45 protein-coding genes and 1 tRNA gene (2 of these 46 running past the window's edge) are annotated in these 57,671 nt (G+C 71.6%); 20 read left to right on the top strand and 26 right to left on the bottom strand.

All coding sequences use genetic code 11. From position 1 onward, the window contains the following. The 8 genes from AMK10_RS05310 to AMK10_RS05275 all read right to left on the bottom strand — a co-directional run. Positions 1 to 228, bottom strand: the start of a protein-coding gene (locus AMK10_RS05310; protein WP_079180611.1) for a trypsin-like serine protease. It extends 1,494 nt beyond the left edge of the window; the window shows 228 of its 1,722 coding nt (coding positions 1-228); it begins with the start codon at positions 226 to 228; the stop codon falls past the left edge of the window. 157 nt (positions 229 to 385) lie between these two features. After that, on the bottom strand, positions 386 to 2,443 hold the full coding sequence (gene rho / locus AMK10_RS05305; protein WP_073746073.1) for a transcription termination factor Rho: 2,058 nt from the start codon (positions 2,441 to 2,443) through the stop codon (positions 386 to 388). A gap of 388 nt (positions 2,444 to 2,831) precedes the next feature. Beyond that, positions 2,832 to 3,749 carry a homoserine kinase gene (thrB, locus tag AMK10_RS05300; RefSeq protein ID WP_073745228.1) on the bottom strand — a complete coding sequence of 306 codons (918 nt, stop codon included), beginning with the start codon at positions 3,747 to 3,749 and terminating at the stop codon, positions 2,832 to 2,834. Between the two features lie 264 nt (positions 3,750 to 4,013). Then, on the bottom strand, positions 4,014 to 5,084 hold the full coding sequence (gene thrC, locus AMK10_RS05295; protein WP_073745226.1) for a threonine synthase: 1,071 nt from the start codon (positions 5,082 to 5,084) through the stop codon (positions 4,014 to 4,016). A gap of 6 nt (positions 5,085 to 5,090) precedes the next feature. Continuing rightward, positions 5,091 to 6,392: a homoserine dehydrogenase gene (locus AMK10_RS05290; protein ID WP_198959627.1), complete on the bottom strand. Its 1,302-nt coding sequence runs from the start codon at positions 6,390 to 6,392 to the stop codon at positions 5,091 to 5,093. A gap of 95 nt (positions 6,393 to 6,487) precedes the next feature. After that, positions 6,488 to 7,879, bottom strand: a complete 1,392-nt coding sequence (lysA, locus tag AMK10_RS05285; RefSeq protein ID WP_073745224.1) for a diaminopimelate decarboxylase — start codon at positions 7,877 to 7,879, stop codon at positions 6,488 to 6,490. Positions 7,880 to 7,904: 25 nt separating this feature from the next. After that, positions 7,905 to 8,960 (bottom strand): ArgS-related anticodon-binding protein NrtL, encoded by a 1,056-nt coding sequence (gene nrtL / locus AMK10_RS05280; RefSeq protein ID WP_073745222.1) that lies wholly within the window; start codon positions 8,958 to 8,960, stop codon positions 7,905 to 7,907. Positions 8,961 to 9,140: 180 nt separating this feature from the next. Then, positions 9,141 to 9,575 carry a response regulator gene (locus AMK10_RS05275; protein WP_241839475.1) on the bottom strand — a complete coding sequence of 145 codons (435 nt, stop codon included), beginning with the start codon at positions 9,573 to 9,575 and terminating at the stop codon, positions 9,141 to 9,143. Between the two features lie 185 nt (positions 9,576 to 9,760). Between AMK10_RS05275 and AMK10_RS05270 the strand changes: the two genes are divergently transcribed. Then, positions 9,761 to 9,832, top strand: a tRNA-Arg gene (locus AMK10_RS05270). A gap of 241 nt (positions 9,833 to 10,073) precedes the next feature. Here the strand turns inward: AMK10_RS05270 and AMK10_RS05265 are convergent. The 8 genes from AMK10_RS05265 to glyA all read right to left on the bottom strand — a co-directional run bounded on the left by AMK10_RS05265 (position 10,074) and on the right by glyA (position 19,453). Then, entirely contained in the window at positions 10,074 to 11,345 is a 1,272-nt protein-coding gene (locus AMK10_RS05265; RefSeq protein ID WP_073745218.1) for a hypothetical protein, read from the bottom strand. After that, the gene (locus AMK10_RS05260; protein WP_073745216.1) at positions 11,342 to 12,205 is read right to left on the bottom strand and encodes a 3'(2'),5'-bisphosphate nucleotidase CysQ family protein; all 864 of its coding nucleotides are present in this window, start codon (positions 12,203 to 12,205) and stop codon (positions 11,342 to 11,344) included. The genes AMK10_RS05265 and AMK10_RS05260 overlap by 4 nt, the downstream gene beginning before the upstream one ends. A gap of 361 nt (positions 12,206 to 12,566) precedes the next feature. Continuing rightward, on the bottom strand, positions 12,567 to 13,439 hold the full coding sequence (locus AMK10_RS05255; protein ID WP_073745214.1) for a hypothetical protein: 873 nt from the start codon (positions 13,437 to 13,439) through the stop codon (positions 12,567 to 12,569). A 625-nt stretch (positions 13,440 to 14,064) separates the two neighbouring features. After that, complete coding sequence (locus tag AMK10_RS05250; RefSeq protein WP_073745212.1) at positions 14,065 to 14,796, bottom strand: DUF7873 family protein; 732 nt, start codon at positions 14,794 to 14,796, stop codon at positions 14,065 to 14,067. 18 nt (positions 14,797 to 14,814) lie between these two features. Continuing rightward, positions 14,815 to 15,549, bottom strand: a complete 735-nt coding sequence (locus AMK10_RS05245) for a formylglycine-generating enzyme family protein (protein WP_073745210.1) — start codon at positions 15,547 to 15,549, stop codon at positions 14,815 to 14,817. Positions 15,550 to 15,650: 101 nt separating this feature from the next. Further along, on the bottom strand, positions 15,651 to 16,610 hold the full coding sequence (locus AMK10_RS05240) for a D-2-hydroxyacid dehydrogenase family protein (protein WP_073746069.1): 960 nt from the start codon (positions 16,608 to 16,610) through the stop codon (positions 15,651 to 15,653). 82 nt (positions 16,611 to 16,692) lie between these two features. Continuing rightward, positions 16,693 to 17,961 (bottom strand): nuclease-related domain-containing protein, encoded by a 1,269-nt coding sequence (locus AMK10_RS05235; protein WP_073745208.1) that lies wholly within the window; start codon positions 17,959 to 17,961, stop codon positions 16,693 to 16,695. A 175-nt stretch (positions 17,962 to 18,136) separates the two neighbouring features. Further along, positions 18,137 to 19,453, bottom strand: a complete 1,317-nt coding sequence (glyA, locus tag AMK10_RS05230; RefSeq protein WP_073745206.1) for a serine hydroxymethyltransferase — start codon at positions 19,451 to 19,453, stop codon at positions 18,137 to 18,139. 322 nt (positions 19,454 to 19,775) lie between these two features. Between glyA and AMK10_RS05225 the strand changes: the two genes are divergently transcribed. Then, on the top strand, positions 19,776 to 21,410 hold the full coding sequence (locus AMK10_RS05225) for a hypothetical protein (protein WP_241839474.1): 1,635 nt from the start codon (positions 19,776 to 19,778) through the stop codon (positions 21,408 to 21,410). Between the two features lie 30 nt (positions 21,411 to 21,440). Here AMK10_RS05225 and ku read toward each other — a convergent pair whose 3' ends face one another. Beyond that, positions 21,441 to 22,511 carry a non-homologous end joining protein Ku gene (gene ku, locus AMK10_RS05220; protein ID WP_073745204.1) on the bottom strand — a complete coding sequence of 357 codons (1,071 nt, stop codon included), beginning with the start codon at positions 22,509 to 22,511 and terminating at the stop codon, positions 21,441 to 21,443. A 59-nt stretch (positions 22,512 to 22,570) separates the two neighbouring features. On the opposite strand from ku, the gene ligD reads away from it, so the two are divergent. The 6 genes from ligD (at position 22,571) to AMK10_RS05190 (ending at position 30,120) form a co-directional block, all read left to right on the top strand. Further along, positions 22,571 to 23,464 carry a non-homologous end-joining DNA ligase gene (ligD, locus tag AMK10_RS05215; protein ID WP_073745203.1) on the top strand — a complete coding sequence of 298 codons (894 nt, stop codon included), beginning with the start codon at positions 22,571 to 22,573 and terminating at the stop codon, positions 23,462 to 23,464. Positions 23,465 to 23,636: 172 nt separating this feature from the next. Beyond that, positions 23,637 to 25,763: a HEAT repeat domain-containing protein gene (locus AMK10_RS05210; protein WP_073745201.1), complete on the top strand. Its 2,127-nt coding sequence runs from the start codon at positions 23,637 to 23,639 to the stop codon at positions 25,761 to 25,763. Then, positions 25,760 to 26,077, top strand: a complete 318-nt coding sequence (locus tag AMK10_RS05205; RefSeq protein WP_073745199.1) for a zinc-ribbon domain-containing protein — start codon at positions 25,760 to 25,762, stop codon at positions 26,075 to 26,077. Before AMK10_RS05210 ends, AMK10_RS05205 begins: the two co-directional genes overlap by 4 nt. An 83-nt stretch (positions 26,078 to 26,160) precedes the next feature. Then, positions 26,161 to 27,549: an FtsW/RodA/SpoVE family cell cycle protein gene (locus AMK10_RS05200; protein WP_073745197.1), complete on the top strand. Its 1,389-nt coding sequence runs from the start codon at positions 26,161 to 26,163 to the stop codon at positions 27,547 to 27,549. Then, positions 27,546 to 29,003 carry a peptidoglycan D,D-transpeptidase FtsI family protein gene (locus tag AMK10_RS05195; RefSeq protein WP_073745195.1) on the top strand — a complete coding sequence of 486 codons (1,458 nt, stop codon included), beginning with the start codon at positions 27,546 to 27,548 and terminating at the stop codon, positions 29,001 to 29,003. The genes AMK10_RS05200 and AMK10_RS05195 overlap by 4 nt, the downstream gene beginning before the upstream one ends. Positions 29,004 to 29,049: 46 nt before the next feature. Then, positions 29,050 to 30,120, top strand: a complete 1,071-nt coding sequence (locus AMK10_RS05190; protein WP_073745193.1) for an amidase family protein — start codon at positions 29,050 to 29,052, stop codon at positions 30,118 to 30,120. 24 nt (positions 30,121 to 30,144) lie between these two features. Here the strand turns inward: AMK10_RS05190 and AMK10_RS05185 are convergent, their stop codons facing one another. Next, positions 30,145 to 31,035 (bottom strand): ADP-ribosylglycohydrolase family protein, encoded by an 891-nt coding sequence (locus tag AMK10_RS05185; RefSeq protein ID WP_073745191.1) that lies wholly within the window; start codon positions 31,033 to 31,035, stop codon positions 30,145 to 30,147. A 63-nt stretch (positions 31,036 to 31,098) separates the two neighbouring features. Then, on the bottom strand, positions 31,099 to 32,211 hold the full coding sequence (locus AMK10_RS05180; RefSeq protein WP_073745189.1) for a ferritin-like domain-containing protein: 1,113 nt from the start codon (positions 32,209 to 32,211) through the stop codon (positions 31,099 to 31,101). 189 nt (positions 32,212 to 32,400) lie between these two features. On the opposite strand from AMK10_RS05180, the gene AMK10_RS05175 reads away from it, so the two are divergent. The 5 genes from AMK10_RS05175 to AMK10_RS05155 all read left to right on the top strand — a co-directional run bounded on the left by AMK10_RS05175 (position 32,401) and on the right by AMK10_RS05155 (position 38,489). After that, the gene (locus tag AMK10_RS05175; RefSeq protein ID WP_073745187.1) at positions 32,401 to 33,336 is read left to right on the top strand and encodes an AurF N-oxygenase family protein; all 936 of its coding nucleotides are present in this window, start codon (positions 32,401 to 32,403) and stop codon (positions 33,334 to 33,336) included. A 35-nt stretch (positions 33,337 to 33,371) separates the two neighbouring features. Further along, the gene (locus AMK10_RS05170; protein ID WP_073745185.1) at positions 33,372 to 34,133 is read left to right on the top strand and encodes a TetR/AcrR family transcriptional regulator; all 762 of its coding nucleotides are present in this window, start codon (positions 33,372 to 33,374) and stop codon (positions 34,131 to 34,133) included. Positions 34,134 to 34,157: 24 nt separating this feature from the next. Beyond that, the gene (locus AMK10_RS05165) at positions 34,158 to 34,433 is read left to right on the top strand and encodes a hypothetical protein (protein ID WP_073745183.1); all 276 of its coding nucleotides are present in this window, start codon (positions 34,158 to 34,160) and stop codon (positions 34,431 to 34,433) included. Between the two features lie 89 nt (positions 34,434 to 34,522). After that, positions 34,523 to 37,135, top strand: coding sequence for an outer membrane protein assembly factor BamB family protein (locus tag AMK10_RS05160; RefSeq protein ID WP_073745181.1), 2,613 nt, complete (start codon positions 34,523 to 34,525; stop codon positions 37,133 to 37,135). A gap of 187 nt (positions 37,136 to 37,322) precedes the next feature. Continuing rightward, positions 37,323 to 38,489: a C40 family peptidase gene (locus AMK10_RS05155; RefSeq protein WP_073745179.1), complete on the top strand. Its 1,167-nt coding sequence runs from the start codon at positions 37,323 to 37,325 to the stop codon at positions 38,487 to 38,489. 69 nt (positions 38,490 to 38,558) lie between these two features. Here AMK10_RS05155 and AMK10_RS05150 read toward each other — a convergent pair whose 3' ends face one another. The 5 genes from AMK10_RS05150 to AMK10_RS05130 are packed head-to-tail and all read right to left on the bottom strand — an operon-like array spanning position 38,559 to position 44,328. Further along, positions 38,559 to 39,797, bottom strand: coding sequence for a styrene monooxygenase/indole monooxygenase family protein (locus AMK10_RS05150; protein WP_073745177.1), 1,239 nt, complete (start codon positions 39,795 to 39,797; stop codon positions 38,559 to 38,561). A 35-nt stretch (positions 39,798 to 39,832) separates the two neighbouring features. Next, positions 39,833 to 40,483, bottom strand: coding sequence for a GTP-binding protein (locus tag AMK10_RS05145; protein WP_073745175.1), 651 nt, complete (start codon positions 40,481 to 40,483; stop codon positions 39,833 to 39,835). Beyond that, positions 40,464 to 40,877, bottom strand: a complete 414-nt coding sequence (locus tag AMK10_RS05140; protein ID WP_073745173.1) for a DUF742 domain-containing protein — start codon at positions 40,875 to 40,877, stop codon at positions 40,464 to 40,466. Before AMK10_RS05140 ends, AMK10_RS05145 begins: the two co-directional genes overlap by 20 nt. Beyond that, on the bottom strand, positions 40,874 to 41,353 hold the full coding sequence (locus tag AMK10_RS05135) for a roadblock/LC7 domain-containing protein (protein WP_073745171.1): 480 nt from the start codon (positions 41,351 to 41,353) through the stop codon (positions 40,874 to 40,876). Before AMK10_RS05135 ends, AMK10_RS05140 begins: the two co-directional genes overlap by 4 nt. Continuing rightward, entirely contained in the window at positions 41,350 to 44,328 is a 2,979-nt protein-coding gene (locus tag AMK10_RS05130; protein WP_073745169.1) for a sensor histidine kinase, read from the bottom strand. The genes AMK10_RS05135 and AMK10_RS05130 overlap by 4 nt, the downstream gene beginning before the upstream one ends. 370 nt (positions 44,329 to 44,698) lie before the next feature. Here AMK10_RS05130 and AMK10_RS05125 point away from each other — a divergent pair, with 370 nt between their 5' ends. Further along, entirely contained in the window at positions 44,699 to 45,484 is a 786-nt protein-coding gene (locus tag AMK10_RS05125; RefSeq protein WP_073745167.1) for a protein phosphatase 2C domain-containing protein, read from the top strand. A gap of 48 nt (positions 45,485 to 45,532) precedes the next feature. Here AMK10_RS05125 and AMK10_RS05120 read toward each other — a convergent pair whose 3' ends face one another. Beyond that, positions 45,533 to 46,015: a MarR family winged helix-turn-helix transcriptional regulator gene (locus tag AMK10_RS05120; RefSeq protein ID WP_073745165.1), complete on the bottom strand. Its 483-nt coding sequence runs from the start codon at positions 46,013 to 46,015 to the stop codon at positions 45,533 to 45,535. A 251-nt stretch (positions 46,016 to 46,266) separates the two neighbouring features. Here AMK10_RS05120 and AMK10_RS05115 point away from each other — a divergent pair, with 251 nt between their 5' ends. Together AMK10_RS05115 and AMK10_RS05110 are read left to right on the top strand one after the other, a co-directional pair. After that, positions 46,267 to 47,112, top strand: coding sequence for a lysozyme (locus AMK10_RS05115; RefSeq protein WP_073745163.1), 846 nt, complete (start codon positions 46,267 to 46,269; stop codon positions 47,110 to 47,112). A 179-nt stretch (positions 47,113 to 47,291) separates the two neighbouring features. After that, positions 47,292 to 48,044 (top strand): polysaccharide deacetylase family protein, encoded by a 753-nt coding sequence (locus AMK10_RS05110; RefSeq protein WP_198959625.1) that lies wholly within the window; start codon positions 47,292 to 47,294, stop codon positions 48,042 to 48,044. A 95-nt stretch (positions 48,045 to 48,139) separates the two neighbouring features. Here AMK10_RS05110 and lon read toward each other — a convergent pair whose 3' ends face one another. Further along, positions 48,140 to 50,569 carry an endopeptidase La gene (gene lon, locus AMK10_RS05105; RefSeq protein WP_073745159.1) on the bottom strand — a complete coding sequence of 810 codons (2,430 nt, stop codon included), beginning with the start codon at positions 50,567 to 50,569 and terminating at the stop codon, positions 48,140 to 48,142. Positions 50,570 to 50,947: 378 nt separating this feature from the next. Between lon and AMK10_RS05100 the strand changes: the two genes are divergently transcribed. The 4 genes from AMK10_RS05100 to AMK10_RS05080 all read left to right on the top strand — a co-directional run. Beyond that, positions 50,948 to 51,631 carry a spermidine synthase gene (locus AMK10_RS05100; RefSeq protein WP_073745157.1) on the top strand — a complete coding sequence of 228 codons (684 nt, stop codon included), beginning with the start codon at positions 50,948 to 50,950 and terminating at the stop codon, positions 51,629 to 51,631. Between the two features lie 232 nt (positions 51,632 to 51,863). Next, a complete protein-coding gene (locus tag AMK10_RS05095; protein WP_014154105.1) occupies positions 51,864 to 52,601 on the top strand; it encodes a response regulator transcription factor in 738 nt (245 codons plus the stop codon). Further along, on the top strand, positions 52,598 to 53,674 hold the full coding sequence (locus tag AMK10_RS05090; protein ID WP_073745155.1) for a HAMP domain-containing sensor histidine kinase: 1,077 nt from the start codon (positions 52,598 to 52,600) through the stop codon (positions 53,672 to 53,674). Before AMK10_RS05095 ends, AMK10_RS05090 begins: the two co-directional genes overlap by 4 nt. 257 nt (positions 53,675 to 53,931) lie before the next feature. Next, positions 53,932 to 57,671 carry the 5' portion of a multifunctional oxoglutarate decarboxylase/oxoglutarate dehydrogenase thiamine pyrophosphate-binding subunit/dihydrolipoyllysine-residue succinyltransferase subunit gene (locus tag AMK10_RS05080; RefSeq protein ID WP_073745151.1) on the top strand. 64 nt of this gene lie beyond the right edge of the window, so 3,740 of the gene's 3,804 nt are visible here — the first part of the coding sequence; its start codon is at positions 53,932 to 53,934; its stop codon lies beyond the right edge, outside the window.

Here is a 57,671-nt window from a genome sequence, read left to right as displayed (position 1 = left end):
CATCCAGGGTGCGCTGCTGAATGCGGTGCTGGTTCCGCCGATGATCCGCGAGGACTTCCCGGCGGGGCTGACCACGGTGGCGCCCTTGGGGGGCAGGAACTGCTCACCGCCCTCTGCCGCCTGGGCGTTGACCGCCAGGCCGCTTCCCAGCAGCGCGAGTGCCGCGACGCCGGCGCCTATCAGTCTTCGAAAGTTTCGTATCGATCCGGCATGACGCGATATGCGCACGCAAGTCTCCCGTTGTCCAAGGGCATTTCAGAGAATGTGTGCCGTAAGTGGGGGGAGAGTGACGGCCCATTGATATTACACATAGAAATCCGCCCCGTCACCGAAGTAACGGGGCGGATTTCAGGGGCTGTTGAACAGCCCTGACGCAAATGTCCGGTCAGTCGTTTCCGTTACCGGGCGCGGGCGTCGTCTTCTGGATCTGGAGCAGGAACTCCGCGTTGGACTGCGTCTTCTTCATGCGGTCCAGGAGCAGCTCGATGGCCTGCTGCTGGTCGAGCGCGTGCAGCACCCGGCGCAGCTTCCAGACAATGGCCAATTCGTCACTGCCGAGAAGGATTTCTTCCTTACGGGTGCTGGACGCGTCGACGTCCACCGCGGGGAAGATGCGCTTGTCGGAGAGCTTCCGGTCGAGCTTGAGCTCCATGTTGCCGGTGCCCTTGAACTCCTCGAAGATCACCTCGTCCATGCGCGAGCCGGTCTCGACGAGCGCGGTGGCCAGGATGGTCAGCGAGCCGCCGTCCTCGATGTTCCGCGCCGCACCGAAGAAGCGCTTCGGCGGGTAGAGCGCGGTCGAGTCGACACCACCGGACAGGATGCGGCCGGAGGCCGGTGCCGCCAGGTTGTAGGCGCGGCCCAGGCGGGTGATCGAGTCCAGCAGGACCACGACGTCGTGGCCCAGCTCCACGAGGCGCTTCGCGCGCTCGATGGCGAGCTCGGCGACCGTGGTGTGGTCCTCGGCGGGACGGTCGAAGGTCGAGGAGATGACCTCGCCCTTCACCGACCGCTGCATGTCGGTGACCTCTTCCGGACGCTCGTCGACCAGGACGACCATCAGGTGGCACTCGGGGCTGTTGACCGTGATCGCGTTGGCGATGGCCTGGAGGATCATGGTCTTACCGGTCTTCGGCGGGGCCACGATCAGGCCTCGCTGGCCCTTGCCGATCGGGGCGACCAGGTCGATGATCCGGGTGGTCAGGACGTTGGAGTCGGTCTCCAGACGGAGCCTGTCCTGCGGGTACAGCGGGGTCAGCTTCTGGAACTCGGGACGGCCGCGGCCGGTCTCGGGTGCCATGCCGTTGACGGAGTCGAGGCGGACCAGCGCGTTGAACTTCTCGCGGCGCTCGCCGTCCTTGGGCTGGCGCACCGCACCGGTGACGTGGTCACCCTTGCGCAGGCCGTTCTTGCGGACCTGGGCGAGCGAGACGTACACGTCGTTCGGGCCCGGCAGGTAGCCGGAGGTCCGGATGAACGCGTAGTTGTCGAGGATGTCGAGGATGCCCGCGACGGGGATCAGGACGTCGTCGTCGGCCACCTGCACGTCGGTCGCGAAGTCGTCGCGGCCACGACGGCCGCGGCGGTCGCGGTAACGGCCCCTGCGGCCGCGCCGGCCGCCCTCGTCGTCGTAACCGTCGTCCTGCTGCTGGCCGCCGCCCTGCTGGCCCTGCTGCTGGCCGCCGCCCTGCTGGCCCTGACGGCGTCCGCCGCCCTGCTGGCCCTGGTCGTCGCCCTTGCCGCGGCGGTCGCGCTGGCGCTCCCGGCGGTCACCGCGGTCGCCGCGGTCCTGGCGGTCGCCGCGACGGCCGTCCTGGCGGTCTCCGCGGCGGCCCTCGGCGGTGTCCGTGGCGGACTCCGCCTTCGCGTCGGCCTTCGCCTCGCCGCGCTCCTCGGCGCGGTCCTGGCGGCTCTCGCCCTTGGGCTCGGACTTCGGCTCGGCCTGCGGCTCCGCCTTGGACTCGGCCTTGGTGTCGGGACTGCCCGCCTGCGCGGTGGCGCGGCGACGGCGGCGCTCGCCCGTGGGCTGGTCGTCGCTGGCCGGCTGACCGGGGATGTCGATCTGCTGCTGGGCGGCGGCCTTGTCGGCGGCCGGCGCGGCTGCGGTCTCGTCACCGGTGCGTGTCTTGGACGTGGCACGCCGCTTCGGCTTGCTCGCGGTGTCCGCACCCGCGGACGCGGCGGCCTTGGGGGCGGGCGCGGAGGAGCCTCCGGCCTGCGCCTCCTTGATGACCTCGATCAGCTGGCTCTTGCGCATCCGCGCAGTTCCCCTGATGCCGAGGCCGGACGCGACCTGCTGCAGCTCGGCCAGGACCATGCCCTCGAGGCCGGTGCCGGAGCGGCGGCGCCGTGCGGTGGTGCCAGTGGCAGCACCTTCGGCGGGCACGGAGCTGTCGACGCTCTTGTCGGCAGTCACGCCCATCAGATCGGTGGTGTCGCTCACGAAGGGTCCTTCCCTGGAGCGGACGTCGGCCTTCTGGCTCGGCGACCGGTTGTGCTGTCCGACTGCGGTCTGTTGATCGTGTCGATCGCGGACCTTGCCGGGGCGGTGGTCCGCCGGGTACGGCGGAGAGACGAATGTGCGGGGTTCCGGCGCGAGATCCCCCTGCTCGGCCCACTCCTGGACGAGCAAGAGGGTGTCGTGCCGGTTCCGGAGCGTGCTCGAAAGCTCAGGCAGGATGCTCAGGCAGTCGGGGAGGCTCCCGGAAGAGTGGTGGTCCCGGAGGGGGACACGAAGCAACGCGCCACGAAGACGTCGATTGCTGACTTGAGGTTAACACTACCGGCTCCAACAAACATTCCCCCTCTCATGCACCGGCAATCACGTGCGATTACGCGGCGAGCGGCAGCACACTCGCACCGGAGGCGTCGAGAGCGAGCCGGTTCGCGGCCCATCCCTCCCCCGCCAGCCGGGCGACCTTGTCGGCCGAACCCTCCTCCGTCAGCGCGAGCACCGTGGGCCCCGCGCCGGAGATGACAGCCGGGACGCCGTCGGCGCGCAGCCGGTTCACCAGCTCCACGCTCTGCGGCATCGCCGGGCCCCGGTACTCCTGGTGGATCCGGTCCTCGGTGGCGGCCAGCAGCAGCTCGGGGCGCCTGGTCAGGGCCTCGACGAGCAGGGCCGCACGGCCGGCGTTGGCCACGGCGTCCACATGGGGGACGGTGCGCGGCAGCAGACCGCGGGCGGTCTCGGTGAGCACCGGCGTGGCCGGGACGAAGACGACGGGCACGACGGACTCGGCGGGGTCCATCCTGATCGCCCTGGCGGCTCCGCCGTCCATCCAGGCGAGGGTGAATCCGCCGAGGAGACAGGCGGCGACGTTGTCGGGGTGCCCCTCGATCTCGGTGGCCAGCTCCAGCAGCGCGGCGTCGTCGAGACGGGCCTCGCCGCCCGTCGTCACGGCGCGGGCGGCGACGATCCCGGCGCAGATGGCGGCGGAGGAGGAACCCAGGCCGCGGCCGTGCGGGATGCGGTTGGCGCAGACGATCTCCAGGCCGCGGGGCTGTCCGCCGAGCAGGTCGAAGGCCGTGCGCAGGGAGCGTACGAGCAGATGGCTCTCGTCGCGGGGAAGCGTTTCGGCGCCCTCACCCGCGATGTCGATGTGCAGCCCGGAGTCGGCGACCCGGACGACGACGTCGTCGTAGAGCCCCAGCGAGAGGCCTAGGGCGTCGAAACCCGGGCCCAGGTTGGCGCTGGTTGCGGGGACGCGCACCCGGACGGCGGCGGCTCGGAACGCGGGACCGGCCATCGGTTGGACGACTCTTCCTGTACGGCGGCGGGGAGGGTGGAGCAGGGGACTTCGACGTGCGGGGGTCGCCGTTGTGCGGGGAAATGGGGACCCGGCAGTCACGACGGCTGCTGCACCGCGGCGGATGCGGCGGGGCGGGTTGAGTACAGCTTATCGAAGGAAGGTTCTGTGGCGACATAGGGCGCACAGGAGGCGCACGATGCGTGTCGCACGCCTCCCATGCGCTCTCCGCCCCGGAAGGGCGGAGAGCTGCCGTACGGCTGGTTACGCGAGGCCCAGCTTCTCGGCCGCGGTGACCGCGTCGACCGGGACCGTGACCGGCTGCGGGGCGCCCGCGACGGCCCAGTCGGGGTCCTTGAGGCCGTTGCCCGTGACGGTGCAGACGATCTTCTGGCCGGGGTCGACCTTGCCCTCTTCGGCGGCCTTGAGCAGACCGGCCACCGAAGCGGCCGAAGCGGGCTCCACGAAGACACCCTCCTGCGAGGCCAGCAGGCGGTAGGCGGACAGGATCTGACGGTCCGTCACCTCGTCGATGAAGCCGCCCGACTCGTCCCGGGCGTCCAGCGCGAACTGCCAGGAGGCCGGGTTGCCGATGCGGATCGCGGTGGCGATGGTGGCCGGGTCCTTGACGATCTCGCCGCGCACGATGGGCGCGGAACCGGAGGCCTGGAAGCCCCACATGCGCGGGGTGTGCGTGGAGAGCGCGTCCTTGGCGTACTCCTTGTAGCCCCTCCAGTAGGCCGTGATGTTGCCCGCGTTGCCCACCGGCAGTACGTGGATGTCGGGGGCGTCGCCGAGCGCGTCGACGATCTCGAACGCGGCGGTCTTCTGGCCCTCGATGCGGACCGGGTTGACCGAATTGACCAGCGCCACCGGGTAGTTGTCCGAGAGGCTGCGGGCCAGGGTCAGGCAGTCGTCGAAGTTGCCGTCGACCTGGAGGATCTTGGCGCCGTGGACGAGCGCCTGCCCCATCTTGCCGAGCGCGATCTTGCCGCGCGGCACGAGGACCGCGCAGACCATGCCGGCGCGCACGGCGTAGGCGGCGGCGGACGCGGAGGTGTTGCCCGTGGAGGCGCAGATGACGGCCTGCGCGCCCTCCTCCTTGGCGCGGGTGATCGCCATGGTCATGCCGCGGTCCTTGAACGAACCGGTGGGGTTGGCGCCCTCGACCTTGAGGTGCACCTCGCAGCCCGTGCGCTCGGAGAGGACCTGCGCCGGAACGAGCGGCGTGCCGCCCTCACGGAGTGTGACGACCGGCGTCGTGCTCGTGACCGGAAGCCGGTCCCGGTACTCCTCGATGATGCCGCGCCACTGGTGGGTGCCCTTGCTGGTCATGGGTCCTTACTCCCCTTCAACACGCATGATGCTGGCGACACCGCGCACGGTGTCCAGCTTGCGCAGCGCTTCGACGGTCCCGGAGAGGGCGGCGTCGGGCGCGCGGTGGGTGACGACGACGAGGGATGCCTCGCCGCTCCCGTCCTGTCGGACTTGCTGGCGGACCGTATCGATGGATACGTCCTGTTCGGCGAAGACCGTCGCGACCTGGGCGAGTACGCCAGGCTTGTCGGCCACGTCGAGACTGATGTGGTAGCGCGTGACGACATCGCCCATGGGACTGACGGGCAGGCGCGTGTACGCGGACTCACCGGGGCCGGTGGTCCCGGCGATGATGTTGCGGCAGACGGCGACCAGGTCACCGAGGACCGCGGAGGCGGTCGGGGCACCGCCGGCGCCGGGGCCGTAGAACATGAGCTGCCCGGCCGCCTCCGCCTCGACGAAGACCGCGTTGTACGCCTCGCGGACCGAGGCCAGCGGATGGCTGAGCGGGATCATCGCGGGGTGCACCCGGGCGGTGACGGACCTGCCGTCGGCGGCGCGCTCGCAGATCGCGAGGAGCTTGACCGTGCAGCCCATGCGGCGGGCGGAGGCGATGTCCGCGGCGGTGACCTCGGTGATCCCCTCGCGGTGCACCTCGCCGATCTTCACGCGGGTGTGGAAGGCGATCCCGGCGAGGATGGCGGCCTTGGCGGCGGCGTCGAAGCCCTCGACGTCGGCGGTCGGGTCCGCCTCGGCGTACCCGAGGGCGGTGGCCTCGTCGAGCGCCTCGGAGTATCCGGCTCCGCTGGTGTCCATCCTGTCGAGGATGAAGTTCGTCGTGCCGTTGACGATGCCGAGCACCCGGTTGACCTTGTCCCCCGCGAGGGACTCGCGCAGCGGCCGTACGAGCGGGATGGCGCCGGCGACGGCCGCCTCGTAGTAGAGGTCCCTGCCGTGCTGCTCGGCGGCGGCGTGGAGCGCGGAGCCGTCCTCGGCGAGCAGCGCCTTGTTGGCCGAGACGACGCCCGCGCCGTGCTCGAAGGCGGTCGTGATGAGCGTGCGGGCGGGCTCGATGCCCCCGATGACCTCGACGACGACGTCGATGTCGCCCCGTTTGACCAGGGCGGTCGCATCAGTGGTGATCAGCGTGGGGTCGATGCCCTCCCGCACCCTGGAGGGCCGGCGGACGGCGACACCGGCGAGCTCGACCGGCGCGCCGATGCGCGCGGCGAGGTCGTCGGCGTGCGTCGTCATGATGCGCGCCACCTCTGAGCCGACCACTCCACAGCCCAGCAGCGCCACCTTCAGCGGACGCGTACGCATCATCCGACCTCGTTTCTCATACTTCTGATGTGTGGACCAGTCTCACTCACCGGACGGGGGTTTCTGCCACCCGTCCGGATTTTGAGATGTGAATTTCATCAGCCGACATCGAGACGCAGGAGATCTTCCTCCGTCTCGCGCCGGACGATGACCCGCGCCTCACCGTCACGCACAGCGACGACGGGCGGGCGCAGGGCATGGTTGTAGTTGCTCGCCATGGAACGGCAGTACGCACCGGTGGCGGGCACCGCGATCAGGTCACCGGGGGCCAGATCGGACGGCAGGAACGCGTCCTTGACCACGATGTCACCACTCTCGCAGTGCTTGCCGACGACGCGTACGAGCATGGGCTCGGCGTCCGAGCTGCGCGAGACGAGCGCGACGCTGTACTCGGCGTCGTACAGCGCGGTGCGGATGTTGTCGGACATCCCGCCGTCGACGCTCACGTACGTCCGCAGGCCCTCGAGGGGCTTGACGGTGCCGACCTCGTACAGCGTGAAGGCCGTCGGGCCGACGATCGCGCGGCCCGGCTCGACGGAGATGCGCGGGGTCCGCAGTCCGGCCGCCTCGCACTCCCGGGTGACGATGTCGCCGAGCGACTTGGCGATCTCGTGCGGCTCGCGGGGGTCGTCCTCGCTGGTGTAGGCGATGCCGAGGCCGCCTCCGAGGTCGATCTCGGGGAGCTCGACGCCGTGTTCGTCGCGGACCTCGGCGAGCAGCTGCACGACACGCCGCGCGGAGACCTCGAAGCCGGCCATGTCGAAGATCTGCGAGCCGATGTGCGAGTGGATGCCGATCAGTTCGAGGCCGTCCAGGGTGAGCACCCTGCGGACCGCCTCGGCGGCCTGTCCGTCGGCGAGCGCGATGCCGAACTTCTGGTCCTCGTGCGCGGTGGCGATGAACTCGTGGGTGTGGGCCTCGACGCCGACGGTGACCCGGATCTGCACACGCTGGCGCTTGCCGAGCCGCTGCGCGGTGTGGGCCACGCGGACGATCTCCTGGAAGGAGTCGAGCACGATCCGCCCGACACCCGCCTCGATGGCCCGCTCGATCTCGGGGACCGTCTTGTTGTTGCCGTGGAAGGCGATCCGCTCGGCGGGCATCCCGGCGTCCAGGGCGGTGGCGAGCTCGCCGCCGGAGCACACGTCCAGGTTCAGCCCCTCCTCCTTGAGCCAGCGCACCACGGCGCGCGAGAGGAAGGCCTTCCCGGCGTAGAAGACGTCGGCGTCCTGGCCGAAGGCGTCCGCCCAGGCCCGGCAGCGGGCCCGGAAGTCGGCCTCGTCCAGGAAGTACGCCGGGGTGCCGAACTCCTGTGCCAGCCGGGCGACTTCGATCCCGCCGACGGTGAGCGCGCCGTCCGCGTCACGGGTGACGGTGCGGGACCAGACCTTGGCGTCCAGCTCGTTCAGGTCGGTGGCGGGGGCGGTGTAGTGACCCTCCGGAAGGACATCGGCGTGACGGGGTCCGGCGGGGTGTGCGGATCGGCTCATCGTTCTGCTCTGCTCTCTTACGGTCTCAGAGGTGTTCGGGCGCGCTGATGCCGAGCAGGGACAGGCCGCCTGCCAGCACCGTCCCGGCGGCTTCGGCAAGGGCCAGCCGGGAGCGGTGGGCGGCCGAGGGTTTCTCGTCGCCGACGGGGAGCGGCGGGCGGGCGTCGTAGAGGTCGAAGAAGGCGTGCGCGAGCGTTTCGAGATGCCGGGCGAGCCGGTCGGGCGCCCGGTGGCGGGCGGCGGCGGCGAGGACGCCGGGGTGGTCGGCGAGGGCGGCGTGCAGGGCGGGGGCGTGGACGTCCTGCTCGTAGGCGCCGGTGACGCCGAGCCGCGCCCCCTCGCGGGTGAGCGCGCGGGCGCGGGCGTGGGCGTAGCGGACGTGGAAGAGCCCGTTGCCCTCCCCCTGTACGAGGAGTTCCTCGCCGAGGGCCGCGCGGTCGTGCCCGGCGGCGCGCAGCAGGCCCCAGCGGGTGGCGTCGGCGCCGAGCCGTTCGAGCAGTTCACCGGCGGTGGCTGCGACGGGGACGGGCCGGACCTCCGTGAGCGGTGCGGGGGGATGCCCGTACGCGTCGACGGTGACACCGAGGCGCGCCCAGTCGGGGTCGGGCATCTCCTCGCAGGTGACGCGCACCAGGGCGCCCTGCGCGCGCAGCAGCTTCGCCGCGGCGCCCGCCACGACCGCCGCCCGGACCTCGCGCCGGTGGTGGAGCTGGTGGACCTGCCCGGCGCACTCGGCGCCCCACCCGTACCGGATGCCCTGCGCGAGCACCTCGCGTACGCGGGCGGCGCCGTCGGCGGAGGCGTCGATCGTGAAGTTCAGGAAGCCGGGTCCGGTGATCTCGACCCGTCCGATCCCGGGTGCGCCGACGACCCGCTCCCGCAGGATCTCGGCCACGCCCCGCGCCGGGAGCCCCGCGGGCCCCGCGAGCTGCAGCGCCACCGCGCAGGCGTAGTCCCCGCTCCCCCCGGGCCGCGTCCTCTCCACCCGGACGCGCGCGGGCACGGGCGCGCGCAGGGCGTCCTCGTCGACCGCGCGGCGCACAGCGTGCAGCACGGTCCTGGAGAGATCTGCGGGGGTCACGGGACAAGCGTATGGGAGGAAGGGGGGCACTTCGCCAACCGGTTTCGCCATACGGGCAGCGATCCGGCCTCCACCGCCCGACGGTGCCCGCGATGGCCCGGCAGACCGCGCCCCGCATCGCCCGACCGGCAGCTCGACGGACGGCACATCCAGCCGCTCAGCCGTCCCCCACTCCACCGCTCAGCCTGCCGCGCTCCCGGCCGTCCCGGCCCCGCGCCTGCCGTCCAGCGGCACGGCGCTCTCCCGGTGCGCGAGCCGCCGCACCATGCGCACCAGCTCACTCGGCTCGAACGGCTTCGCCAGGAAGGCGTCGACCCCGGCGGCGACCCCGGACTCCACCTCGTACGGCGTGCAGGCGCTCACGACGGCGACGGGCAGATGCCCGGTCCGCGGATCGGCGCGCAGCCGGGCGGCGGTCTGGATTCCGTCGAGCCGGGGCATCACGACGTCCAGAGTGATCACGTCGGGACGGACCTCATGGACGAGGTCCAGGCACTCGACGCCGTCGGCCGCGGTCACGACCTCGAAGCCCTCCAGCTCGAGATTGACCCTGATCAGCTGCCGGATGACCTTGTTGTCGTCCACAACAAGCACGCGGCCGTACGCCCCTGACACCCTTCGAGGGTAGGTCGGGCGGAGTGGCTGCGTCCGGGTTTTGCCCACTTCCGCCCCCGGAGGGGTGGCCGGCGCCTCTGCGGGGACACCGTCCGGCGGCCGCCGGCGACGCGGAAATACCTGTTCCCGGACACCCCGTCGGAGCTGGTAGGGTTTCACCTGTCGCAGCCGAGCGCAGCGACATCGCCCCCGTAGCTCAGGGGATAGAGCATCGGCCTCCGGAGCCGGGTGCGCAGGTTCGAATCCTGCCGGGGGCACTTCGCAGGAAGTGCCGAAAAGACCTTCTGTCCAGTGGAGACACTGCGCAGGAGGTCTTTTTCATGGGGGAACTCTCCTTTGAACCGTTCTCCGACGGTTGTCTGGTTCCGGTCGGTGGCGGTGGCCCTGTCCGGCATCCGGGCGGGGCTTGATGACCTCCAACAGCTGGCGCCAGGGACTCCTGCCGCCTTCCGCGGCCCGTCGTCGGTCGACGTGGCACCCCTGGCGACGCGCCCAGTCCTACCGTCCGGCACGCTTCCAGGCGTCGACGAACTCCCGGTAGAGGAAGCGCTGGAACGGCTGCGCTCCGGTGAAGGCGAGCTGTTTGCCGAGTGTGCGCGCACCGAACCAGAGCCCACTGACCATCGGCACTCCCGTGGCGGCCTCCCCCACCGAGGCCACCGTGCCGACCAGCTCGCGTTCCATCTCGGACAACTCCACCCGGCGCAGGCCCAGGCGTTCGAGAAGCTGGCGCTTGACTCCCTCGATGTCACGCGCGAGGCGCACGTAGTCCTCGTCGGTGACGCAACGCTCCACGGCCGCGCGCAGCTCGGCGGCCCGGTCGCGGTATTGACGGATGCGAGAGGCCACCAGCTTGATCCAGTCCTGGTCACTGCGCCTGCCGACCTCGCTCGGCGTCCAGAGGCGCCCTCCCAGCAGGGGGAGTTCGAGCTGGAGAAGCTGGAGCCGATGGGTGTCGTCCTGGCCCGCGGCCTCGCTGAGCGTGGTGTGGATGCCACGCACCGACTGGATCAGGTCCAGAACGCGGCCCTCGTCGGCGCCCTGGCGGGTCATGTCGAACGTCAGGGAGAAGTCCCGGCGCATCGGGTGCGACTGGTACGACACGGTCGCGGCTTCGGCTCTGGCCCGGTATTTCATACCGCGGGCGAGGGTGGCCATGAGGTAGTTGCCCTGGGTGGGAGCGGCGATCTCCTTGAGTGCCTCGCCCAGCAGCACGGCCGCCGCACGGGCCCACTCACCGAAGGCGTCCTCCTCCACGCCGTCCCGCGTCGCTATGCGCCGGTCGTGATGCCCCGCGACGCGGCGGACCTCTCGCTCCTGGAAGGCGCTCCAGTCCCGTATTCGGGTCGACAGCGCGTCCTGGCCGCCCGCGCTGGCGGTGTCGCAGACGAAAGCCTGCTCGACGAATCGGGCCATGCTGGTCAGCCCGTGCACGGTCTGCAGGTCGTGCACGGCGGAGGCCTCGAGAGCAGCCGCGGCCTCCTGCTGAGCCGGGTCGAGGTGTAACGGACGCAGGAGTTCGACGTCGACCAGAGCGCGGAGCAGATACGGGCGGTCACCGAAGTCCAGCGGACCGGGCGCGTGAAGGACGGGATGGGCGACGTACACCTTGGACATGAAGATCAAGGACTGGACGATCTCCACGAAGCACTGCCGCGCGAAGGGGTCCTCGGGGGCTTCGCGCCGGTTCTGCGAGAGCAGGAACTCCTCGGCGCTGATCAGTGAGGTGACGTCGATGGCGACGTCGGTGTTCGCCTGCCGCTGCCTCATGCCCCGGCCGCCTTCAGGAACCATTCGACGGTCTCGGTCCGCCCTGTCACATTGGCGTCGAGGGTGGGGGTCGGCTCCGCCAGGAATTCACGGGTGAGCGTGAGCGGCTCGCCGTCCTCGCCGCAACTGCGCAAGCCGGCGGCTTCGGCGAGGCACAGGCCCGCGGCACCGTCCCACAGCTTCTGCTTCCTGCGCCAGAACAGGTCGAACGACGGCAGTCCGGGCGCCGTCAGGCCAGTGACGTCGAGAGCGGTGCGCAGCATGTCGAGGGTCTGCGAGGTCGTCCTGGTCTTGAGCGTGTAGCCGGCCTGTCGTGCCGCCGCGTCGAAGGCGGGACGATCCTGACCCCGGCTCCGGGTCACCGACAGGTGCATGCCGGGCCCCGCTTGGGACGTGGGCGGGACGGTGCGGCCGTTCAGGGACAGCTGGTGCGCCCTGGCGTCGGCGGACACCACGAGAGGGGTCCGTCCGGCACCCAGTTCGGGAGCGATGACGAAGGCCGCCCTGGGCTGCCAGTCCTCCAGGAGGCATACGACCGAGCAGAACTCCACGCTCTCCCCCCGGACGAATTCGGCGGTGCCGTCGATGGGGTCCACCACCCAGACGCGTCCACTGGACGAGGCCACGTCCGCCCGGGTCCCGGACCGCTCGTCCTCCTCCGCGATCACCACGGCGTCCGGACCGTCGAAGTCACGGATCGCCGCGACCACCAGCTCCTGCACCGCGATGTCGGCCTGCGTGAGCAGTGTCCGGTCGTCCTTGACCTCGACGGGCAGGTCGGCCAGCCGCGACCTGTAGTCCGCGAACACCGGCAGGAGTTGACCTTCCAGCGTGGACCAGAGCGATTGGATCGGCGACATGTGGATGCTGGCCTCCGTGCCTTCCCCGGGACGAACTGACGGTCAGTCCGCAGACACCGGAACCCTGCCACAGGGCGCGGCGCTCAGGAAGTGGCCTCTCTGCCATCTGCCGCTCGCCGCGGACGGCAACGCGTCCCAAGGGTTCAGGTCGTGACGGTTCAGGAGGTGCGCATCAGGTTGCGGAGGCCGGCGACGAGTGCGGGAACGTCTCGTACGGACTCTTCCGTCACATCGCCCTCGGGTGTCTCCACGGGCGGGACGCCGGCACTCGGACGTCGAGATCCGAGCGCCGAGCGCCGACGCGGCGGACAGCGTGGCGGCGGAGGGGTGGCACGGTGCTCGGCAGCGAGCGGGGGCGGGACTACTTCCGCTTGACGATGCGCCAGTCGCGGCCCTGCTTCGGGACGTCCGCCTCCGCAGCGGCCGGGGAGTCGGCGTCCTGGTCCTGCACGACCTCCCCCGGAATGACGTGAGGGGCGGGCTCGGCGAGTTCCAGGCCGGCGAGGTGCGTCTTCAGCCGCTTCGCCATGGGGCGATAGGTGGCGAAGGTGAGCGTGCCGGACACGGCGGCCCCGACCAGGGGGATGGCCTTCGAGACGGACTTCGCGAAGGTCTGCTTCGTCATCTCCACGCCGAGGGATGCGGCGACCCTCTTCACGATCGGATAGACGACTCCCTGGGTCAGCGCCCTCTGAGGAAGCTTCTTGATGACCTGTTCGGACATCGCCTTCGCCACCTGCCCCACGGCGACGTTGGCGGAATGGGTTCCGTACATCACCCCGAAGAAGAGGGTGAGGATGCTCCTGGTGGCGTCGTCGATCTGTTCCCCGTCGACGTCGCCGTCGTCGGGGAACAGATCGGGCCAGCTGTAGAGGTAGGCGAGCTTCTGCGCGATACGCAGCATGTGACCGATGTACTGGGCGAGGTCGGCAGGCACCGTCGCCACCGCGGCCAGCGCTCCGGGCAGGCCGGCAGCTGCCGAGAGGGCGCTGACCTTGGCCGTCTCGTAGCGGATGGATTCATCGGCCAGCCTGTTCAGCACGTCGAGAGAGATGCCGGCCGCCGCCGGAGTCCCGGCCACCGCCATGGCGACCTCGTACTCCGAGCAGTGGCGGGCCAGCGCGGTCCGGAGGTATGCCTCCCGCTCGACGCGCACACCGGGAAGGCGTGCGGAGCGGAGGAGAAGCGTGGCGAAGCTCGCCCCCGGGTTTTCGATCAGCTTGTTGGTAGCCATGCCGCGAACGTACTCCGGACAGGTGACCCGCATCCCTCCAACCGGTCATTCCACGCGCGGGGTTGAAGCGCGGGAGGAACCTCGGGGTTGGTGGACGCGAAAGGCGGCGGTGGCCCACGAGGACGGTCTCGACGCGCCTCGGACGGCCACCGCTCCGGACGTGGCGGGGCCCGGGAGTCGTATCCAGCTCCCGGGCCCCTGGGGTTGCCACCCAATTGCGCTTGCCAGCGCCGTTTAAGAGTGCGGATCAGTCGTCATACCGTCGCGTTCTTCCTTTGAACTACCGCGCCGCGGCAGAGGCGCAGGCCGGATTCGAACCAGCATTCAACGGTGTTCGTCCGCACTCGGTCGATCTGGCAATCGGCGGCGATACTGAAGCTGGAGCGAGAGTCTGAGATTGATCGCGGCTGCCTCTGCCATGTTGGGCCACCCCGGCAGGTGGTGCCGGGGGGAGGACTCGAACCTCCACCGTTACCGCGTCTTCAGGCTGAACGTTCAGTTTCAGCTTGCGCTCGTCACACGGGACGGACCTCAATTCCGACTCGTGCAGGGTGCGCAGCCCCCACGGCATTGGCGCGGGGGCGTTCTCGGGGTGTGCCGCCTCGTGTCCGATCCGCGTCCGACCCTAGCCGAACAGGTAGCCGAACACCGCGTCTCCGACGCGCCGGTCGGTGACCTCGGCGCCGTTGGCCTCCTCGCGGGCGAACTTCACCGCGTGCTGGAGCTTCTCGACCCGCTCCAGCAGTTCGTTCACCCGGCGCGCCGGAAGCGCTCCGGAGAACTTCACGGTCGTCCAGTACCCGATCGGCACGTCCTCGTAGTACACGTCGACCTGGGCCGGGTGCTTCTCCGTCGCCTCGGCCTTGACGTGGTTGCGGGGGACCTTCTTCGTGCGGATGGTGCGGACCGGGTCCGTCTTCCACCAGTCCGTCGACGGGTCCAGCGACCAGGACTCCGAGGCGTCCAGGACCGGAAGCTTCTTCACGAAGGTGTGCAGGTCGGTGAGCTGCTTCTCCAGGAAGAGCAGGTAGCTGACCGGGACTTCGGCGACGACGGTGCGTCCGTCGACGACGACGTCGGCGCGGGCCGAGCAGTTCGCCCAGTCCTTCGTCGCGGTCACGTCGAACAGCCGGGTCAGCGACGCGGACATCTCACGCAGCGCCTCCTCGGCCTTGACCTGTACCCGCGCGGACTCGGGCGGAAGCTGCTCGCCCTCCTCGTCCTTCGGCTGGTACGTACGCGAGATGCCTGCCAGCAGCGCCGGCTTCTGCACCTTGTGGTGGGCCGCGGTGATGTCCTGGAGCGACTTGCTCTTGACACCCTTCTCCACGGCGATGATCTGGTTGAGCTTCGTCACTTCGCCCCCTTCGAGTGATCAGGAAGGTACCGCACCCGTTTTCGATCGGTCGCGCGATTTTCCGTCGGGCGCGCTCGTGCGCCCGCGGGCCATCCGGAATCCGAGGTCGTCGATCGCGAACGTGGGGTGGCTGCGGCGGCGCACCGTGGCGCCACAGCCGCGCTCCGCCTCGGCCCAGCCACCGCCGCGGAAGGTGCGGTAGGCGCCGTAGACCTCCTCGTCGTAGAGGTCCCAGCACCACTCCCAGACGTTGCCCAGCATGTCGTACAGACCCCAGGCGTTCGGGCGCCTGCCGCCGACGTCGTGGAGCCTGCCGTCCGAGTTGCCCTCGTACCAGGCGATGCTGTCGAGTTCGCCGTAGCGGTAGCCGGTGGTGCCCGCCTTGCACGCGTACTGCCACTCCGCCTCCGTGGGCAGGCGGTAGCCGTCGGCGGCCGGGTCGCGGACGACCTCGCCGCTCCCCTCCGCGCGGGAGTAGACCGGGTCCAGTCCGACGCGGGCCGAGAAGCGGTTGCACAGGTCGACGGCGTCGAGCCAGCTGATGCTCGTCACCGGCAGGGCGTGGGACACGGCGGGATCGGGAGTCGTGTCCGTGAGGGCCCAGTACTGGCCGAGGGTGACGGGGAGACGGGCGAGCCGGAAGGGCCCGACGGTCTCCTGCCACTGTTCTCCGCGGCGGTCGTCGCGGAGGTCGACGGTGCCGGCCGGTATCGGGACCATGCCTGCCGCCGTCTCGTCGTCGAGCAGGCTCACGCGGCGCCCTCCCTGTCCGGAGAGCCGAAGTGCCCCCGCGCCCAGGCTACTTCGGCCTGCGCCCGGCCGCCGGTGAACCCGGCCCCTGCGACGCCTCCGCCTCAGCCCAGCAGCCGGACCGGCTTCCCGTCGAGATGGGCGCGGATGTCCTCGACGGCGTCGCCGTAGTACGCCGCGTAGTTGGCCTGCGAGACATAGCCCAGGTGCGGTGTGGCCAGCAGGCGCGGTGCGGTGCGCATCGGGTGGCCGGCGGGGAGGGGTTCGACGTCGAACACGTCGACGCCCGCACCCGCGATGGCTCCCCTGCGCAGGACGTCGAGCAGCGCGTCCTGGTCGACGATCGCGGCCCGCGAGGTGTTGACCAGAAAGCTGCCCGGCCGCATCAGCCCGAGCTCCCGGGCCCCCAGCAGGCCACGCGTACGCTCGCTCAGCACCAGGTGTACGGAGACGAAGTCGCTGGTCTCCAGCAGCTCTTCCTTGGACGCGGCGAAGGCCACCCCGGCTTCCTCGGCGCGCTCCGGGGTGAGGTTCCGGCTCCAGGCCACGACATCCATGCCGAAGGCGCGGCCGACCGCGGCGACCCTGGTGCCGATCTTGCCCAGCCCGAGGACGCCGAGCCTGCGCCCGTGCAGGTCGGCGCCGACGGTGGACTGCCAGGGGCCGCCGTCCCGCAGTGCGTTGGCCTCGGTCACGATCCCGCGCGCCAGTCCGAGGAGCAGGGCCCAAGTGAGCTCGACGGGTGGGGTGGCCGTGCTCGCGGTGCCGCAGACGGTGATCCCCCGGCGTTCGGCGGCGGCGTAGTCGATGGACGTGTTGCGCATGCCGGAGGCGACGATCAGCCGCAGGCGCGGCAGCCGGTCGATCAGCGTCGCCGGGAACGGCACTCGCTCCCTGAGCGTGACGACGATGTCGAACTCCGCCAGCCGCGCGGCCAGTTCGTCCTCCGTGGCGCAATGACCGGCGAAGGAGACCACCTCGACGTCGTCGGCGACCGGCGACCAGTCGGCGGCGGTGAGGGCCACGGACTGGTAGTCGTCGAGCACGGCACAGCGGAGTTTCATGGCGTCTTCCCCTTCGGCGGCGGCGACGGCACGGCGTCGGCCCTGCGGCAGCACCGGGAAATCTACCGGCCGCTTCCCGGGATCATGCCCCCGGCCATGCCTCCCTGTTCCGCGCGACGTCGTAGACCCGTTCCACCTGGGTGGGGGTGAGTACGCCGGTCAGCGGGGCGAGGGCGGACAGCTGGCGTTCGCGGAGGACGCGGACGTCCGCCGGGGTCATGACGACCTCCAGCTCGGTGACTCCGGTGAAGACCAGCACGGTCCGGACGGGGACGTCGAAGGCGCAGTGCGTCTCCAGCACGGTCCGCGCCCACCGCGTCCCCGGCCGGTCGTCGAGCTCGTACGGCTGCGGGGGGCCGTCGCCGGTCCGCAGGGTGCCGTCGGCGATCCGTACCGACGCCCCGGGGTGGTGTTCGGTGCTGACGGCGAACACCCCGCCGGGCCCGATGAGCAGATGCCCGATCTCGGTGCCGTCCGGCAGGGGCACGGAGTGCAGGACCCGCCAGCCGTGCCGGGTGAGCCGCTTGAGCTCGGCACCCACCCGCCGCTCCCCCGCCAGGGCTCCCCTGCGCGGGTCCCCGTCCTTGTGCCGCCGGAGGGCTCCGGTGGCAGCCCGTACGAGCGCCCCGGTCGCGGACTCGCCGAGCTGCTCGCGCAGCGCGGCGCCCGGCCGGCGCGTCGCGAGGTCGCTCCCGGGTGTCAGCGCGGGCAGGACGGGCGGCCTGCGGGAGCCGGTGGACGGCGTCCCTGGCTCGGAGGCGGGAGCGGGAGCGGAGGCGGGTGCGGGAGTGTGCCCGGCCGCGGGCTCGGGCACAGGAGCAGCCGTGGGCTCGGGGACAGCTGAAAGGACAGCCGTGTGCCGGGGGGCGGTCTCCCCAGCCGTGTGCCCGGGGGCGGTCTCCCCCACCGCCGCCACCACCGGTGCCGCCTCCTCCACCGGTGCCGCCTCTGCCTCCGGCGCCTCACCCGAAGGCACCACCTCGGCCTCCGGCGCCTCCCCCACCGGGGCCTGCGCCGGCATCGCCTCCGCCGCGGGCGGCGGCTTCTGCGTCGGCACCTTGTCCACGAGGGCGCCCCGCTTCCGCATCCCCCTCAGCGGCGGAATCCTCGGGGCCGACGGCGGGGTGCGCGGCGCCTGCGGCACGGGCGGCGCATCCTCGCCCACGAGCGCCGGCAGGTCCGGAACCTGGCGCGCCAGCGCGTCGGTCACGGCGTCGCGGTAGCGCGGGTGCAGCACCGTGATCGTGCCGCTGCCCCGGTCCGCCCATCCGATCGCGGTGCCGTCCGGCAGGTTCACATAGAGCCGGTCGTGCCCGAAGAGCTGCCATGACGTGACCTTGAGATCCTGCATCGTGCCCCCTCTGTTCACAGCTCCGGCGTCCGTCTCCCCCAGCCTGTACGGCGGTCCGGCCGCCGCACAGGGCGCAGAGCGGGCGCGTGGAATCGGGAACCCGGCGTTCCGGAGCAGTCCGGGCCCGGTGTGCCCCGGACCGGACTGCTCCGGCGCCCCCGTCGGACGCGCTCCGTCAGACGAGGGGGAGACCCGGCGCCGGATAGGCGTCCATCATCGTCCTGACTTCGTCGCGGACCTTGGAAACGGTCGCTTCGTCACCTGTACGAGCGGCATCGACCACAAGATCGATCCACTGTGCGACCGCGCCCATCTCGGAGACGGGGATGCCCCGGGACGTCAGGGCGGGGGTGCCGATGCGGATGCCGGACGGGTCGAAGGGCTTACGGGGGTCGTAGGGAACGGTGTTGTAGTTGACGACGATCCCGGCCCGGTCGAGCGCCTTGGCGGCGATCTTCCCGGAGACGCCCTTGCCCGTGAGGTCGGCCAGCAGCAGGTGGTTGTCCGTGCCGCCGGACACGAGGTCGAAGCCGCGTGCCGCCAGTTCCTCGCCCAGCGCACGGGCGTTGGCGACGACCTGGTGGGCGTACGCCGCGAAGTCCTCCCCCGCCGCCTCCTTCAGCGCGACCGCGATGGCGGCCGTCGTCTGGTTGTGCGGGCCGCCCTGGAGCCCGGGGAACACGGCCCGGTCCACCGCCCTGGCGTGCTCGGCCGTGGTCAGGAGCATCGCCCCGCGCGGCCCGCGCAGGGTCTTGTGGGTGGTGGTGGACACCACGTCGGCGTACGGGGCGGGCGAGGGGTGCGCGCCACCGGCGATCAGCCCCGCGATGTGGGCGACGTCGGCGACCAGCACGGCGCCCACCTCGCGGGCGATCTCGGCGAACCCGGCGAAGTCGATGACGCGGGGCACGGCCGTACCGCCGCAGAAGATCAGCTTGGGGCGCTCGGCGCGCGCCAGGTCGCGCACCTCGTCCAGGTCGATGCGCCCCGTGTCCCGGCGCACCCCGTACCGCACGCCCCGGAACCAGCTGCCCGTCGCCGAGACACCCCAGCCGTGCGTCAGGTGGCCGCCCATCGGCAGGGACATCCCGAGCACGGTGTCGCCGGGCTCCAGGAACGCCATGTAGACGGCGAGGTTGGCCGGGGAGCCCGAGTACGGCTGCACATTGGCGTGTTCCATGCGGAACAGCGCCTTCGCGCGCTCGACGGCGAGCGTCTCGACCTGGTCGATGACCTGCTGGCCCTCGTAGTAGCGCTTTCCGGGGTAGCCCTCGGAGTACTTGTTCTGGAGAACGGTGCCGGACGCCTCCAGCACGGCGGCGGAGACGTAGTTCTCGCTGGGGATCAGGCGCAGGGTGTCCGCCTGGAGCCGCTCCTCGGCGTTCACGAGAGCGGCGAGCTCCGGATCGGCGGCTTTCAGAGCGGGGCGGCGGGCATCGGACGGCTGTACGGCCACGGGGTTCCTCCCGGGTCGGTCGCACGGGGGCGACATGGACCCGGAATGCCCAGGCGGACGGCCCTCCGGCGATGACGCCCCGGGCGTGCCCGGAGTGTGCCGCTCCCTCGTGGTCGGTTCCACGGAGCACCCCGCGGGGTGCGCGCCAGTCGCGGCATTCGGCACCTTACTGCGCGGCGGGCCGATCCGACAGCGTGCCGTGGGCCGTTCGGGGCGGAGCGCCCAGGGGATCTTTCCCGCCAATCCGACCGGACATCCGCAAGGAAGAGTGAACGGGTACGAAACTGGGCAGTTTCCCGGCGACCTGACGAGGTTCGGCGGTGGGGGGGCCGTGATGGAGTCACGTGATCAGCCGGGGATGCCCGAGTCCAGACCCGGGTCCGGGCAGGAGCCCGGAGTCGAGTACACCTGGGGCGGTTTCCAGCCACCCCCTGCCGCACCTCCGGCGGCGGGCCCGCCGCCGCCCGGGGCCGCGACGCGCGCCGTCGCCGCCGGTCTGCTGAACCTCTCGGGACTGGGGCTCGGCCATGTCCTGGTGAGCAACTGGCGCAGGGCCGCGGTGAGCTGGGCGGCCACGGCGGTCTTCCTGCTCGTCGCCCTGCCCGCCGACCCGGACGGCGTGCCCGCAGCGCTGGTCGCCGTCTATCTCCTGCTGCTCGTCCTCGTCGCCGCCGACGCGGCCCGCATCGCCTGGCGCGCGGACACCGTCCGGTGGCTCCGGCCGGTCCTGGCGGGGGCGCTCGGACTGCTGCTCCTGGCCGTCCCGGTCGCCGGCACCTTCGCCTACGGTTCCGCGCGGGACGAGGCGGTGGAGCAGGAGTTGCTCGACCGGCTGAAGGAGGGGGACGATCTGGTCGCGAAGGCGGCGAAGAGCCCGTTCGCGCTCTCCAAGGCGGACTACGGCCACGCGCTCACGCTCTACCGGGGGCTGGGCGAGGACCATCCCGGCTCGCGTGCCGCCGCGCTCGTGCCCGAGCGCCTGGAGGCGTACTACGCCGCCGTGGCCACGCCGTACAGCGCGAAGCAGCACTGCGAGGCGATCGATCCCCTGACCTATCTGCGGACGCTGCCGCGCACCGTGGACCGGAAGCTGCTCGGTGATCTCGCCGGCTACCCGGACACCCCGCTCGCGGAGTCGCTGTACGGCTGCGGTGTCTCCCGCCTCGGCGGTACGGGCACGAGTTCGGGCGGCGAGGAGCTGGGCACGCTGCTGCGCACCTTCCCCGAGTCCTCGCAGGCCGGGCAGGTGGGCCCGGCCGTCAGCGCGACGATACGGCAGCAGGTCGCGGGCCTGAAGGACGCGGAACCCTGCACCGTGACCGAGCAGTTGCGCGGGACGCGCACCCTCGTCGCGGAGCTCCCCGAGACCTCAGTGCCCACCCTGGAGCGGCAGGCCGAGGCCGGGGTGCGGGACGGTGTGTTCGCCTGCGGCGTGGACGAGTTCAAGGAGAAGGAGTTCACCGAGGCGCGGACGACCCTGACGGACTTCGCGGACACCTACAAGGACGACGGGCGCCGTCAGCAGGCGCGGAACATCGCCATAGCGGCCGAGATAGCCGAGGACCGTCCCGCGGCGGGCAAGCGGCTGCCCCCGAGCGGCAGGCCGGGCGGGGCGCGCATGGAGCTCGTCATCAGCAACGACGCGCCCAACGACGTCGAGGTGCTCTACACGGGGCCGGTCACGGGCACGGTGAAGCTGAAGGCCTGCGGCGGCTGCGAGCGGTACAGCAGCGAGGCCGCCGGCGCCGCACGTGCCTGCAAGGCGAGCGGCACGTCGTACCCCAGGGCGAAGCTGCGGCTCCCGGCGGGCGACTACCACTTCCTGTACAAGCGCGGTACGGACGCGACGACGGCCGTGGACAACTACACCTCGGGTTCGAAGGTCGCTCCCGGCTACACGTACACGAGCTGCACGTATGTCGTGGAGCGGGACGAGTTCGGACTGGACCTGCCCACGCTGCCGGACCTGCTGAAGCCCACGTCCGCTTCCTGAGGCACGCGCCTCGGCCTGCGCGGGCGCGCGTCAGGCCGAGGTGCGCTTCCGCGCGCCCCCGGCGGTCTTCTTCGCGGCCCCCTTCTTCGCGGCGCCCCCCGTGGCCGCCGGGCTGCCCGCCTTCTCCTTCGCCGTCGTCCTCTTGGCCGTGGCCTTCTTCGCGGTCGTCTTCTTCGCGGCTGCCTTCTTCGGTGCGGTCTTCTTCGCCGCCGTCTTCTTCGGTGCCGCCCGCTTCGCCGAAGCCCCTGACTTCTTCGCGGCGCCGCCCCGGCGGGACCCGATGGGGTGGACGTCCGCCACCTCGCCCTCGTGTCCCTCGCCCTCCCCGTGGGACTCCCGCGCCGCCCGCACGCTGCTCTCCAGCGCCGCCATCAGGTCGATGACCTTGCCCTCGGGCTCCTCGCCCTCCGCCTCACCGACGGGTTCACCGGCCGCCTTCGCCGTGACGAGTTCCTCGACGGCCTCGCGGTAGTCGTCGCGGAGCGCGTCCAGGTCGGCGTCGCCCAGGGTGTTCATCAGCGCGTCCGCCAGGTCGAGTTCGGCGTCGCGGATCTTGACGCCGGAATCGGGGGCGACGCCTTCCGGGGCGCGGATCTCGTCCGGCCACAGCAGGCCGTGCATGGCGATGACGTCGTCGACGACCCGCAGCATGCCGAGCCGTTCCCGCCCGCGCAGCGCGTACTTGGCGACGGCGACCTTCCCGCTGCGCCTCAGGGCCTCACGCAGCAGGGCGTACGGTTTCGCCGCCGGCACGCCGTTGGCCGAGAGGTAGTACGCCGAGTCCAGCTGGAGGGGGTCGATCGCCGACGGGGGCACGAATCCCTCGATCTCGATCGTCTTGGCCGTGGGCAGCGGCAGCGAGGCGAGGTCCTCGTCCGTCACCGGGATCACGGTGCCGTCGGCGTCCTCGTAGGCCTTGACGGTCTCGCAGGCGGGGATCTCCTCCTCGTCCAGCTCACAGACCTTGTGGTAGCGGATACGGCCCCCGTCGGCGACATGGATCTGCCGGAAGGAGATCGAGTGGTTCTCCGTGGCGTTCATGAGCTTGACCGGGATGCTGACCAGTCCGAACGAGATGGAGCCGTTCCAGATGGACCTCACCGTTCACCCCTTACGCCCGCCATGACTGCATCCGTACGATTTCGTGTGATTCTTATCGTATGACGCCGATCACGGAGGTGGAGGGGCGGCGCCTGGCGCTCAGCAATCTCGACAAGGTGCTCTACCCGGCCACCGGGACCACCAAGGGCGAGGTGCTGCACTACTACGCGGCCACGGCGGCGGACGTGATGCTGCCGCACCTGCGGGACCGCCCGCTCTCCTTCCTGCGTTATCCGGACGGCCCGGAAGGGCTGCGCTTCTTCACCAAGAACCCGCCGCCCGGTACGCCCGACTGGGTGCGGACCGCCCCGGTGCCGCGCAGCGACGACCCGGGCGCCCGTCAGGTGCTCGCGCAGGACCTCCCCTCGCTGATGTGGGCGGCGAATCTGGTGGTCGAGTTCCACACCCATCAGTGGCGGCAGGACTCCCCCGCCGTCGCCGACCGGATGGTCTTCGACCTGGACCCCGGGCCACCCGCGAGCGCGGTCGAGTGCTGCGTGGTGGCCCTCTGGCTGCGCGAGCGGCTCGCGGCGGACGGCCTCTCCGCGTACGGGAAGACCTCCGGCTCCAAGGGGCTGCATCTGCTGGTCCCCCTGGTGCCCACCCCCTCCGACGAGGTGACGGCGTACGCCAGGGAGCTGGCGGTCCAGGCGCAGGGAGCGCTGCCCGAACTGGCCGTGCACCGGATGACGCGCGCGCTGCGGCCCGGGAAGGTGTTCGTCGATTTCAGCCAGAACGCCGCCGCCAAGACGACGGCCGCCCCGTACACCCTGCGGGCGAAGGGCAGTCCCACCGTCTCCGCGCCCGTCACCTGGGACGAGATCGAGGCCTGCGGAGCGCCGGAGGAGCTGGTCTTCGTGGCCGGCGACATGGCCGCGCGGCTGGAGAGGCACGGGGATCTGCTCGGGCCGCTGACCGATCCCGGGCAGGCGAGGCCCCTTCCCGGGCACTGAGCGGACGGGATGCGCACAGCCTCTTCACAGGCACCGGGGCACGCCGAGGAAAGGCCGCAAGTGGAGGGTGGATTGTCCTGGCCGTGGTGCACACTCTGCGCAGACGCTGCTTCGTGGACATGGTTTTCCGCCAGGTCCGGGGCGCAGAGGAAAGACACGGGGAGGGCGTGGCGTGTTCACGGGGATCGACGAGGTCGACTGGGCCTCGATGAAGCATGCCTACGGTCCGGCCGACGACGTGCCGGGCCTCCTGTACGGACTCGCGTCCGCCGATCCGGCGGAGCGGGAGAGCGCGCTCGACGGGATGTACGGCGCGGTCCACCACCAGGGCAACGTGTACGCGTGCACGCTCGCCTGCATCCCGTTCCTCTTCGAGCTGGCCGTGGACCCGGGCATACGCGACCGGGGCGGCATCGTGGAGCTGCTGACCAGCATCGGGGGCATCGATCTGGACGAGGAGGAGGACGGGCTCGACGAGCTGGACGAGGACGAGATCGAGGGCGTGGCGAACTACGCGATGGCGGCCGCCGCCGTGTCCGCGGGTTCGCCGGTCTTCTTCGAGCTCGTCGCGGACGAGGACCCGGGGGTGCGTCTCGCCGCCCCGCTGGCGCTGGCCACGCTGCACACCCGGCCGGCCAGGGTGCTCACGCTGCTGCGGGAGCGGCTGCCCTCCGAGGCGGACGACGAGGTGCGGCTCGCCCTCGTCGAGGCCGCCGGCCGGATCGCCCTGCGCCACCGCGGGCTGGCGGGGCAGGCGGCGGACTGGCTGAGCCGGCTGGCCGCCGAGGCCTATCCGCCCGGACTGCGGCTCGCGGCCCTCGCCCAGCTCGCCCGTTGCGCCCCCGACGCGCTGCCCGGGGACGTCGTGCGGGTGGTGTCCGGCCTGCTGCGGGAGCTGCGCTCCGGACCCGCCCGTCCGGAGCCGTCCGCCGCACAGCCGCCCGGCGGCGACGAGGCCGCGGCGGACCGGGTCGCCGCTCCGACGCTGGTGGGGCAGTTGCGTGAGCTGTCCGCCGAGGAGTCCGCCGGACGCAGTGCCCCGTGGGCCGCGGATCTGCTGCGGACCCTGCACGTCGGCCTGGACGACCGCGTGGCGGACCGCACGGCGCTGCTGACGGACCAGCTGAGCAGCCCCGACCCCTGGCAGCGCATCGACGCCGTACGGATGAGCAGCGGGCTGATCCGGGCCTGGCGCGGTGCGTACGAGGAGCTGGTGCGGCTGATCGGCGTACAGCTCACCGATCCGGAACCCCGGCTGGCGGAGGCCGCCTCGCACGTCCTGGAGGAGCTGTTCGGCCTGGCCGCTCCCGCCGCCGACGCCCTGGCCGGGCGGGTGGCGGCGGATCCCGGGTCGTGGGTGAAGGAGTGGGCGAGCGGGCCTCCCGGGCTGGGCTCGGCGGTGAAGGCGCTGGCCAGGCTGGGGGACGTACGGGCGCTTCCGGCGCTGGCGGCGGCCCTGGAGAGGCCCGAGGTCCCGCACGACGTGGGCTTCGCGATCACCTGCCTGGGCGACGGGGCGGCCCCGCTCGCCGGGGTGCTGCGCCGCAGGCTGGGTGAGGTCGGCCTCGACGAGGGGGCGTACGACCGGGCGAGTCCGCTGCTCTGCGGGCTGACGGCGCTGCGCGCGGGCGAGGCCGCTCCCGAGGTGCTGCGGGTGCTGCGGGGGGCTCCCGAGTACCGGGGCGAGTGGCTGCGCACCGCGGCGCTGCGGGCGCTGGGCGCGTTCGGGCCGGCCGCGGAGTGCGCGGTTCCGGAACTCCGGCGGCTGATCCGGCGGCCGGGGACCGCGGCGGCGACCGAGGCGGCGGAGGCTCTGTGGGCGGTCACCGGGGACGCCGGAGTGGTGCTGCCGGTGCTCGCCGAGGGCCTGCGGGCCGAGCAGGTGCGCGACTGCCGGGCGGCGGCGAGCGCGCTGGGCGCGCTGGGCCCGCGCGCGGGTGCCACGGCGCCCCGGCTGCTGGCGCTGCTGGAGCACGAGGAGCTGTGGCTCCGGGTCGAGGCGGCGAGCGCCCTGTGGGAGGTCTCGGGCCGGACCGCCGAGGCGGTGCCGGTGCTCCTCGCGGCGTGGGAGCAGAACCGTCACGTCAGGGTCAGGGTCGCGGAGTGCCTGGCACGGATGGGCGCGGCCGGCGCGGGCCCGGAGGCGCAACGGGTGCTGCGCGCCGAGCTCCTCTCCGTACGCCGTCACAACGCGATGGACGGCGGATACGGCAGTCACGACACTTATGAGGACGAGAAGCTGCTGGCGCTCTGCCGGCGGGCACTTCCGGGAGAGACGGGGAGAGGAACCACATCATGATCATTTTCGGTACGCGGGGATACATCCATCAGCTGGCGGTCCTGACGATGGTGTGCGGCTGGTGCGGCAACCCCGCCGCGCACACCCTGCGCAAGCGGGTCACCAAGTTCACGCTGTTCTTCGTGCCGCTGTTCCCGTTCTCCACGACGTACACGACCCAGTGCACCTTCTGCGGCGGGGAGCGGAAGATACAGAAGGAGGAGGCCGACCAGCTCCTGGCGCAAGCCCAGGGCGGGCAGGACGGCAATCCGTACGGCACCGGTCAGCAGCAGCCCGGCTACGCGCCGCCCGGCCAGAACCCCTACCAGCGCTGACCCTCACCCGGGATCACCGGCCGAGGAGTGCCACGAAGCTGACATAAGGGAAATAACACCCGCCTCTTGCTACGTTGCGGGGCATGACCGCAACGACGGCGGACGCACGCCCGCCCGCGCTACGCCTGCCCAAGCGGCGCGGGGTGGAGCTCTCGCTCCTGATCGGGGCCGTGCTCATCTCCGTCTACGGCTACGCCGCCGTCGGCCTCGCCCGGAACAACGCCGTTCCTCCCGATGTCGCGGGCTACGGCGCGGGGCTCGGCCTCCTCGCCCTGCTCGCCCATCTCGCGGTGCGCTTCCGCGCGCCCTTCGCCGACCCGCTGCTGCTGCCCATCGCCGTGCTGCTCAACGGGCTGGGGCTGGTGCTGATCTACCGCCTCGACCTGGAGACCCCGAGGGACCAGGCGGCGACGACGCAGCTGATCTGGTCCACCCTCGGGGTCGCCTTCTTCATCGCCGTCGTCGTCATGCTGCGCGACCACCGGGTGCTCCAGCGCTACGCCTACCTCTCGGTCGCCGCCGCGCTCGTGCTGATGATCGTGCCGATCTTCTTCCCCGCGGTGAACGGGGCGAAGATCTGGATCAGGATCGGCGGCCTCTCCTTCCAGCCCGGCGAGTTCGCCAAGATCCTGCTGGCCGTCTTCTTCGCCGCGTACCTCGCCGCGAACCGCAACGCCCTCGCCTACACCGGCCGCAGGATCTGGAAGCTCCAGCTCCCCACCGGCCGGGTGCTGGGGCCGATCGTCGCGATCTGGCTGCTCAGCGTCGGCGTCCTCGTCCTCGAACGTGACCTCGGCACCTCGCTCCTCTTCTTCGGCCTCTTCGTGATCATGCTGTACGTGGCCACCGGGCGGACCGGATGGATCGCCGTCGGGCTGCTCCTCGCCGCCGCGGGCGCCTTCGCCGTCGGCTCGTTCGAACCCCATGTGCACAGCAGGGTGGAGGACTGGCTCGACCCGTACGCCACCATCGACGCGGGCGAGGGGCCGAGCCAGCTCGCCCAGTCGCTCTTCGCCTTCGCGGCGGGCGGGATGCTCGGCACGGGCCTCGGGCTCGGCCACTCGATCCTGATCGGCTTCGCCGCCAAGTCCGACTTCATCCTGGCCACGGCGGGCGAGGAGCTCGGCCTCGCCGGGCTCACCGCGATCTTCCTGCTGTACGCCCTGCTCGTGGCCCGCGGCTTCCGTGCCGGCCTGGCGCTGCGGGACCCGTTCGGGCGGCTGCTGTCCATCGGCCTCGCCTCGATCCTGGCGCTCCAGGTCTTCGTGATCGCGGGCGGCGTGATGGGGCTGATCCCGCTGACCGGGATGGCGATGCCGTTCCTCGCCCAGGGCGGTTCGTCCGTCGTCACCAACTGGATCATCGTGGCCCTGCTCATCCGCGTCAGCGACGTCGCCCGCACCCCCGATCCCCCGGCCGGTCCCTCCCCCGGCCCGCCCGCCGGGGAGACGGCCGCCGAGGAGGCGCGGTGATCCCCTACATCCGGCGCGCCGCCGGTTTCTGCCTGCTGCTGCTCGTCGCCCTGCTGGCGAACGCCGCCCGCGTCCAGCTCTTCGAGGCCGACGAGCTCAACTCGAACTCAGCCAACCGCCGCACCACGATCGACCGTTACGACCAGCCGCGCGGCAACATCGTGGTCGGCGACGAGTCCGTCACCGGCTCGAAGGACACCGGCGAGCAGCTGGCGTACGAACGCACCTACCGGCACGGCCCGCTGTACGCGCCGGTGACGGGTTACGCCTCGCAGACGTACGGCACCACGCTGCTGGAGAACGCCGAGGACGGCATCCTCTCGGGCACGGACCCGATCCTGGCCCCGCTGCCGCTCTGGGGCGACATCACCCGGAGCCGCCAGCCCGGCGGGAACGTCGTCACCACCATCGACGACTCGGTGCAGCGCGCGGCGTACGAGGGCCTGGACGGCAGGCGTGGCGCGGTCGCCGCCCTGGACCCGGCCACCGGGCGCGTCCTGGCGCTGGTCTCCTCACCCTCGTACGACCCGGAGGTCCTCTCGGGGACCGGTTCCGCCGTGACCGACGCATGGGCACGGCTCAACCGTTCGGCGAGTCAGCCGATGCTCAACCGGGCCATCCGGCAGACCTATCCGCCCGGTTCCGCCTTCAAGATCGTGACGGCGGCGGCGGCGCTGGACGCCGGGGTGGTCAACGACCCGGACGCGGACACGGACACCCCGTCCCCGTACGTCCTGCCGGGCACCTCGACGACACTGCCCAACGAGGCGAGGGGGTGCGAGAAGGCGTCCCTGGCGGAGGCGATCCGGGTCTCCTGCAACACGGTGATGGCCCATCTCGGCGTCCAGGTGGGGCTGGACGGGATGCTGGAGGCGGTCGGCAGGTTCGGCTTCAACGACAACGACCTGAAGATCCCGTCCCGGGTGGCCCGCAGCAACTTCGACTCGGACATGAGCGACGACCAGCTGGCGCAGTCCTCGATCGGGCAGTTCGACACGACGGCGACCCCGCTCCAGATGGCGATGGTGGCCTCGGCGGTGGCGAACGGCGGCGATCTCAAGCGCCCCCAGCTGGTGGACCGGGTGACCACCGACGACGGCGACACGGTCCGCAGCCCGGGCCCCGACTCGTACGACCGGGCGATGAACCCGGCGACGGCGCAGCAGCTCCAGCGGATGATGGTCGAGGTCGTGGAGAGCGGCACCGGCACGAACGCGGCGATCGACGGCGTGACCGTCGGCGGCAAGACGGGCACCGCCCAGCACGGGGTCGACAACTCCGGTACGCCGTACGCCTGGTTCATCTCCTGGGCGCAGGCGCCGGACACCGGCCGCCCGGCGGTCGCCGTCGCGGTGGTCGTGGAGGACGCGTCGGCGAACCGGGCGGACATCAGCGGGGGCGGCAACGCGGCCCCGATCGCCAGGGCGGTGATGGAGGCGGCGCTGGCGGACTGAGACCGGTCCCCGGGCGCCGCCGCCGGGGCAGCCGAGACTGGGTCCCATGACATCGGCTCTGGAAACGTCCCTCACCCGGATCGACACGCTCGACCCGGAGCTGCGCGCCTTCACGGAGGTCTGGCACGAGGAGGCGCGGCGCCGGGCGGAGGGAGCGTCCCGACTGCCGCTCGCGGGACTGCCGTTCGCCGTGAAGGGCCGTGCCGGCATCCGCTCGTACGCCGCCGGACGGCTGATCGCGGCGGGCGGCATCCCCGTCGGCGCGACCTCGGTGCCCGGCCCGGGTACGGCATGGCAGACCTGGGGGCAGGGCGCACACGGCCGTACGGTCAACCCCTGGCGGCCCGACAGGACTCCGGGCGGCTCGTCGGCCGGATCGGCGGTGGCGGTCGCCGCGGGCATGGTGGGGCTGGCGACGGGCAGCGACGGCGCGGGGTCGGTACGCATCCCGGCGGCCTGGTGCGGGGTGTTCGGCCTGAAGACGACGACGGGACTGCTGCCCTCCCCCGACCGCACGGGCCTCGCCTCCCCCGGTGTGCTGGCGAGCTCGGCCGCACGGGCGGAGTCCTTCCTCCGCCATGTCCTGGACGGATACGAGCCACGGCCCGCACGGCTCCCGGTTCCGGCCGTCTACAGCCCGGACCTGGGTTTCGCCACCGTCGACCCGGACGTCGCCCGGGTGACGCGGGAGGCGGTGGACCGGCTGGTGGCCGCGGGAACGGTGCGTCTGCTGCCCGGCTCCTGCGCGCTGACGGACCCGGCGCGGGCCTGGGAGGCGGTGCGCGCGGGGCGGACGGCCTCGGCGCAGTGGCGCGACGGCGCCGACGGGCGGGCGCTGGACGCCCTCCTCGCCCGGGTGCCCCTGCTGCTCAGCCCGGTCGCGCCCACCCCGCCGCACGGCCACGAGGGGCCGGGTGACGTCTACTCCACCGCCCTCACCTGGGCGTTCAACCTCAGCGGCCATCCGGCGGCGAGCCTGCCCGCCGGCTTCACACCGGACGGCTGCCCCGCCGGCCTCCAGCTGGTGACCCGCCGGGGCACGGACGCGGCGCTGCTCGGCATGGCCCGCGCGATGGAGCGCGTCCTTCCGGCGCCACGCCCGCGCGGGGCCGGCTGACCGGCCTTCGTGCGCCCGCCCGGCTCAGTCCAGTGGTTCCCTCCGTGCGCGCCACTCGGCCGGTACGCCGTCCACCCCCGTGGCGGCCCCGACGACGCCCCCGGTGATGGCACACGTCGTGTCCACGTCCCCGAAGCCCTCCGCGGTCGCCCAGAGGGCGGCCTCCAGGTCGCCGGGGTGCCGGGCGGCGGTCCACAGCGCGAACGGCACCGTGTCGTCGGCCCTGATCCGCTGCCCGTTGCCCAGGAGGTCGGCGGCCTTCCAGGGCTCCGTGGCGAACGGCACCTCCGCGGCGCGCAGCAGCCCGTCGCGCACCGCCCCCTCGGGCGTGCGCTCGGCGACCGCCCCGAGCTCCAGTTCGCCGCGCACCGAGAGCGCCGCCGCCACCGCGACCGCCACCGCCCCGGCCACGCCCTCGGGATGGGAGTGGGTGACGACCGCCGAGAGCGTGGCCTGCTCTGCGGCATGACCGAGGTCGGCGTGGAAGCGGGCCCCGAGCGGCGCGACGCGCATCGCGGCGCCGTTGCCGAGGCTGCCGCCGTCGAACAGTCCGGGCGCCAGGGTGCGCCAGTCCGCCGGCGAGGACAGCAGCGCGGGCAGCAGCATGTGCATGCCGTGCCCGTATCCCCGGGCCTGGTCCGCGTCGTAGGCCAGGGCGTAGTACAGGGCGAGCCGGTCCTGCTCCACCTGCCCGTACTCGTCGAGGACCCGCTGCAGGGCCAGCGCCAGGGCGGTGTCGTCGGTCCAGTGCCACACGGGTTCGTGCGGGGTGCGGCGCGCCCGCACCTCGGCGTACGCCTGGCGAGGCGGCCTGAACAGCGGGAACCACCGCTCCCCGAAGGCGTCCCCGAGCGCGAGCGCTTCGAGGCTGCGCCGCGCCGCCGTGCGATCCCCTGTGCCGGTGGTCGAGTTCATGCCCCCATCCTGTCCGCGCCGCCGGGGACGTACATCTCCTTTTCCCCGGGCCGGCCACCGCGCTCAGTCCTGTGTGGCGCCGCCCTCTGCTATCGCCTCCTCGACCTCCGCCACGCGGGCCTGCTCCTCCTGCGCGAAGCGGTCCCGGTCCAGCTGCTCGGCTATCTCCTCGTCCTGGGCCATCAGCAGGTCCAGGCTGGAGTCGCCCAGCTCGAAGACGCCCATGTCGACGTACGCCTTCTGGAGCCGTTCGCCCCACAGGCCGATGTCCTTGACGCAGGGGACGATCCGGCTGAACAGCAGCTTGCGGAAGAGCTGGAGGTATTCGGAGTGCTCGGAGAGGTCCTTGGCCTCCTGCTTGCCGATGCCGAAGTTCTCCAGGACCTCGACGCCGCTGAGCCGGTCGCGCATCAGGTAGCAGCCCTCGATGACGAACTCCTCGCGCTCGCGCAGTTCCGCGTCGCTCAGCTGCTTGTAGTAGTCGCGCAGCGCCATCCGCCCGAAGGCCACGTGCCGGGCCTCGTCCTGCATGACGTAGGCGAGGATCTGCTTCGGCAGCGGCTTGGTCGTCGTGTCGCGGATCATGCCGAAGGCCGCGAGCGCGAGCCCTTCGATGAGGACCTGCATGCCGAGGTAGGGCATGTCCCAGCGGGAGTCGCGCAGGGTGTCGCCCAGCAGGCCCTGGAGGTTGTCGTTGATCGGGTAGAGCATCCCGACCTTCTCGTGCAGGAAGCGGCCGTAGATCTCCGCGTGCCGCGCCTCGTCCATGGTCTGGGTCGCGGAGTAGAACTTCGCGTCCAGGTCGGGGACCGACTCCACGATCCGCGCGGCGCAGACCATCGCGCCCTGCTCACCGTGGAGGAACTGGCTGAACTGCCACGAGGTGTAGTGCTTGCGCAGTTCGCCCTTGTCCCGCTCGGTCATCTTCGCCCAGTGCGGGGTCCCGTGGAGCGTGAGGGCCTCGTCCGGGGTGCCGAGCGGGTCGGAGGGGTCGACCTCCAGGCTCCAGTCGATGCGCTTGTTGCCGTCCCACTGCTTGTCCTTGCCCTTCTGGTAGAGGGCAAGGAGGCGTTCGCGGCCGTCGTCGTAGTCCCAGCTGAACCGGGCGGCGCCTGAGGCAGGGACCTGCCATGTCGGCGCGGGGGGCGCGGTGATGTAGAGGTCGTGTGTCGACACGGACAGCTCCTTCGCCTGGCGAGGATCGTGCATTCCGTGGTGCTGACGTCAGTTGGCAGGTTCACACGTTGGTAGACGCACAGTCAACAAGTCGCGCACAGGGGATTGACTGGCTTGCTGACAGGCAGTCTCATCGTCCATGAGCACGAAGTTGACCGCCGGTAACCCCTTCTGCGAGGTGCCTCAGCCATGACGCCAGTGACCGACGAGGACATCCAGGTGCTGCGCGACGCGCTCGGCCCCCTCAAGGACCGCGAGCAGGTCGCGGTCCGTCTTCTCGAAGCCTCGGCCAAGCACTCCTTCGACCCGGACACCGACCTCGACTGGGACTCCCCGGTCGAGGAGGGCAAGTGGTTCTGGCCGCCGGAGCTGGTCTCGCTCTACGGCACCCCGTTGTGGCGGAAGATGTCCGAGGAACAGCGGATGGAGCTGTCGCGCCACGAGGCGGCGTCCCTGGCCTCGCTGGGCATCTGGTTCGAGATCATCCTGATGCAGCTGCTGGTGCGGCACATCTACGACAAGTCCGTGACGAGCAAGCACGTGCGCTACGCGCTCACGGAGATAGCGGACGAGTGCCGTCACTCGATGATGTTCGCCCGCATGATCGAGTGGGGCGGTGCCCCCAGCTATCCGGTGCCGCCGCGCTACCACAACCTGGCGCGGGTGCTGAAGACCGTCTCCACCACCCCGGGTTCGTTCGCCGCGACGCTGCTGGGCGAGGAGATCCTCGACTGGATGCAGCGGCTCACCTTCCCCGACGAGCGGGTCCAGCCGCTCATACGCGGAGTGACCCGCATCCACGTCGTCGAGGAGGCACGGCATGTGCGGTACGCACGCGAGGAGCTGCGCCGCCAGATGGTGACCGCGCCCGCCTGGGAACGCCGGATGACGAGGCTGAGCTCCGGGGAGGCGGCCCGCGTCTTCTCCGTCTGCTTCGTCAACCCGCAGGTGTACGACAACATCGGGCTGAACCGCCACGAGGCCGTCGCCCAGGTGAAGGCGAGCGGCCACCGCGCCGAGGTCATGCAGACGGGAGCGAAGCGGCTCACGGACTTCTTCGACGACATCGGGGTGCTCAACGGGATGGGGCGCAGGCTGTGGAGGAGTTCGGGACTGCTGGCCTGAGGGGGTTGGCGGAGGCACCGCTTAGGCTTCGGAGTATGACGTCCGCACCCGCAGCACCGCCGGCCCGCGCCTACCGTCGGCTCGGTGTCGAGGAACGCCGTGCGCAACTGCTCGCCGCCGCACTGACGCTCTTCGCCCACCGGGCGCCGGACGACGTGTCGATCGACGAGGTGGCCGCCGCCGCGGGGGTCTCCCGGCCGCTGGTCTACCGCTACTTCCCCGGCGGCAGGCAGCAGTTGTACGAGGCGGCGCTCGGGTCGGCCGCCGAGCAGCTGACCCTCTGCTTCTCGGAGCCCGAGGCCGGTCCCCCCACGGAGCGGGTGGGCCGGGTCCTGGACCGCTATCTGGGATTCGTCGACCAGCACGACGCCGGGTTCAGCGCGCTGCTGCGCGGCGGCAGCGTGGCCGAGACCTCGCGCACGACGGCGATCGTGGACGGTGTGCGCAGGTCGGCGGCCGAACAGATCCTGCTCCATCTCGGCCGGGGCAGCGGGCCGGAGCTGACACCCGCGGGGCCCAGGCTGCGGATGATGGTGCGCACCTGGATCGCCGCCGTGGAGGCGGCGTCCCTGATCTGGCTGGACGAGCAGAAGCAGCCGGCCGCCGCCGACCTGCGGGGCTGGCTCGTGGACCATCTGATGGCCCTGCTCGCGGCCACCGCCGCCTCGGACGAGGAGACGGCGGTGGTGGTGACGGACCTGCTGAACCAGGAGACCGCCGACGGCCCCGCCGGACGGCTCGCGACGCTGATCATCCCGGTGGCGGGCCGGGCGGCGCACCTGTTGCCGCCCGGCTGACCCCTCCTGGGTCAGACTGGCCCGGTGAAAAGTGAGAACACGTCCTTCCGCGGCGGCCCCCTGGACGGCCGGGTGCTGCCCGTCCTGCTCGGGCCGACGGGCCATCCCCCCAAGTGGTACGAGGTCCCGGTGCCGGACGCCGACGGCGGCCCCGCCACCGTGTACGCCTACCGGCGCACCCCTGCGGGATATTCGAAGCGGCTCGGCATCCAGCGCGGCTGGTTCTACGAGTTCGTGCCCGGCGGACGCGAGCGCTTCACGCCCAAGTGGCCCTGGACCAAGCCCCGCAGCGAGTCCTGAGCGGCCGGCGCGCCGCCGCCCGTAAGATCGACGGTCAGATGCCGAGGGCACGGGCACGGGCACGGGCACGGTCACAAGGGGGGTGCGCCATGGAGGCGCTGCGTCAGGACGATCCACGCCGCTTCGGCCCGTACACCGCGCTGGCACGCCTGCGCGAGAGTGCGAGCGCGGTGCACTTCCTCGCCCGGGGCGCGGAGGGCGACGAGCTCGCCGTGGTGACCGCGGCGCGGCCCGCCCTCGCCGCCGTACCCGCCTTCGGGCGCCGCTTCCGGTCCGAGGCGGGCATCGCGGAACGCCTGGCCGGGGGCTGGGTGCAGCCGCCGCTCGCCGCACCCGAGGACGACGCCCTGTGGACGGCCGCGGCGTACGTGCCCGCGGTGACCCTCGCCGAGGCGATCGGCTTCGCCGGTCCGCTGCCCGAGCGTGCCGTGCGGATACTGGGCGCGGGCCTGGCGGAGACCCTCTCCCGGGTGCACGCCACCGGGTCGGTGCTCCAGGGGCTGGCGCCGGAGACGGTGCTGCTGGCCGAGGACGGGCCCCGGCTGACCGCGTTCGGGCCGCTGGGCGCGGCGGTCCACGCCGAGGCGCGCGAGGGCGGGCAGCTCTCGGTGCGGCTCGGCTATCTCACCCCCGAGCAGGTCGCGGGCAAGGAAGTGGGCCCGGCGTCCGACCTGTTCGTCCTGGGCCTGCTCCTGGCATACGCGGCGACCGGGACGACCCCGCTCGCCGAGGGGCCCGCGGACGGGGCGGCGGAGCGGATCGCACACGGCTCGGCCGAACTAGGCGCCGTACCCGACGAGTTGCGGGCGCTGATCGCGAGCTGCCTGGCGAAGGACCCGGCCGACCGGCCCGGCGCGGGAGCGGTCGCGGCGGAGCTGGCGCTGGAGGGCGCCGCGGGCCTCGCGAAGGGCGGCTGGCTCCCCGCGACGCTCTCGGCGGCCTTGGCGGACCAGTCGGCGCGGGCCCACGCCCTGGAGCCGGTCCAGGAGCCGGTCCAGGACGAGGTGCCCGGGGACGACGCGGCACCCGGGGACGGTACGGCCGGCGCGGAACTCGCACACGCTGGTTCCCCCGAGGCCGGCAAGACCTCCTCGGAGAGCACCGGCGACATCGGCGAGGACAGCCGTACGACCCGCTTCCTGGGGACCGGGGCGCGCCCACCGCAGTCCGACCGGGCGACCGCCCAGCTCGCGCTCCCCCGTGAACTCCCCGGCGCCGTACCCCCGCAGGCGCCCGCCCCCGCCCTGCCCCCGGCCCCGGCACCCTCCGGGCCGTACGGCTACGCCTACCCCGCCACCGCCGCGCCGGGGGGTGCGCCGGCCCCGCTGCCCCAGCCCCTGCCGGGCGCCGCACCGGCCACCGAGCCCGCCCCCGAGCCCGCCCCCGCCGCCAGCAGGCGGGCGCTGCTCACCGCCGTCGCCGCCGGGGCGGCCGGGCTGCTCGTGGGCGGGGCCGCCGTGTCCGCCGTCGGGTCCGACGAGCCCGCTGCCGCCGCCGACGACAAGCCCGGGGCCGAGCCCCGCCTCACCGCTCCCGGCCGGGCGCCGGACCCCCGGTGGATCTACACCCACCCGGCCTCCGGGCCCGCCCCGCTCACCGCGGGCCTGTGGCGGGACGACCTGCTGGTTGTGACGGACGCGGAAGGCGCGACCGCCGTGGACCTGAGGACCGGCCGCAAGCGCTGGGAGCGCGCCGAGGCGGCGGGCGCCCAGACCGTCCTGGCGACGAGCGACGGACTCTGCTTCCTGGCGACCCCGGCCGAGTTCCTCTGGCTGTCTCCCGAGGACGGGCGGATCAGGCACCGGGTGCGCTACGCCGACCAGTTCACCGGCGTACCCGGCATGAAGGTGGCTCCGGTCACCGGACTGTCGGGCTCCGTCCTCTGGTTCACCGGCTCCCACATCGTCACCGTGAAGGCGCCGAAGCCGAAGAAGGGCAAGAAGCCCGGCAAGGACACACAGGTGGCCAAGGCCTACTTCTTCGCGTACGACATCGCGCGGCGCGAGGAACTCTGGCGCATCGCCGTCCCGGCGGGCCGGGCACCCGGCACCCCGGCCTACCGGCTCATCGCCGTACGGGACGCCGACCTCGTCGTACGCCAGGACGCGGCCACGCTCACCCCCGCCGATGTCACGGCGGCCAAGGGCAGGGCGTTCTTCCGCTGCTTCGACCGCACCACGGGAAAGCTGCTGTGGAACCGGCAGTTCGGCACGGTCGCACCGGGCGCCGGGGTCGCCGGTGACGCGGGCGGCCGGCTCTACGCCGGGGTCGGCGACGATCTGCAGGCCTTCGAGACGGGCACGGGCAAGCCCGTCTGGACGCTCAACGGCACCGCATCGTCCGTCTTCGGGTCGCCGATGCCCGCCGGGACGCTGCTGCACATCACGAACCGCAACCAGGAGGTCGGCACCGTCGAGCGGGCCACGGGACGGCTGCTCTGGCGGCGGTCCACCGAGGTGCCGCTCGGCGGCGGCGCGCCCGTGCTCACCCTCGGCGGGGGCGGGAAGACGCTGCTCGCGGCGGACACCACGCAGGTGACCGCGTTCGCCGCCGAGGACGGGCGGCGGCTGTGGAAGTTCCAGGACATCGGGGCCCAGGACCCGAAGGGCGCCACGGTGAGCGCCCCCTACCGGGTGCTGGCCTCGAAGAAGACCGCGGTCGTCCAGCGGGAGAGGGCCTTCTACGCGCTCCCCGTGGACTGACCCTCCCGGGTCCCGGGTCCCGGCCGACGTCGGCCCGCCCGGGCGTCCGCCGTTCGGGGCGTGGCCCGGGCGGCGCGCCGGACGGTCCTTGCATCACACGGCACCGAGTGACCGGATGGATGACATCCGACCACTTGTAGGCTATTCCGATTAATTCGGCATCGCCTTCGTCACCGGAGGTGATGTCGTGTCAGGCCGACTCGCGCGAACCCTCTGCACGGCGGCACTGGCCGCGGTCGTCGCCGCGAGCCCGGCCGTCGCCGAACCCGCGGGCCCGGAGCCCGCACCGGCCGCCGGGACGGAGTCGGGGAGCCTCGCCGGGGCCGCGCCGGGAAGCGTCGCCGGGCTGCTGAAGCAGTTGCAGACGCTCTACCAGCAGGCCGAGGAGGCCGGCGAGCTCCACAACGGCACCGAGGAGGAGCTGAGGAAGCGGACCGCCGAGGCCGCGAAGCTCAGCACAGAGCTCACCGAGGCCCGCGCCGCTCTGAAGTCCGGCCGCAGGGACGCGGGCCGGATGGCACGCGACCAGTACCAGGGCAGCACCGACTTCTCCGTCTATCTGCGGCTGCTGCTCGCCGACGACCCGTCGCGCGCCCTGGAGCAGAGCCATGTCATCGAGCGCGCCCAGGCGGGCCGGGCCGCCGTGGTCGATCGCCTCACCGGCGCGGAGAAGCACGCCGAGACGCTGGCGGCCAGGTCCCGGGCCGTGCGGGAGAAGCAACGGGTGCTGGCCGCACGGCAGAAGCAGCAGCGGGACATCGTGCAGACCCGGCTGAAGGGCATCGAGGCGATGCTGGCCTCGCTGTCGGACGAACAGCTCGCCGCGGTGGCCGCGCTGGAGGAGAAGAACATCGGCGAGGCCCAGGACGCGCTGACCGCCTCGGGGGCGCTCAGCTCCGTACGGCCGCCGTCGAGGGAGGGCGGGGAGGCCGTCGCGTACGCGATCGAGCAGATCGGCAAGCCGTACGTCTGGGGGGCCGAGGGGCCGGACTCCTTCGACTGCTCCGGGCTCACCTCACAGGCCTGGGCGGACGCGGGGCTCACGATTCCGCGGACCTCGCAGGAGCAGTGGCGGGAGCTGCCGAGGGTCCCGGTCGGGTCGCTGCGCCCCGGGGACCTGGTGGTCTACTTCCCGAAGGCGACCCATGTGGCGCTGTACATCGGCGACGGCCTCGTCGTGCAGGCGCCGAGGCCCGGAGCGAAGGTGAAGGTCTCCCCCCTCGCCTCGAACCCGCTGCTGGGCGCGGTCCGCCCGGACCCGGGGGCCGAACCCCTGGGCGCGTACACGCTGCCGGAGCTCCCCGAGGACGCCCGCACGGGGACGGACGACGGGTACGACGCGCCGGAGGCGTGAGGGCCGGGCCGTCCGTGGGCCGTCCGAGGACGGCCCACGGATCACCACGTGTCCCGGAGGGCCGTGGTCCTACGCGGCGCCGGTGAGCGAGGCGAGGTACGCGTTCGTCTTCTCGGGCTCGAAGAAGAAGTTGTCGAAGTCCGCGGGGTTGTTGAACCCGTTGGCGAACCGGTCGGCGGCGGGCTGGAGCTGCCCGGAGGCGCCGATGAGGTTCAGCACGTGCTCCGGCGGCGGGCCGAGCATCGCGTTCGTCCACTTCACGACGTGCTGGGTGTTCTCCCAGTGCCGCTCGAACGTGGCCTCCATCCACTCCTCGTCGAACGGACGGTCGCCGTGTTCGAGGATCGAGTGCAGGTAGGAGTGCGCGCACTTGGACGCGGTGTTGGAACCCTGGCCGGTGATCGGGTCGTTGGCCACGACCACGTCGCCGACACCGAGCACCAGACCGCCACCGGGCAGCCTGCCGACGGGCTTGCGGACGGTCGGGGCGTAACGGCCCGCCAGCGTGGCGTTGGCGTCCGTCAGTTCGACCTTGGTGGCCCGCGCGTACTCCCACGGGGTGAACTGCTCCATGAGCTCCAGCGTCTTCGCCAGGTGCTCGGAGGGGTCCTTGATGCCCTGGAAGGCGTCCAGCGGGCCGCCGGGGATGCCTTCCCAGAAGAGGATGTCGGCGCGGCCCGAGGTCGTCAGGGTCGGCATGATGAAGAGCTCGCCGACGCCCGGGACCAGGTTGCAGCGCACCGCGTCGAACTCCGGGTGCTCCGGGCGGGGGCCCAGACCGTGCACGTAGGCGACGGCCAATGCACGCTGCGGGGCGTCGAACGGCGAACGCGAGGCGTCCCGGCCGAACATGGAGACGAGCTCGCCCTTGCCGGCCGAGACCATCACCAGGTCGTACGTGCGCGAGAAGTAGTCCAGGTCGGAGACGGCGGCACCGTGGATGACGAGCTGCCCGCCGCGCTGGGCGAAGGTCTCCATCCAGCCGGCCATCTTCACCCGCTGGTCGACGGACTGCGCGTAACCGTCCAGCTTGCCGACCCAGTCGATGACGCGCGAGGAGTCCGGTCCGGCGACCGAGACACCGACGCCCTCGATCTGCGGGGCCTGCGACTCCCAGAAGTTGAGCTGGAGGTCGCGCTCGTGCTGGAGAGCCGTGTGGAACATGCACTGCGTCGACATGACCCGGCCGGACCGGATCTCGTCCGCCGTGCGGTTGGACATCAGGGTGACTTCATATCCTCGGGACTGGAGTCCGAGGGCCAGCTGGAGACCGGACTGGCCGGCTCCGACTATGAGTATCTTCCGCATCGCGGTTCTCCGTTACGTGTACTGGGTGCGTGTGTCTATTCGGGCGCGACGTCGAGCGCGTGGCCCACCAGGGCGAGCAGCGACTCGACAACCGTGATCCTCTTACGCGCATCCATGATCACAACAGGCACGTGCGGCGGTACCGTCAGGGCCTCCCTGACGTCGCTCTCCTCGAAACCGGGCGATCCCTCGAAGTGGTTGACGGCCACGATGTACGGCAGGCCGCAGCTCTCGAAGTAGTCGAGCGCGGCGAAGCAGTCGGCGAGCCGCCGGGTGTCGGCCAGGACGACGGCGCCGATCGCGCCGCGCACCAGGTCGTCCCACATGAACCAGAAGCGCTGCTGACCGGGGGTGCCGAAGACGTACAGGACGAGGTCATCGTCGAGCGTGAGACGGCCGAAGTCCATCGCGACGGTCGTGGTGACCTTGTCGGGAGTGGCCGTGAGGTCGTCGGTCTCCTCACTGGCCTGCGTCATCAGCGCTTCGGTCTGCAGCGGGGTTATCTCGGAGACCGAGCCGACGAATGTCGTCTTGCCCACGCCGAAGCCGCCCGCGACCACGATCTTCGTCGCGATCGGCGCACGGGTGTGGTCGAGCTGCCAGGCCTGGACCGCATCGGCGGGCGCTTCCTGCGCGTCCCGCCGGCGCGGAGTGAAGAGCGGCGCCTCAGAGACGGCGGAGTCCATTGAGCACCCTTTCGAGCAGCGCGCGGTCGGGCTGGCCGGTTCCATGACCGGTTCCGTACACGCGGATCTTTCCCTGGTCGGCCAGGTCGCTGAGCAGCACCCGGACGACACCGAGCGGCATCTTGAGCAGGGCCGAGATCTCGGCGACCGTACGCATGCGGCGGCAGAGTTCGACGATGGCGCGGAGTTCCGGCATGACGCGCGAGGCGAGATTGCCGTTCGTCAGCTCGCGGCGCTCCTCGGGAGCCTCCAGCGCGGCGACGAAGGTCTCCACGAGCAGGACGTGCCCGAAGCGGGTGCGGCCGCCGGTGAGGGAGTAGGGACGGACCCGTGCGGCCTTGCGGTCGGCGCCCCTGACGGGGAGTTTTCGTACGGGTTCAGCAGCTGACGTCACTGGGTGCTCTCCATCGATTTGCGCAGCTCACTGCGGAGTTCGGGGGTGAGTACGTGTCCTGCACGACCGACGAAGAGCGCCATGTGGTAGGCGACGACGCTCATGTCGCAGTCGGGGGTGGCGTGCACACCGAGCAGGGAACCGTCGCTGATCGACATGACGAAGACGCTGCCCTCGTCCATCGCGACCATCGTCTGCTTGACGCCGCCGCCGTCCATCAGCTTGGCGGCACCGATCGTGAGGGACCCGATGCCGGAGACGATGGTGGCGAGGTCGGCGCTGGAGCCCCTCGGGCCTCCTTCGCCTCCCGCCGCCCTGGCCGACGCGAGACCGGGGTCCGAGGAGAGCAGCATGAGTCCGTCGGACGAGACGACGGTGACCGAGTGGACCCCTGGCACCTCCTCCACGAGATTGCTCAGCAACCAGTGAAGGTTCCGGGCCTCGGTGCTCAGCCCGAATGTGCTGGGCGCAGTCAACTGCGTGCCTCCTCGACTGTGTCCCCCGTCTCATCGATTCGACCGTCGTTACGGTCGGTCAGCTCGGTTTGGTCGGTCTGTGGGGCGCTCTCGGCGATCTCCGCCTCGACATCGCGCCGCCCGTCCTTGGCGCCCTGGTGGAAGCCGCCGAGCCTGCGGCGCAGGGCTTCCTTGTCCAGGGTCCCCTTGCGCTCGGTGGCCGGGGCCGAGGGCGGCGCCACGATCTTGGGAGTGCGCTTGGGCAGCCCCTTGTCGGTGAGGCGCGCGGGCGAGGGCGCCGGGTCGGGCACTTCCTCGCCCAGGCCGGTCAGCGGCTGCCGGGGGCCCGGCAGGGCGTCGGCCGCGGGGGCGGCGGGTGCCGTCACGGGGCCGGCGTCGGCGGCCCGCTCATGGCGGTCGGGGCCGATGGCGTACGGGCTCGGCTGGTCAGGGCTCTGCGCGTACGGGCTCGGCGCGTCCGGTCCTTGGGGGTACGTGCTCCGGGCCTCCGGGGCCTGGGCGTCCGGGGCCTGGGCGTCCGGGGCCTGCGTCTGCGGGCTCGGCGCCTTTGGCGGGGCGCTCGGCTCGGTGTTCTGCTGCGGGGGCAGCCGGACCTGCATCGTGGTCTCGGCCTCGGACTCCACGGGAGCCGTGGCCCCGGCGGCCGGCGCCGGGGCCGCTTCCGGCGCTTCGGGGGCGGACGCGGGGCCAGGGGCCGCCTCGGTCGCGGCCGGTCCCGCCTCGCGCAGGGTCTTCTCGGCCGCGGCGATCAGCGGATCGCCACCGGACCCGGACGAACGGGCGGGCAGGGCGTTGGAGTTGGCCTCGGCGACCGAGCCCGGGAGGTTCAGCGTGGGCGCGTCCCCGGGCATCTGCACGGGCGGCGGGGATGCCGCGGGCGGCGCCTTGGGCAGCAGGGCCTGCGGAAGGACGACGACCGCTGTCACCCCGCTCCCCTTCTGCTCGCGCAGCTGAACCCGTACGCCGTGGCGGGCTGCCAGCAGCGAGGTCACCTGAAGACCCAGCCCGGCCCCGTCAGCGGCCTGTTCGCCCGCCTCGAAGGACGCCGGGTCCGCCAGCCTGGCATTGAGCTCGCTCATCCGGACCGCCGACATGCCGATGCCCTCGTCCTGCACGGAGAGCATCACCTCCCCGGTCTCCAGCAGCCAGCCGGAGAGCTCGACATGGGAGTCGGGCGGGGAGAAGGACGTGGCGTTCTCGAGGAGTTCGGCGACCAGGTGGCTCAGGTCGTCCGCGGCGAAGCCCGCGACCTGGGCGTGCGGCGGCAGGGACTGGATGGTGACCCGCTCGTAGCGCTCGATCTCACTGACGGCGGCGCGCAGTACGTCGACGAGGGGGATCGGGCTCGCATGCCCCTGGCCGTGCTCGGTGCCCGCGAGGACCAGCATGTTCTCACTGTGCCGCCGCATGACGGTGGCCATGTGGTCGAGCTTGAAGAGCGTGGCGAGGCGCTCCGGGTCCTGCTCGCGCTCCTCCAGCCCCTCGATGACTCCGAGCTGACGCTCGACGAGGCCCAGGGTGCGCAGCGAGAGGTTGACGAAGGTGTGGTGGACCGTGTTCCTCAGCCGCTCCAGCTGGCCGCCGAGTTCCGCGACCCGGACCTGGAGTTCGGCCCGCTGGAGGGTGAGGGCCTCCCGGCCCGCGATGAGTTCGCCGCGCTCGGTCTGCAGGCTCTCCAGCTGACCGGTGACGCCGTGGTGCAGCCCGTGCAGCTTGCCGTGCAGGGCGTTGATGGACCGTACGACCTGGGCGAACTCGTCGTTGCGTCCGGTGTAGCGGACCGGTTCGGCGGTCTCGGGGTCGGCGGCGATGCGCCCCGCGCCGATCCGCAGGACGGCGAGCGGCTGGGTGAGGGTCCGGGCGACGGCGGTGGAGACGCCGATGGCGATCAGCAGGCAGCCGCCGAGCAGGGCGAGGCGCAGCTCCAGGGCGGTGACGTCGTCGTCGCGCAGCCCTTCGAGGCGCTGGACCTGCGCGGTGCCCAGCGCGGACTCGACACCGCGCATGCGGTCGATCCGGGCGGAGAGGGCGGCTTCGAGCTTCTCGGGGTCGGTCGCGCGGTCCGAGTCGGACAGCTCCGGGCGGTCGGTGAGCCGGGTGAGGTACTTCTCCGCCTGGGTGACGTCGGAGCCGGTGACCGTGGAGCTCAGCTTGTCCCGGGCGGGCGTCCCGGCCGCCTGGTCGAACTCGGCGAGGGAGGCGAGCTCGCGCACCCGGGCCTGCTGCGCGGCGGCGCTCAGTTCGTCGCGGTTGCGGTCGTCCTCGTCGCTGCCCTCGTCCTGGCTCTGGACGGGCAGTCCGGTGAACGGGTCGATCTGCGGTTCCTGCGGCTCCGTGCCGGGCACGGCGAGCGCGGCCAGCAGCAGCCCCCGGGTGGCCGCCGCCTGCTCCACCGCTCCGCCGAGGGCGAGCGGGGCGCGGGTGGCGTCCGCGGCCCGGGGCGGGGTCTTCCCGGCGAGCTCGTCGGCGAGGCCGTGGAGCTTCGCGATGACCTCGGAGTACGCCTGATAGGCGTCCATCGCCGAGCCCTTGCCGGTGAGCGCGGTGCGGCGGATGGAGGGGATGGTGGAGAGGTCCCGGCGCAGCGCCGCGGGGGCGGCCTCCCGGATCTCGCCCACCTGCTGGTCGACGCGGACCGCGGGGCTGGTGGAGCCTTCGGCGGTGTCATCGGTCCCGCGGCCGGCCGCGATCCGCGCGATCACCTCGTCGCGCTCGTCCGCGAGGGAATGCGCGAGCGTGATCGCCTGCTGGTTCAGCTCGGCGAGCGTCACCAGGCTCTGGGACTCGTTGAGATCGGATGAGGCGCCGAGGGCAGCAGGGGCGCCTGCGGCTATGACGGTGATCCCTACGACGGCGACGCCGGCGACGAGCCGGCTGCGTACCCTCACGGTCCGCTTGGAGGCACCCGCTGCCTGAGGCGTCGCCCCGGACTCCTCGCGCGTGCTGTCCTTGCTCCGAGGCCGCTTCTTCTGCACCGGTGCTCGCAATCTTGACTCGTCCGCCCTTGAAGCAGAGGTGACGCACGGTCACTTAAATGGACACCCCACCCTTATGGGCGCCGTACGGCTTCCGACCATTCCAGCGCTTTTGAGAGGGGGCCGTGCATCAACCGCTCCGCCACTCGAAGGAGTGAACATCACTCCGGAGTTGGCGAACAAGTCTCCCCACGGGCGCCGACGGCCATGCACGAGCGGCCGGGTGGAACTTCCGGCCAGCCTTTGGCAGTATGCCCGCCCGCATATGCGCGGAGCCCGGCGTTCCACCTGTGGGGCCACTCTGACCTGCTGGTACGGCCCAACCGTGGGTTCGTGCAGGCCCCGTGAAGGCTTGGTGCAGACTGACTGGATGCGCATCGAACTCGCCACCGAGCCCGGGAGTCCCGAACGCCCCAACGAGGACTGGGCGTCGGCCGCCGTCCCCGCAGGCGGCCAGGGAGGCTGCCTGATTCTGCTCGACGGAGTCACGCCACCGAGCGGCAGCGACGGCTGTGTGCACTCGGTCCCGTGGTTCACCGCGAGGCTCGGGGGTTCGCTGGCCGAACTGTCCGCTTCGCGGCGTGATCTGACGCTGGCGGAGATCCTCGCGCTGTCCATTCGGCACACCGCCGACACGCATCGTTCCCGGTGTGACCTTTCTCACCCCCGTACTCCTCAGGCGACGGTGGTCCTCGCGCGCTGGGACGGCCTCCTGGTCGAGCACCTGGTGCTCTCCGACTCCGTCCTGCTGCTGGAGGCGCCCGACGGCACGGTCGCACCGCTGCTCGACGACCGCCTCGACCGGCTGCCTCCGGGCTCGCTCGCGTCGGAGGAGATCGCGGACGCACGGGCACGGAACAAGGAGGGCGGCTTCTTCACCGCCGCCGCCGACCCCTCGGTGGCGTCACGCGCGGTGACGGGCGAGACCCCCCGGGACGAGGTCCGGGCGCTGGCCGCGCTGACCGACGGGGCGAGCCGCTGGACGGAGAAGTTCCGGGAAGGCGACTGGACGGCCACCCTGGAGGTTCTTCGGAAGTCGGGACCGCAGGGGCTGATCGACCGGGTCAGGGAGCTGGAGCGGGCCGACACCGAGCGCGCGTATCTGCGCCGCGGCAAGACGCATGACGACGCGACGGCCGTGCTCGTGGAGCTCTGAGCCGGACAGGCGCCCGCACCGCTCCCCCGGCGGCCGGCCGGACCCGCCTCACTCCCCCGCGCGCTCGTTGAAGTGGTGCAGCAGACGCGCGAGTTCCGCGACCTCGCCACGGTCCCAGCCCGCCAGCTTGCGGGCGTAGCGCCCGCGGCGGGCGTCCCGGACCTTGCGGAAGCGGGCGAGGCCCTCGTCGGTGAGGTGGACGAGGGAGGCGCGGCCGTCCGCCGGGTCGGTCTCCCTGGCGACCAGGCCGAGCGACTCCAGGGCGCGCAGCTGACGGCTCATGGTCGCCTTGCCCACCCCGAAGTAGGCGGCGAGATCCGTGGCCCGCTGCCGGCCCGCGGATTCCAGCCGCACGAGGAGCCCGTAGGCCGCGGCCTCCAGGTCCGGGTGGACCTCGCGTGCCATCTCCCCCGAATTGGCGCGCGCCCGGCGCAGGAAGACCGCCAACTCGCGCTCCAGCGCGAGGAACTCATGGTCCACACCACTTCCGGCCGTGGCGCCCGGTTCACCGCCGCTTCCGCTCCCGTGCACGTCAGCACCCCTCACAAGCTTTCCAGCCGATGAAATTTTCTTTCAACTCCGGTCATCACCGCAGCTGGGCCAGTATTTCGCAGGCGTAGACCTCCGGCAGCGGCCAGGCCCCCTTCCGGAGGGCGGGTCTACGTGCGTAGCGTCATGGGTGCCAAGGGTGGCATGTCCACACCACGGCGCACGTTCCTCAGGGGCGTCCCGCACCCGCTCCTGGGCCATGAGCTCCCCCACCGAGCCCTCGGAGGCACGCAATGCCCGTGCACAGATCCGGAACCCCCACGTCCCGCCGCTCCCGCATGGCAGCGGCGGGCACGTTCCTCGCCGCTCTCGCCCTGCTGTTCACGCTGCCCGGTGCGGCGTCCGCCGCCGACACCGAGGTCATCCCCGAACGGGGTACGGCGAGGATGGGCCAGGGCGTGATCGCCCACGACGGCCAGAAGAGCGGCGGCAGCCCCATAGGCGCGGCCGCGGTCCAGACGGAAGGTGTGGACGTCAGCAGCCACCAGGGCAACGTCGCCTGGTCGACGCTGTGGAACAGCGGCGTGAAGTGGGCCTACGTGAAGGCCACCGAGGGGACGTACTACAAGAACACGTACTTCACCCAGCAGTACACCGGCTCGTACAACGTCGGCATGATCCGCGGCACCTACCACTTCGCCACTCCGGACACGACCAGTGGCGCCGCCCAGGCGAACTACTTCGTCGACAACGGCGGCGGCTGGTCCAGGGACGGCAAAACCCTGCCCGGCGTGCTGGACATCGAGTGGAATCCGTACGGCGCACAGTGCTACGGCAAGACCCAGGCCGCCATGGTCGCCTGGATCCGCGACTTCGTGAACACCTACAAGGCGCGCACCGGCCGTGACGCGGTGATCTACACGGCGACCAGCTGGTGGAAGGACTGCACGGGCAACAACGCGGGCTTCGGCGCCACCAACCCGCTCTGGGTCGCCCGCTACAACACCACGGTCGGTGAACTCCCGGCGGGCTGGGGCTTCTACACGATGTGGCAGTACACCTCGTCCGGCCCGACGGTCGGCGACCACAACCACTTCAACGGCGCCCTCGACCGCGTGGTGGCACTCGCCAACGGCTGACCCCGCACGACGCGGTACCGAGCCCCGGTGACGAGCTCCAGGTCACCGGGGCTCGGCGCTGCCCGCGGCCCACTATGCATGACGCGTATACACGCTATGTATAGTCGGGGCGTGCCACACCACCGGTGTGCGGCCGAGCCGTTGGGGAGTGACGCGCTGTGTCTGTTGTGCCCGGAAAGATGTCTTCTTCGCGTGCGGGGTTGGCCGCCGCTCTGGTGACGGCCCTCACACTGACGCTCGGCGGGTGCGGGATGCAGACCACGGCACCCGGATCGGCGCGTGCCGAGGCCGCGTCCGACGCCAAGGGGTCGTTCGGTTCCGTGGACTGCCGCAAGGCCAAGTGCATCGCCCTGACGTTCGACGCCGGGCCGGGGAAGGACACCCCGCGGCTTCTGGACATCCTCAAGGAGAAGAAGGTGCCGGCGACGTTCTTCCTGCTGGGCAGGGACCATGTGCTCAAGCACCCCGACACCGTGCGGCGCATCGCGGCAGAGGGCCACGAGGTCGCCAACCACACGTGGTCGCACGAGATCCTGACCGACCGGAAGCCCGATGAGATACGCGCCGAGCTGAAGAGGACCCAGGACGCGATAGCGGCGATCACCGGCACGAAGCCACGGCTGATGCGCCCGCCGCAGGGCCGCACTGACGACACGGTCTCCGAGATCAGCAAGGAGCTGGGGCTGTCCCAAATCCTCTGGAGCACGACCGCCAAGGACTTCTCGACGAACGACTCGGCCCTGATCAGGAAGCGGACGCTCGACCAGGCGGGCAGGGACGGGATCATCCTGCTGCACGACATCTACAAGGGCACGGTCCCCGCGGTCCCGGGCATCATCGACGCCCTGCGGGAGGACGGGTACACCTTCGTGACCGTCCCCCAGCTGATGGCCCCGGCGGAGCCGGAGCCCGGCACGGTCTACCGCCCCTGACCCGCTCCGCACGCGGAACGGCCCGCCCTCCCGGAGGAGGACGGGCCGTCCGTACCGGCCGTCGGCGTGATGCCACGCCCGTCACAGCATGGCGCCTACGCGGCGGCCGGGATCCTTTCCTCCAGCCTGGCCGAGGCCGGGGCGAGCGCGATCTCCAGGACCTGGCGCACATCGGTCACCGGGTGCACTTCCAGGGTCTCCAGGACCTCGGCCGGGACGTCGTCCAGATCGGCCTCGTTGCGCTGGGGGATCACCACGGTGGTGATGCCCGCCCTGTGCGCGGCCAGCAGCTTCTGCTTCAGACCGCCGATCGGCAGCACCCGTCCGGTCAGCGACACCTCACCGGTCATCGCCACGTCCGTGCGGACCAGCCGCCCGGAGAGCAGCGAGGCCAGCGCGGTCGTCAGGGTGATGCCGGCGCTCGGGCCGTCCTTCGGGACCGCGCCCGCGGGGAAGTGGATGTGCACACCCCGGTCCTTGAGGTCCGCGACCGGGAGCTCCAGCTCCGCGCCGTGCGACCGCAGGAAGCTCAGCGCGATCTGCGCGGACTCCTTCATGACGTCGCCGAGCTGGCCGGTCAGGGTCAGCCCCGAGGCCCCGGTCTCCGGGTCGGCCAGCGACGCCTCGACGAAGAGCACGTCACCGCCGGCCCCGGTCACCGCGAGCCCGGTGGCCACACCCGGCACCGCGGTGCGGCGCTCGGCCGGGTCCTGGGCGGACTCGGGCACGTGGTGCGGCCGGCCGATCAGACCCCGCAGGTCCTGCCCGGACACCGTGAACGGAAGCTCCCGCTCACCCAGTTCGTGCTGGGCCGCGACCTTGCGGAGCAGCCGTGCGACAGCCCGCTCCAGGTTCCGCACCCCGGCCTCCCTGGTGTACTCGCCGGCGAGCTTGCGCAGGGCGGACTCGTCGAGGCTCACCTCGTCCTTCTCCAGACCGGCCCGCTCCAGCTGGCGCGGGAGCAGGTGGTCCCGGGCGATGACGACCTTCTCGTCCTCGGTGTAGCCGTCCAGCGTGACCAGCTCCATGCGGTCGAGCAGGGCCTCCGGGATGGCGTCGAGGACATTGGCCGTCGCCAGGAACACGACGTCGCTGAGGTCGAGTTCGACCTCCAGGTAGTGGTCGCGGAAGGTGTGGTTCTGCGCCGGGTCGAGCACTTCGAGCAGTGCGGCGGCCGGGTCGCCCCGGAAGTCGGAGCCGACCTTGTCGATCTCGTCGAGCAGGACGACCGGGTTCATCGAACCGGCCTCCTTGATCGCCCGCACGATCCGCCCCGGGAGCGCGCCGACGTACGTACGCCGGTGGCCCCGGATCTCCGCCTCGTCCCGGACACCGCCGAGCGCGACCCGGACGAACTTGCGCCCCATGGCGTGCGCGACGCTCTCCCCGAGCGAGGTCTTGCCGACCCCGGGCGGACCGACCAGCGCGAGCACGGCCCCGCCGCGCCGCCCGCCGACCACGCCGAGACCACGGTCGGCGCGCCGCTTGCGCACCGCGAGGTACTCGGTGATGCGCTCCTTCACGTCCTGGAGGCCGGCGTGTTCGGCGTCCAGGACCGCCCGGGCGCCCCGGATGTCGTACGCGTCCTCGGTCCGCTCGGTCCACGGGAGTTCGAGGACGGTGTCCAGCCAGGTCCGGATCCAGGACCCCTCGGGGCTCTGGTCGGAGGCGCGCTCCAGCTTGTCGACCTCCTTGAGCGCGGCCTCACGGACGTGCTCGGGAAGATCGGCGGCCTCGACGCGTGTGCGGTAGTCGTCGGACTCGTCCTCCGGGTCGCCGTTGAGCTCGGAGAGCTCCTTGCGTACGGCGTCGAGCTGGCGCCGCAGCAGGAATTCGCGCTGCTGCTTGTCGACGCCCTCCTGGACGTCCTTGGCGATGGACTCGGCGACGTCCTGCTCGGCGAGGTGCTCGCCGAGCCACTGGACGGCGAGCTTCAGCCGGGCGACCGGATCGGTGGTCTCCAGCAGCTGGACCTTCTGGGCCATGGTCAGGAAGGGCGAGTACCCGGAATTGTCGGCGAGGGCGGAGATGTCCTCGATCTGCTCCACCCGGTCCACGACCTGCCAGGCACCGCGCTTCTTCAGCCAGCTGGTGGCCAGCGCCTTGTACTCCCTGGCCAGCTCCGTGACAGAGCCGGGAAGGGGGTCGGGCAGCGAGACGTCGATCCGGGTGCCTTCCACCCAGAGCGCGTTCCCGGGCCCGCTGGTTCCGGCGCCGATCCGCACCCGGGCACGCGCGCGGATGAGAGCGCCGGGGTCCCCGTCCGACAGCCGCCCGACCTGCTCGACGGTGCCCAGGACGCCGGTCCCGGTGTAGTTCCCGTCGATGCGAGGCACGAGCAGCACCTCGGGCTTGCCGCCTCCGGGCCGGGCGACGGCCTGCGCCGCCTCGACCGCGGCACGCACCTCCGCGTCCGACAGATCGAGCGGGACCACCATGCCCGGCAGTACGACCTCGTCGTCGAGCGGCAGCACGGGCAGGTCGATCGGAGTGGATGCCCTGGACGCGTTGGACTCTGCAGTCATGATCTCCCCTTCGGCAGGCAAGTTGAGCTATGTGGGCTCAATGCTTGTGAGCCTCCGGATGTTCCCCCTGCCGTGTTCGCTGTGAGCGATCATCCGCACCACCGGGCTCCACCTGCGACGATCCGCTCACGGCGGGGCCCGCGCGGCGCCTGCCTCTACGGCAGCACCCCGGAGGCCGCCGCCATTCCCGCCACCCCTGCCCTCCCCCGCGGTCCGGCCCGGACGTCCCTGGCCGCGCCTTCCATGGGCCGGGCTCCCGACGGGCCGCCGGATCGCCCGGACCGGAGGGTGAGAACCGAGGAATTCACTGGCCCGCGGATACCGCGCGAGGAAAAATGGGCGGACTCGGAACCGCCCACCGGAGACCGGAGACACGCCATGCCGGCCACAGACACCCGCCGCCCCGTCGTCCTCGACCGGCGGGAGGGACCGTTCGGCGAAGTCGTCCTGCGTGAGCGCGGCGAGGACTTCGAGATCATCGCCAACGGATGCTTCCTGATGGACACCTCCGACGGGCGTTCCGAGCGGCTCCTCGTCGACGCGGCGCTCGCCGCCCTTCCCACCGGGCGACCGGGCCCGTCCGTGCTGATCGGCGGGCTCGGCGTCGGGTTCTCGCTGGTGCGGGCCGCCTCCGAACCGCGCTGGGGCCGGATCACGGTCGTGGAGCGGGAGGAGGCCATCGTGGACTGGCACCTGGACGGACCGCTCGGCCGGATCTCCGGCGCGGCGCTCTCCGACGAGCGGACGGCGATCCTCCACACCGACCTCGTCGCCCACCTCAGCGCGACCACGGAGCGTTACGACGCACTGTGTCTGGACATCGACAACGGCCCCGACTGGACCGTCACGGAGGACAACGGAAGCCTCTATTCCGCCACCGGTCTCGCGGCCTGCCGAGCACGTCTGACGCCCGGCGGAGTCCTCGCCGTATGGTCCGCGCAGCCGTCTCCGGACTTCGAGGAAGCACTGCGGAATGCCGGATTCCACGCGGTAAGGACTGAAGAAGTAGCCGTTGCCCGAGGTGTGCCGGACGTGGTCCATCTCGCACTGCGGAGCGACTGAACCCCCACCCGGTATGCGCACCCCCTTCCCGCCAAGGATCACGGGCCGCAAGTCCGCCGATCCGTCACTATCCCGTGGGTAACACCTTCACGACGGACAACACCCTGCGTAGCCGAGAGGCGTCCTCTGCCTTTACGCTGCTTGGCGGCACAAGGGATCACCGACGAAATCCACAAGCGATAACCGTGCCTCCGGGGGAATGGCCTCCGCGAGAACGGGCAGGGGCGGGGCGATGGAACAGACACACACCACCCACAACGGCGTCGCGGCCACCCCCGGGGCTCAGCGCCGGGTGCTGGTGGTAGAGGACGACGCGACAATCGTCGACGCCATTTCCGCCCGGCTGCGGGCCGAGGGCTTCCTGGTGCAGACCGCACTGGACGGGCCCGCGGCCGTGGACGCGGCCGAGGCCTGGCAGCCCGACCTGATGGTGCTCGACATCATGCTTCCCGGCTTCGACGGCCTGGAGGTCTGCCGTCGTGTGCAGGCTCAGCGCCCCGTGCCGGTGCTGATGCTCACCGCACGAGACGACGAGACGGACATGCTGGTCGGGCTCGGGGTCGGCGCCGACGACTACATGACCAAGCCGTTCTCCATGCGGGAACTGGCCGCGCGGGTCCACGTCCTGCTGCGCAGGGTCGAGCGGGCCGCGCTGGCCGCCGTGACGCCGCGCAGCGGGATCCTGCGCCTCGGCGAGCTGGAGATCGACCACGCGCAGCGCAGGGTCCGGGTGCGCGCCGACGACGTCCACCTCACCCCGACCGAGTTCGACCTGCTGGTCTGCCTGGCCAACACGCCGCGCGCGGTGCTGTCCCGGGAGCAGCTGCTGGCCGAGGTCTGGGACTGGGCGGACGCCTCCGGGACCCGTACGGTCGACAGCCACATCAAGGCCCTGCGCCGGAAGATCGGCGCCGAGCGGATCCGTACCGTGCACGGTGTCGGCTACGCCCTGGAGACCCCCGCGCCATGACCCGGCCCGGCTCGGGACTGAGGCCCTTCTCGATCAAGGCCAAGCTGGGCACCCTCGTGGTGATCTCCGTGTTCATCACGACGGGCCTGCTCATCGTCGCCCTGCGGACCAGGACCGAGTTCCGGTTCATCACGGTCTTCTCGGTCATCGCCACCCTGCTGATCACCCAGTTCGTGGCGCACGGCCTGACCGCCCCGCTGGACGAGATGCGCGCCGTCGCGCGCTCGATCTCGCACGGCGACTACACGCGCCGGGTGAGCGGCGCGGGACGGCGTGACGAGCTGGGGGACCTGGCGCAGACGATCAACCGCATGGCGGACGATCTGGAGGCCGAGGACCTGCACCGCAAGGAGCTGGTCGCGAACGTCTCGCACGAACTGCGCACTCCCATCGCCGCGCTCAGAGCCGTGCTGGAGAACGTGGTGGACGGGGTGTCCGCCGCCGATCCGGAGACCATGCGCACGGCGCTGAAACAGACCGAGCGCCTGGGCCGGCTGGTGGAGACCCTGCTGGATCTCTCCCGGCTGGACAACGGTGTGGTGACGATCAAGGCAGGCCGCTTCGAGGTCTGGCCGTATCTCTCGGGCGTACTGAAGGAGGCGAACCTCGCCGCTTCGCAGCGCAGGCTCTCCTCCGGTTCGGGCAACCACTCCCGTACGGACGTCCATCTGCACCTGGACGTGTCGCCGCCCGAGCTGACGGCGTACGCGGACGCGGAGCGGCTGCACCAGGTGGTCGCCAACCTGATCGACAACGCCGTCAAGCACAGCCCGCCGCACGGCAGGGTCACGGTGCTGGCTCGGCGCGGGGACCGTCCCGAGTCGCTGGAGCTGGAAGTGGTCGACGAGGGTCCCGGCATCCCGGAGGCCGAGCGCCACCGGGTCTTCGAGCGCTTCAACCGCGGCCAGGCACCGTCCCCGCACGGTCCGGGCAGCGACGGCGGCACGGGACTCGGGCTGGCGATCGCCCGCTGGGCGGTGGATCTGCACGGCGGGCGCATCGGTGTGGCCGAATCTGCCCGTGGTTGCCGGATTCAGGTCACTCTTCCGGGGAACCCTCAACCACTGGGTTGACCTGGTGTTCGAAGATCTGGGCCCCCTTCTCTCCTGGTCCAGGAAAGAGATACGGTCCAAGGGGCCGTAGCACCGGCCCTGCGTACCGAAGGGCAGCGGAACCCTGCTTGTTTCCCGCCATTTCATGCGCCGAAACCCGGCTTCCGATGTGATGTGCACGACGAAGACCGGCCCGGCCTGCACGTAACGGCCAGGGAGGCGTAGCCTTGATTTCCGCTGTCCATCACCTTGTGAAGCGGAAGAGGGCGGTTGCCGCCGTGTCGTCTCAGTCCCCCAGTAACTCGAGCATCTCGACCGATCAAGAAGCAGGCTCCGGGTCGAACCCGGCTGCCGCTTTCGGCCCCAATGAGTGGCTCGTCGACGAGATCTACCAGCAGTACCTCCAGGACCCGAATTCGGTCGACCGCGCCTGGTGGGACTTCTTCGCCGACTACAAGCCGGGCACGTCCGGCACGGCGGACAAGCCCGTACCCGCACCTGCGGGAGCGGTGACACCGGCTCCGGCCGCCGCCGTCGCGGACACCCCCGCTCCGGCGCCGGCCCCGGTCGCGCCCGCCGCCCCGGCCAAGCCTGCCGCCACCGCTCCGGCGCAGGCAGCGGCCCCCGCCAAGGCTCCCGCGGCCCCCGCGAAGGCGGCCCCCGCCAAGGCCGCCCCGGCCGCCGCGAAGGCGGAAGCCCCGGCCGAGGCCCCCGCGGGCCCCGAGTTCGTGACGCTGCGCGGCCCCTCGGCCGCTGTCGCGAAGAACATGAACGCCTCCCTGGAGCTGCCGACGGCCACGTCCGTCCGCGCCGTTCCGGTGAAGCTGCTCTTCGACAACCGCATCGTCATCAACAACCACCTCAAGCGCGCCCGCGGCGGGAAGATCTCCTTCACGCACCTCATCGGGTACGCGATGGTGCAGGCCCTCAAGGCCATGCCGTCGATGAACTACTCCTTCGCGGTGAAGGACGGCAAGCCGACCCTGGTCAAGCCGGAGCACGTCAACCTCGGTCTGGCCATCGACCTGGTGAAGCCGAACGGCGACCGCCAGCTGGTCGTCGCGGCCATCAAGAAGGCCGAGACGCTCAACTTCTTCGAGTTCTGGCAGGCGTACGAGGACATCGTCCGCCGCGCCCGCGTCGGCAAGCTCGGCATGGACGACTTCTCCGGTGTCACGGCCTCGCTGACCAACCCCGGTGGCATCGGCACCGTGCACTCGGTGCCCCGCCTGATGCCCGGACAGGGCCTCATCATGGGCGTCGGCGCGATGGACTACCCGGCGGAGTTCCAGGGCACCTCGCAGGACACCCTGAACAAGCTCGGCATCTCGAAGGTCATGACCCTGACCTCGACGTACGACCACCGGGTCATCCAGGGTGCGGCGTCCGGCGAGTTCCTGCGCGTCCTGGCCCAGCTGCTGCTCGGCGAGAACGACTTCTACGACGAGATCTTCAAGGCGCTGCGCATCCCCTACGAGCCGGTCCGCTGGCTCAAGGACATCGACGCCTCGCACGACGACGACGTCACCAAGGCCGCGCGGGTCTTCGAGCTGATCCACTCCTACCGGGTCCGCGGCCACGTCATGGCCGACACCGACCCGCTGGAGTACCGCCAGCGCAAGCACCCCGACCTGGACATCACCGAGCACGGCCTCACCCTGTGGGACCTGGAGCGGGACTTCGCGGTCGGCGGTTTCGCCGGCAAGACGATGATGAAGCTCCGTGACATCCTCGGCGTCCTGCGTGAGTCGTACTGCCGCACCACCGGCATCGAGTTCATGCACATCCAGGAGCCGAAGGAGCGCAAGTGGCTCCAGGACCGGGTGGAGCGTCCGCGCCCCGCTCCGGAGCGCGAGGAGCAGCTGCGGATCCTGCGCCGCCTCAACGCCGCCGAGGCGTTCGAGACGTTCCTGCAGACGAAGTACGTCGGCCAGAAGCGCTTCTCGCTGGAGGGCGGCGAGTCCGTCATCCCGCTGCTCGACGCCGTCATCGACTCCGCCGCCGAGGCCCGCCTCGACGAGGTCGTCATCGGCATGGCCCACCGCGGCCGGCTGAACGTCCTGGCGAACATCGTCGGCAAGTCGTACGCGCAGATCTTCCGGGAGTTCGAGGGCAACCTCGACCCGCGGTCGATGCACGGCTCCGGCGACGTCAAGTACCACCTGGGCGCCGAGGGCACCTTCACCGGTCTGGACGGCGAGCAGATCAAGGTCTCGCTGGCCGCCAACCCCTCGCACCTGGAGGCGGTCGACCCGGTCCTGGAGGGCATCGCCCGCGCCAAGCAGGACATCATCAACAAGGGCGGCACGGACTTCACGGTCCTGCCCGTCGCGCTCCACGGCGACGCGGCCTTCGCGGGCCAGGGCGTCGTCGCCGAGACGCTCAACATGTCGCAGCTGCGCGGCTACCGCACCGGCGGCACCGTGCACGTGGTGATCAACAACCAGGTCGGCTTCACCGCCGCCCCGGAGTCCTCGCGCTCCTCGATGTACGCCACGGACGTGGCGCGCATGATCGAGGCGCCGATCATCCACGTCAACGGCGACGACCCGGAGGCCGTGGTCCGCGTCGCGCGGCTCGCCTTCGAGTACCGGCAGACGTTCAACAAGGACGTCGTGATCGACCTCATCTGCTACCGCCGCCGCGGTCACAACGAGGGCGACAACCCGGAGTTCACCAACCCGCAGATGTACACCCTGATCGACAAGAAGCGCTCGGTGCGCAAGCTCTACACCGAGTCGCTCATCGGTCGCGGCGACATCACGCTGGAAGAGGCGGAGCAGGCGCTCCAGGACTTCCAGGGCCAGCTGGAGAAGGTCTTCGCGGAGGTCCGCGAGGCCACCTCGGCGCCGGCCCAGCCGCACGTCCCGGACGTGCAGGCGGAGTTCCCGGTCGCCGTGGGCACCGCGGTCTCCTCGGAGGTCGTGAAGCTGATCGCCGAGTCGCAGGTGAACATCCCTGACGGCATCACCGTGCACCCGCGTCTGCTGCCGCAGATGCAGCGCCGCGCCGCCTCGGTGGAGAACGGCACGATCGACTGGGGCATGGGCGAGACCCTGGCCATCGGTTCGCTGCTGATGGAGGGCACCCCGGTCCGGCTCGCCGGCCAGGACACCCGCCGCGGCACCTTCGGCCAGCGCCACGCGGTCCTCGTCGACCAGAAGACCGGCGAGGACTACACCCCGCTGCTCTACCTCTCGGACGACCAGGCTCGCTACAACGTCTACGACTCGCTCCTCAGCGAGTACGCGGCGATGGGCTTCGAGTACGGCTACTCGCTGGCCCGCCCGGAGTCGCTGGTGATCTGGGAGGCCCAGTTCGGTGACTTCGTCAACGGCGCCCAGACCGTCGTGGACGAGTTCATCTCCTCGGCCGAGCAGAAGTGGGGCCAGACCTCCGGCGTCACGCTGCTTCTCCCGCACGGCTACGAGGGCCAGGGCCCGGACCACTCGTCCGCCCGCCCGGAGCGCTTCCTCCAGCTCTGCGCGCAGAACAACATGACGGTCGCGATGCCGACCCTGCCGTCGAACTACTTCCACCTCCTGCGGTGGCAGGTGCACAACCCGCACCACAAGCCGCTGGTCGTCTTCACCCCGAAGTCGATGCTCCGCCTCAAGGCGGCCGCGTCGTCGGTGGAGGAGTTCACCACCGGCGGCTTCCGCCCGGTGATCGGCGACGAGTCGGTCAAGGCCGAGGCGGTCCGCAAGGTCGTCTTCGTCTCCGGCAAGCTCTACTACGACCTCGACGCCGAGCGCGAGAAGCGGGGCGACACCGAGACGGCGATCATCCGTCTCGAGCGCCTGTACCCGCTGCCGGGTGCCGAGATCCAGGCGGAGATCGCCAAGTACCCGAACGCCGAGAAGTACCTCTGGGCGCAGGAGGAGCCGGCGAACCAGGGTGCGTGGCCGTTCATCGCGCTCAACCTGATCGACCACCTGGACCTGGCCGTCGGCGCCGACGTGCCGCACGGTGAGCGCCTGCGCCGCATCTCGCGTCCGCACGGCTCGTCCCCGGCGGT

Source organism: Streptomyces sp. CB02058, from assembly GCF_001905505.1.
Lineage (GTDB): Bacteria > Actinomycetota > Actinomycetes > Streptomycetales > Streptomycetaceae > Streptomyces.
The sequence above is the reverse complement of the archived record's forward strand: the minus strand, read 5'-3'. Positions and strand labels throughout refer to the sequence as shown.

Excerpts from the sequence above, each read along its gene's own strand:
- AMK10_RS05145 (WP_073745175.1), bottom strand. The coding sequence starts at position 40,483 with ATGGACTCCGCCGTCTCTGAGGCGCCGCTCTTCACTCCGCGCCGGCGG.
- AMK10_RS05225 (WP_241839474.1), top strand. The coding sequence starts at position 19,776 with ATGCCCGAGTCCAGACCCGGGTCCGGGCAGGAGCCCGGAGTCGAGTAC.
- AMK10_RS05170 (WP_073745185.1), top strand. The coding sequence starts at position 33,372 with ATGACGTCCGCACCCGCAGCACCGCCGGCCCGCGCCTACCGTCGGCTC.
- AMK10_RS05260 (WP_073745216.1), bottom strand. The coding sequence starts at position 12,205 with ATGTCGCCGATCCAATCGCTCTGGTCCACGCTGGAAGGTCAACTCCTG.
- AMK10_RS05190 (WP_073745193.1), top strand. The coding sequence starts at position 29,050 with ATGACATCGGCTCTGGAAACGTCCCTCACCCGGATCGACACGCTCGAC.
- AMK10_RS05205 (WP_073745199.1), top strand. The coding sequence starts at position 25,760 with ATGATCATTTTCGGTACGCGGGGATACATCCATCAGCTGGCGGTCCTG.
- AMK10_RS05290 (WP_198959627.1), bottom strand. The coding sequence starts at position 6,392 with ATGATGCGTACGCGTCCGCTGAAGGTGGCGCTGCTGGGCTGTGGAGTG.
- AMK10_RS05255 (WP_073745214.1), bottom strand. The coding sequence starts at position 13,439 with ATGGCTACCAACAAGCTGATCGAAAACCCGGGGGCGAGCTTCGCCACG.
- thrB (WP_073745228.1), bottom strand. The coding sequence starts at position 3,749 with ATGGCCGGTCCCGCGTTCCGAGCCGCCGCCGTCCGGGTGCGCGTCCCC.
- AMK10_RS05235 (WP_073745208.1), bottom strand. The coding sequence starts at position 17,961 with ATGCAGGATCTCAAGGTCACGTCATGGCAGCTCTTCGGGCACGACCGG.
- AMK10_RS05100 (WP_073745157.1), top strand. The coding sequence starts at position 50,948 with ATGCCGGCCACAGACACCCGCCGCCCCGTCGTCCTCGACCGGCGGGAG.
- AMK10_RS05160 (WP_073745181.1), top strand. The coding sequence starts at position 34,523 with ATGGAGGCGCTGCGTCAGGACGATCCACGCCGCTTCGGCCCGTACACC.
- AMK10_RS05115 (WP_073745163.1), top strand. The coding sequence starts at position 46,267 with ATGCCCGTGCACAGATCCGGAACCCCCACGTCCCGCCGCTCCCGCATG.
- AMK10_RS05185 (WP_073745191.1), bottom strand. The coding sequence starts at position 31,035 with ATGAACTCGACCACCGGCACAGGGGATCGCACGGCGGCGCGGCGCAGC.
- AMK10_RS05265 (WP_073745218.1), bottom strand. The coding sequence starts at position 11,345 with ATGAGGCAGCGGCAGGCGAACACCGACGTCGCCATCGACGTCACCTCA.
- AMK10_RS05150 (WP_073745177.1), bottom strand. The coding sequence starts at position 39,797 with ATGCGGAAGATACTCATAGTCGGAGCCGGCCAGTCCGGTCTCCAGCTG.
- AMK10_RS05110 (WP_198959625.1), top strand. The coding sequence starts at position 47,292 with ATGTCTTCTTCGCGTGCGGGGTTGGCCGCCGCTCTGGTGACGGCCCTC.
- lysA (WP_073745224.1), bottom strand. The coding sequence starts at position 7,879 with ATGAGCCGATCCGCACACCCCGCCGGACCCCGTCACGCCGATGTCCTT.
- AMK10_RS05175 (WP_073745187.1), top strand. The coding sequence starts at position 32,401 with ATGACGCCAGTGACCGACGAGGACATCCAGGTGCTGCGCGACGCGCTC.
- ligD (WP_073745203.1), top strand. The coding sequence starts at position 22,571 with ATGACGCCGATCACGGAGGTGGAGGGGCGGCGCCTGGCGCTCAGCAAT.
- glyA (WP_073745206.1), bottom strand. The coding sequence starts at position 19,453 with ATGTCGCCCCCGTGCGACCGACCCGGGAGGAACCCCGTGGCCGTACAG.
- AMK10_RS05200 (WP_073745197.1), top strand. The coding sequence starts at position 26,161 with ATGACCGCAACGACGGCGGACGCACGCCCGCCCGCGCTACGCCTGCCC.
- lon (WP_073745159.1), bottom strand. The coding sequence starts at position 50,569 with ATGACTGCAGAGTCCAACGCGTCCAGGGCATCCACTCCGATCGACCTG.
- thrC (WP_073745226.1), bottom strand. The coding sequence starts at position 5,084 with ATGACCAGCAAGGGCACCCACCAGTGGCGCGGCATCATCGAGGAGTAC.
- AMK10_RS05095 (WP_014154105.1), top strand. The coding sequence starts at position 51,864 with ATGGAACAGACACACACCACCCACAACGGCGTCGCGGCCACCCCCGGG.
- AMK10_RS05240 (WP_073746069.1), bottom strand. The coding sequence starts at position 16,610 with ATGAAACTCCGCTGTGCCGTGCTCGACGACTACCAGTCCGTGGCCCTC.
- AMK10_RS05125 (WP_073745167.1), top strand. The coding sequence starts at position 44,699 with ATGCGCATCGAACTCGCCACCGAGCCCGGGAGTCCCGAACGCCCCAAC.
- AMK10_RS05090 (WP_073745155.1), top strand. The coding sequence starts at position 52,598 with ATGACCCGGCCCGGCTCGGGACTGAGGCCCTTCTCGATCAAGGCCAAG.